Genomic DNA, 55,376 nt, shown 5'->3' with positions numbered 1-55,376 from the left:
CCGTCTCCAGGAAGCTCGGCCGCCCCTGCGCGTCCCCCACCGCCCCCGGCGGCAACGCGATCACCCCGGGCCGCTCGGCATGGTGCTTGCTGGTGATCTTCGCGATCCGGGCGCGGCCACCCCGTACGGACAACACCAGGCAGGGCCGGTCCTTCGACCCCGGCCCGTCCTCGTACGGCACATCCGCCCACCAGATCTCCCCGGCCCGGGGCCGCCCCGCCGACCCGCGCCGACGCGGCCCCCCGGGGCGCCCGGGCGGACGCGTGCGCCCCCCGGGTCGTTTTCCCCGCCCCCGGCCATCGACAACGGCCGCCACCAGCGCGATCATCACGACGGCGACCAGCGCCACCCACCAGGACCTGTCCATGGCCCCGACCGTACCGGCGCCCCGCCCGCCGCGCGCGCTCCGCCCGAACCGGTGACAGTGCAGGTGAGTTCCCCCACAACGCCCCGCCATCGAGGAGCGACCGGCTCCGTCGCGCCTTACGCTCGACGAACCCGCACGAACCCTCCCCGTCCCTGTTACGGAGGTTCACGCTCCATGAAGCTCACCGTCGTCGGCTGCTCAGGGTCGTTCCCGTCCGCGGAATCGGCCTGCTCGAGCTACCTCGTCGAGGCCGACGGCTTCCGGCTGCTTCTCGACCTGGGCAACGGCGCCCTCGGCGAGCTGCAGCGCCACGTCGGTCTCTACGACATCGACGCTGTCTTTCTCAGCCACCTGCACGCCGATCACTGCATCGACATGTGCGGCTACTTCGTCGCGCGCTACTACCGGCACGACGGCGGCCGCGCCCCCGCGATCCCCGTGTACGGCCCCGAAGGCACCGAGCAGCGCCTCACGACCGCGTACGCCGACACCCCGACCGAGAAGTCGATGGCCGAGGTCTTCGACTTCCACACGCTCAAGCCCGGCGTGTTCGACATCGGCCCCTTCACGGTACGCACGGAGAGGGTGGCGCACCCGGTCGAGGCGTACGGCATCCGTGTGGAGCACGGCAGCAGGTCCTTCGCGTACTCCGGCGACACCGGAACCTGCGCGGCCCTGCACGAACTGGCCGACGGCGTCGACCTGTTCCTGTGCGAGGCGTCGTTCACGCACGGCAAGGAGGACATCCCGGACCTTCACCTCAACGGCCGCGAGGCGGGCGAATACGCCACGCGGGCGGGGGTCGGCCGGCTGGTCCTCACGCACATCCCGCCATGGACGGACGCCGAGGTGAACCTGGCCGACGCCCGCGCGGTGTACGACGGGCCGGCGGAACTGGCGGTCGCCGGCGCGGAGTACGAGATCTGACGACCTGCGCGTGCGAACGCGGCGAAAAGAGGGCCCCCGGACCAGTGACACGGTCCGGGGGCCCTCTCGCGCGTACGGCTGAGGCCTACTTCGCCTCGGCCTTCTGCAGCTCGGCCAGCTCCTCGTCGGACTCGCGGCCCGGCGTCGGGAGGTTGAACTTGGTGATCGCGAAGCGGAAGACCACGTAGTAGACCACCGCGAAGCACAGGCCGACCAGCGCCAGGCCCCACGGGTTGGACGCGATGCCCAGGTTGAGCACGAAGTCCACCGCGCCGGCCGAGAAGCCGAAGCCGTCCTTCATGCCGAGCGCCCAGGTCAGCGCCATGGAGACACCGGTCAGCACCGCGTGGACGGCGTACAGCACCGGCGCGATGAACATGAAGGTGAACTCGATCGGCTCGGTCACGCCGGTGACGAAGGCGGTGAGCGCGAGGGAGAACATCATGCCGCCGACGACCTTGCGGCGCTCGGGGCGCGCGCAGTGGGTGATCGCGAGGCAGGCTGCCGGGAGGGCGAACATCATGATCGGGAAGAAGCCCGTCATGAACTGTCCGGCGCTCGGGTCGCCCGCGAGGAAGCGGGCGATGTCGCCGTGCTTGCCCTCGAACTCACCGGCCTGGAGCCACGGGAAGGAGTTCAGCAGGTGGTGCATGCCGATGGGGATCAGCGCGCGGTTGGCGACACCGAAGATGCCCGCGCCGACGGCGCCGGAGCCGACCAGCCACTCACTGAGGTTGTGCAGACCGGCACCGAGGACCGGCCAGATCAGGCCAAAGATGATGCCGACGACCAGGCCCGCGAAGGCGGAGAGGATCGGGACGAGGCGGCGGCCGCCGAAGAAGCCGGCCCAGTCGGGCAGCTTGGTCCGGTAGAACTTCTGGTACAGCAGGGCGACGACGATGCCCATGACCACGCCACCGAGCACACCGGCGTTGACCGGTGCCTCATTCATGACGATCTTGCCGTCCACGACGGCGGCGACCTTCGGCAGGTTGGAGTCCGTGAAGGTGGCGAGCACCTTCTGGAAGACCAGGTAGCCGGTGACGGCGGCGAGGGCGGTCGAACCGTCGGACTTCTTCGCGAAACCGATCGCGATACCGACGGCGAACAGCAGCGGCATGTTGTCGAGGATGGCCCCGCCACCGGCCGCCATGTAATCGGCGAGTTTGGTGATGATGGTCGGGAACGACTCCTTGCCGAGCATGTCGCCCTGGCCGAAACGCACCAGGAGCGCGGCGGCCGGCAGCACGGCGACCGGCAGCATGAGGCTGCGGCCGATGCGCTGCATGACAGCCATCGCGCCGGAGCCCTTCTTCTTGGCGGCCGCGGGGGCGGCGGCGCTGTCCGTGGACATCATTTCCTCCAGGGGGCAAGGCGCCGCCAGGGGGAAATGGGGGACGGCGGCGTCTTCGGCACATCGCGGCGCGCTCGCCACGTGGTCTACACCACTCAGTGGTGTAGACCAGTTTTAGCATGGTGAAGGACGGATAAGGAACCCACGATTCCCGTGCTCCGGAACACACCCGCCCACGTACGGTGAAAGCCCCCGGACCGGGCGGGCTACCTGGTCGTCTCCTCCTCCACCTCCCTCTCGACCTCCTCCGGCTCGCGGCCCGGAGTGGGGACGTCGAACTTGGTGATCACGAAGCGGAAGACCGCGTAGTACACGACCGCGAAGCACAGGCCGATCGGAATGATCAGCCACGGCTTGGTGTCCAGATGCCAGTTGACGACGTAATCGATCAGACCGGCCGAGAAGCTGAAGCCCGCATGCACGCCCAGCGCCCAGGTGATCGCCATCGACGCACCCGTCAGCAGCGCGTGCAGCCCGTACAGCAGCGGCGCGGCGAACATGAAGGAGAACTCCAGAGGCTCGGTCACGCCCGTGACGAACGAGGTGAGGGCCACGGAGATCATGAGGCCCATCACCCTCTTGCGGTGCTCGGGACGGGCGCAGTGCGCGATGGCCAGAGCGGCCGCCGGGAGGCCGAACATCATGATCGGGAAGAACCCCGACATGAACTGGCCCGCAGACGGGTCCTCCGCGAAGAACCGGGTCAGGTCACCCTGGACGATCTTGCCTTCCGGCGTCGTGAACTCACCCGCCTGGAACCAGAAGAAGGTGTTCAGGAACTGGTGCATGCCGATGGGGATCAACAGCCGGTTCGCGACACCGAAGATGCCCGCACCCCACGCGCCCAAGTCGATCAGCTGCTTCGAGAACCACGTCAGCGCGTCACCCACCGGCTCCCACAGCAGCCCGAACAGCACGCCGAGAATCACGCACAGGAACGCCATGATGATCGGCACGAGCCGGCGGCCGTTGAAGAAGCCGAGCCAGTCGACGAGCCGCGTGCGGTGATAGCGCTGCCAGACCACCGCGGTCAGCAGGCCGATGAGAATGCCGCCGAGGACACCCGGATTCTGCGGCATCCCCTCCGGCAGCTCCTCGGTGACCGAGCCGTCGACGGGAAACGCCTTAAGTACGTTGCTGTAGACGAGGAAACCGGCGACCGCCGCGAGAGCCGTCGAACCGTCGGCCTTCTTCGCGAAGCCGATCGCGACCCCGATGCAGAACAGCAGCGGCAGACCGAACGCGCCGTCCAGGATCGACGTACCGCCCAGGGTGAGGACCTTGGAAGTCTTGTCCCAGAAAGCGCCGTCCAGATACGCCGAGAAGAGATTGCCCAGACTGACGAGCAGACCGGCCGCCGGAAGGACCGCCACGGGGAGCTGGAGGCTGCGCCCGACCTTCTGCAGCCCCTGGAAAAGCCCGCTCCGCCACTCCCGCCGTGGCTTCTGCTGTGGCGCGGCCCCGCGGTCCGAACTCATCGGCGTCCTCCCGGAACTAGCCAGTTTGGCGGGTGCCGCAAACTGGTGTAGACCAGTTGCGGTACGGTCCGGAGCCCGGCCGGAAGACAGGGCGCCGGTGATCGCCATCATTCGGTACAGGGCGGTTACTCGCCCGCGAAGTTGGGCCAACCGTGAGTTACCGTGGCAAAGCGGCCACGGTGGGCCGAGGCTTCCGTTTGAACAACAGGGAGAAAGACATGGCCAGCAAGGCTGAGAAGATCGTCGCCGGGCTCGGCGGAATCGACAACATCGACGAGATCGAAGGCTGCATCACCCGCCTGCGCACCGAGGTCCACAACCCGGACCTCGTCGACGAGGTCGCCCTCAAGGCCGCCGGCGCCCACGGCGTCGTCAAGATGGGCAGCGCGATCCAGGTCGTCATCGGCACCGACGCCGACCCCATCGCCGCGGACATCGAAGACATGATGTGAGTCGCCCGTGACTCCGACGTGAGGGGCCCCTTCCGCGAACACCAACCGGAACGGGCCCCTCACGCACGCCCCCGCCCGGCGGCTAGGCTCCACACATGTCTCGAATCGACGGCCGCACCCCCGAACAGCTCCGCCCGGTCACCATCGAACGCGGATGGAGCAAGCACGCCGAGGGCTCCGTCCTCATCTCCTTCGGCGACACGAAGGTCTTCTGCACCGCCTCCGTCACCGAAGGCGTCCCGCGCTGGCGCAAGGGCAGCGGCGAAGGCTGGGTCACCGCCGAATACTCGATGCTGCCCCGCTCCACCAACACCCGCGGCGACCGCGAATCCGTACGCGGCAAGATCGGCGGCCGCACGCACGAGATCTCCCGCCTCATCGGCCGCTCCCTGCGCGCCGTCATCGACTACAAGGCACTCGGCGAAAACACCATCGTCCTGGACTGCGACGTACTCCAGGCCGACGGCGGCACCCGCACCGCAGCCGTCACCGGCGCCTACGTCGCCCTCGCCGACGCCATTGCCTGGGCCCAGACCAAGAAGATCGTCAAGGCCGGCCGCAAGCCGCTCACCGGCACCGTCGCCGCCGTCAGCGTCGGCATCGTCGACGGCATCCCGCTCCTCGACCTCTGCTACGAGGAAGACGTCCGCGCCGAGACCGACATGAACGTCGTCTGCACCGGCGACGGCCGCTTCGTCGAGGTCCAGGGCACGGCCGAAGCGGAACCGTTCGACCGCAAGGAACTCAACGCACTCCTCGACCTCGCGAGCGGCGGCTGCGCCGACCTCACCGCCCTCCAGATGAAGGCACTCGACGCCACCCTCTGACGCCGGCTGACTCCGACCGGCTCCCACGAGCCGCGAGCAACCGCGGAGGCCCCTGGCGGCGTCTCCAAGGGCACGGGCGTACGGGCCGAACCGTACGCCCGTCCGCACACCCGTAATCGCACACCTGTATCCGCACACCCGTATCCGCACACCCGCAGTACCCGGGGGAGGGACCGCTCCATGCGCAGTCGCCGAAGCAGCCGTAGTAGCCGTACCAGCCGTATCGCACTCGCCGTCGTCACCGCCGCGGCGCTCACCGGCCTCGTCGGCTGCGGAGCGCTCGACAAGGCGATGGACTGCGTGCAGACCGCCGACGCCATAGCCACCAGCGTCGACAAGCTGTCCACGGCCGTGTCCAACGCGGCCGACGACCCCACCCAGCTGAACGAGGCTCTCAACGACATCGACAAGGAACTGACGAACCTTGACGACACCACGGACAACGCGGACCTCTCGAAGGCCGTCGACGACCTGAACAAGGCCGTCGACAACGTCCGCACCGCGGTCGAGAAGGGCGACGAAACCCCGGACATCGGGCCCGTCACGGATGCCGCCACCGAGATCGGCAAGGTCTGCACCCCGTAGCCCCGCACGGACCCCCGTAGATACTGGGGGGCATGACCCGCCTGATCCTCGCCACCCGCAACGCCGGGAAAATCACCGAGCTGCACGCGATCCTCGCCGACGCAGGTCTCCAGCACGACCTCGTCGGCGCGGACGCCTACCCCGAGATCCCCGACGTCAAGGAGACCGGCGTCACCTTCGCCGAGAACGCCCTCCTGAAGGCCCACGCCATGGCCCGGGCCACCGGCCTCCCGGCGGTGGCCGACGACTCGGGGCTGGCGGTCGACGTCCTCGGCGGAGCCCCCGGCATCTTCTCGGCCCGCTGGTCGGGCACCCACGGCGACGACAGGGCGAACCTCGCCCTGCTCCTGGCACAGCTGGCCGACATCGACGCCCCGCACCGCACGGCCCACTTCGCCTGCGCGGCGGCCCTGGCCCTCCCCGACGGCACGGAACGCGTGGTCGAAGGCCGCCTCCAGGGCACCCTCCGCCACACCCCGGCCGGCACGAACGGCTTCGGCTACGACCCGATCCTCCAGCCGGACGGCCACGCCGTAACCTGCGCGGAACTGACCCCGGCGGAAAAGAACGCCATCAGCCACCGCGGACAGGCCTTCCGGGCACTGGTACCGGTGGTGCGGGAGCTGTTGGGCTGAACGTGCTGAAGGGCCGCCCCAGTGGGGCGGCCCTTCACCCTGTGCGGCCGATGGGATTCGAACCCACCTAGTCCTAAACGGACAAATCGGACCTAAACCGATCGCGTCAACCTGCTGCGCCACGGCCGCCAGCCAGCAACCATGGTATCTGGCTAGCGGCTCATGGGGTATGCGGCGCAAGGTTATAGGGCTGTTCGACGCTCCCCTCGGCGGTTGCGGCAGGTGCTGGTGAGGGCGTGGCAATTCGGGCCGGGCCGAGCCGTTGTCAGCCACAAGGCGCCTCGGCGCCCATCTGCCCACCAGGCCCGGCCACTTGCTCGTGGCCCAGTCGGCCACCGGTGGGGGCGGACGCCGACCCGGCCCGAGTCCCTCATGTCAACTGCCGCGCTCCACCCGCGCACCAGCCGGTCCGTAGGTCGCCCGTCACGTTGGTGGAGGGTTTCGGCTTGCCGCTCCCTGCTGCCGCGCGCGCCACTCTCATTCGGCGGTTCCCTCAACAGCCGGACCGAGAGCTGCGGGGAGGTGCGCCACAGCCAGGGCCACGGCCTCCTCGGCCGTGGCGGCCTCCCCGATGACGTCGGCGTGAGGATGTTTCAGCACGCGGTAGGGGCTGCCGTCGTAAGACGGGGTGATGGCCACCTCGTTCTTGAATGGGAACCCGGTGCAGGAGCTGAAGCCAAGCGTCCAGTGGCTGGAGGACACATGGAGCTGTCGCAGCTGCCACTCGGCATGTGCTGCTTCCACGAGTTCTCCGAACGCAGGGAAATGCGGCGCCTCGGCCGCCTGTTCCCGCATCACGCGCCATTGCAGTTCCACGACTGCGGCCGGCCCATGTTCGCGAGCCGCGGCGCGCTGACTGGAGCGCAGGAACGGCAACTCTGCCCGCAGCTCAGGCAGGCTCATGCCCTGCCCCCACGCCACCCCGGCCCTGACGACATCTGCCAAGTCGGGCGTGGTTCCGGTGATGAGTTCGACCCCTCGGCTCCAGCCGGAGACACCGAACCAGCGGCTCTCGGCCCCGATGTGCACGGACAGCGGCTTGCGGTCAGGGACCGACCAGGCGATAGCAGCCGAAGCCAGTGAGCCCCAGTCGCCGGTCCGCCACGCCTCGCGTGGTTTCCGCGCGTTCCGCGTGGTCTGCTCTCCTGCTCTTGGCTTCCGGATCGTGGGGTCCGGCTCCGGCCCCTGCGATTACAGATGATTGAACGCTTGTTTACGGAGAATCACGTTGCGGTCACGTTAATCGGACGCATCTTGACGCTTCCCTCACCACAGAGTTGGCTTTCGGCCAGCTTGGCCGCAATTGTTGCGGCCTGTCAGGGAGCTTGGATTTAACCAATGAACGCACTTCTGCGTCGTGCCGCCGTCGCAGCCGCCGCCCCCGCGATGGCGATGTCCCTCTTCGGTTGCGGGGGGACGGCCGAGGAACCGGGTGTGAGGCTCAGTGACGACATCGTTGTTGGTCTGTTGCTCCCGGAGAACCAGGCCGCTCGCTATGAGCAGTTCGACAAGCCGGTCATCGAGGAGCGCATCGCTCTGCTCACCAGCAGCAAGGGCACGGTCCGCTACGCAAACGCGAAGAACGACGCCGATCTTCAGACGCGACAGCTCGAATCCATGATCGAGGACAAGGTCGACGTGCTGATCGTGGACGCGGTGGACTCCAAGGCCATAGCCGGCGCGATACAGAAGGCGGACGACGCCGACATCCCGGTCGTCGCCTTCGACCGCCTAGCCGAGGGCCCCATCGACGGATACGTCTCCTTCGACAACGAACAGGTCGGCCACATCCAGGGCAAGTCCTTGCTGAAGGCCCTCAAGGGCAAAGTCGGGGCCGGTTCGGTGCCCAGGTCCGCGTCGGGCAAGGTCGTGATGATGAACGGCGCCCTCACCGACCCGAACGCCGCCATGTTCAAGAAGGGCGCCCACACCGAGCTCGACGGCATGGTCGAGATCGGCCCCGAGTACGACACCAAGGACTGGAAGCCGGAGAACGCCAAGGCGAACATGGAGGCCGCGATCGCCTCCCTCGGCGCGGACGGCATCAAGGGCGTCTACTCCGCCAACGACGGCATGGCGGGCGGCATCATCGCCGCGCTCAAGGCCGCCGGTGTCACCGACCTCCCGCCGGTCACCGGCCAGGACGCCGAACTGGAGGCCGTGCAGCGCATTGTTGCCGGTGATCAGTACATGACCGTCTACAAGCAGTACGCACCGGAGGCAGCCGGCGCCGCGGAGATGGCCATCCTGCTGGCCAGGAACATGTCGCTCGGCGCCGCCGCGCACACGGACATCGACACCCCGACCGAGGAGTCCATCCCGACGGTCCGCATCCCCGTCATCGCAGTGACGAAGGGCAACATCAAGGAGACCGTCGTCGCTGACGGCCTCTACACGGTGGAGCAGATCTGCGTCCCCGAGCTCAAGGCCGAGTGCGAGAAGCTCGGGCTCGAGTAGTCCGCTGGGCCGGCCTCGTACCCCGTACTCCTGTACAGCTGCTGAAGTCGGGCGTGCACGTCGACATCGTCAGGTGGTGGCCCGCCGCGGGGTACCCCGCGGCGGCCGCATCGCGCTGCGCGGCACCGGGTCGATGACCCCGGTGTCGCCCGGCGAAGCACTGCTAGTGGTGCCCGGATGGGCAAGCCCGCCTCAGAACCTCGGGGCCGGGGCCAGTGGCCGCCATGGCAGGTTCCTTTCCTCGGACGCGTGTCCCATGTCCGAGTGGAACCTCTGCCTTTTATCTGATGCCGCAAACCAAGGTCCCCTGATTCCGGGACCTTGGTCACAGCGCTGCGGGACTGTCAGATGCCGAGATCCTTGATGATCTTCGCCACGTGACCGGTCGCCTTCACGTTGTAGAGGGCGCGCTCGACCTTGCCGTCCTCGCCCACGACGATCGTGGAGCGGATCACGCCGGTGACGGTCTTGCCGTACAGCTTCTTCTCGCCGAAGGCTCCGTACGCCGTGAGGACCTCCTTGGACGGGTCGCCGACGAGCGTGACCTTGAGGTCTTCCTTGTCGCGGAACTTCGCCAGCTTCTCCGGCTTGTCCGGGGAGACGCCGATGACGTCGTATCCGGCGCCGGCCAGGAGCTCCAGGTTGTCGGTGAAGTCGCAGGCCTGCTTGGTGCAGCCGGGGGTCAGGGCGGCGGGGTAGAAGTAGACGATGACCTTGCGGCCCTTGTGCGCGGAGAGGGAGATCTCGGTTCCGTCGGCGTCGGGCAGGGTGAAGTCGGGGGCGGTGTCGCCGGGCTGGAGTCGCTCGCTCATCGGGTCTCGGTCTCCTCGTGCGGGGGTTGCTCGTGCGGGGGTTGCACGACGGTCGTGCGGATACGTCCCGAGCGTAATGGGGGTGCCGTGGGGTAGGGGACGGCCCGAGCTGACAGACTGTCGATGAAGGACTACCGGATTCGGCCCACGACCACGGAGGCAGCGCAGTGTCGGATGCCAGGACCCCTGCGCAGATCGAGGCGGACATCAAGAGCCGGCGTGAGCAGCTGGCCGTGACCCTCGACGAGATCGGGGTGCGGCTGCACCCGAAGACGATCGTCGGTGACGCGAAGGCCAGGGTCGCCTCGACCGTGGACCAGACCGCGGGCCGGGCGTTCGTCGCGGTGAACCGGACGGTTTCCGATGTGAAGGCGCAGTTCGTGTCGGATGACGGCTCGCCGCGTTTCGAGCGGCTCGTTCCGGTGGCGCTGGTGGCTGTGGGGCTGGTGGGGCTGCTCGCCCTGTCGGCGCGCCGCAGGCGCGGCTGACCCTCCGGCCGATGGCGGGCGCGAGGACAGGTAGGTTCGAGGCGTGAGCGAGAACACCACGCACGACAAGCTGCCCATCCGGATGCTGCACGACCGGGTGCTGGTCAGGTCGGACAGTCCCGAGGGCGAGCGCCGCTCGGGCGGCGGCATTCTGATTCCGGCGACCGCGGCGGTGGGCAAGCGGCTGGCCTGGGCCGAGGTGGTCGCGGTCGGCCAGAACGTACGGACCGTGGAGCCGGGCGACCGGGTGCTGTACGACCCGGAGGACCGGGCCGAGGTCGAGGTGCGCGGCATCCCGTACGTGCTGATGCGGGAGCGCGATCTGCACGCGGTGGCGTCGGAGCGGGTGTCCGAGGACTCGACCGGCTTGTATTTGTAGGCAGACAGGGTGTGTGAGGGTCGGTGACCGGGGTCACCGGCCCCTTTCGCTGCCCTTTGCTATGTTGGAAGCACCCCCGACGAGACGCGCCGTACCGGGTTGTAAGGCAAAGACGACGCATCCCGATGTATCGCTGTTCGCGTTTCGTCTTCGGAGGTGCCCGTCGTGGCCTGGGTTCTGCTTGTTGTCGCCGGTCTGCTCGAGGTCGGCTGGTCGATCGGGATGAAGTACACCGACGGCTTCACGAGGCTCTGGCCCAGTGTGTTCACCGGTGCGGGGATCGTCGCGAGCATGATGTTGCTGTCGCACGCCGCCAAGACGCTGCCGATCGGTACGGCGTACGGCGTGTGGGTCGGGATCGGTGCGGCCGGTGCGGCGGTGCTCGGCATGGTGGTGCTGGGTGAGCCGGCGACCGCCGCCCGGATCTTCTTCGTGTGTCTGCTGCTGGTCGCCGTCGTGGGGCTGAAGGCGACCTCGGGGCATTAGCGCGGTCCGTAGGGAGCGTCGCCGGTGGGTGCCCGCCGGTCAGGTGCGGCCGCGTGGGCCGTTCAGCAGGCCGTCGGACGGTGGGCCCGTGGTGCCTCCGGTGTCGCCCCCGCCGTCCGTCCCGCCGCTGTCCGTCGCTCCGCCTCCGGTCGCGCCCGTCGTGCCGGTGGCGCCGCCCGCATCGGTGGTGCCGCCGGTACTTGTCGCTCCGCCGGTGCCTCCCGTGTCGGCGCCGCCGCCCGTGCCGCCGGTGCCGGTGGGGCCGCCGCCGGTGCCGGTGGGGCCGCCGTCGGTGCCGGGGGAGCCGGTGGTGCCGCCGGTGTCCGTGGTGCCGCCCGTGTTCTGGCCGCCGCCGGTGGTCGGGCTCCGTGTCGGGTCGTCCGGGCTCTGGCTCGCCGGCGGTTCCTCGGATCCCCCGGACTCGCCGGTGTCCGGCTCCTCCTCGGACGGCGGGTCGGCCGGCTCGTCCGAGCCCGGCGCCGTCCGCAGTTCGAAGTCCTGCACCGGCTTGCCCTCGAGCGCGGCGGCCGTGAACTGGCCCCAGATCTGCGCGGGCGCGCCGCCGCCGTTGATGCGCGGCTGTCCCAGTGCTCCGTACAGCGGCTTCTGTACGCCGGTTTCCGGGTCCTGGCCCATCACCGCGACGACGGTCGCCAGGTCGGGCGTGTAGCCCGCGAACCAGGCGGCCTTGTCCTCCTCGGCGGTGCCGGTCTTGCCCGCCGCGGGGCGGCCCGCGGACTGGGCCGCCGTGCCCGTGCCGCCGTCGACGACGCTCCTGAGGATCGACGTCGTGGTGTCGGCGGCCTCGCGCGAAACGCCCTGCTCGGGGTCGGAGCCGGTGTCCGACTGCGGGAGGCTGATGGTCTGGCCGCCCTTGGTGATCTTCTCGACGATCGTGTACGTGCCGTGCTCACCGTGGTTGGCGAGGGTCGCGTACGCCTCCGTCATGTCGAGGACGCTGGCGGTGGCGACGCCGAGCGCGATCGACGGGTACGCGTCGAGGCTCGGGGTGTTCTTGGGGATGCCGAGGTCGACGGCGGTGTCCTTGACCTTGGCCGGGCCGACGTCCTGTGCCATCTGCGCGTACACCGAGTTGATCGACTTGTCCGTGGCCGTGCGGACGGTCACCGGGCCGTACGAGCCCTGGTCCTCGTTCTCCGGGGCGTACCCCGTGGGCCCGTTGGGGCCTTCGACCATCCGCTTGTTCGTGCCGTCGTAGACGGTGTTCGGTGTGATCTGTACGCCGTCCTGGGTGGTGGAGCCGTTTTCGACGGCGGAGGTGAAGACGAACGGCTTGAAGGCGGAGCCGACCTGGTAGTCGCGGCGCGTCGCGTTGTTGACGTACTGCTTCGTGTAGTCGATGCCGCCGTACATCGCGACGACCTTGCCGCTCGCGGGGTCGATGGAGGCGCCGCCGACGCGCACGTTGCGGTCGGCCTTGCGGTCCTTGCTGGTCTGCGACATCACCTTGTCGTCGACGGCCTCGGCGAAGGCGTCCTGTTTCGGCTTCTCGAGGGTCGTGGTGATGCGGTAGCCGCCGGTGGCGAGGGTGTCCTCGTCGATGATCTCGTTGTTGGTGAGGTAGTCCTCGACGGCCTGCACGATGTAGCCGCGCTGCCCCGAGAGTCCGGAGGCCGGTTTCGCCTCGTGCGGCGCGGGGAACTTCGCCGCGGCGCGGTCCGCGGGGCTGAGCCAGTTCTCCTTCACCATGCCGTCGAGTACGTAGTTCCAGCGGCTCAGGGCCGCGGCCTTGTTCTCGGGGTGGGCGGTGACGTCGTACGCGCTGGGCGCGTTGAGCAGCGAGGCGAGGTAGGCGCCCTCGGCGGTGGTGACCTCGTCGATGTCCTTGCCGTAGTACGCCTGGGCGGCGGCCTGGATGCCGTAGGCGTTGCGGCCGAAGTAGCTGGTGTTCAGGTAGCCCTCGAAGATGTCGTTCTTGCTCTCCTCGCGATCGAGCTTGATCGCGATGAAGAACTCCTTCACCTTGCGGGTCGCCGTCTGTTCCTGGTCGAGGTAGTAGTTCTTCACGTACTGCTGGGTGATGGTGGAGCCGGACTGCTTGCCCTTGCCGGTGAGGGTGTTCCAGCCGGCGCGGAGCATGGCCTGGGGGTCGACGGCCCGCTCGGAGTGGAAGTCACGGTCCTCGGCGGCCAGTACGGCGTGCTGGACGGTCTTGGGGATCTGGGCGAGCTTGACGTTCTCGCGGTTGACTTCGCCGTCGCGGGCGAGCTGGGAGCCGTCGGCGTAGAGGTAGACGTTGCTCTGGGAGGTGGCGGCGCTGTTGGCCGCCGGGATCTTGACGAGGGTGTAGCCCGCGAGGAACGCGCCGATCAGGAGCAGGGCCAGCAGCAGGAACGTTCCGAGGAGCATCCGCCAGGTGGGGATCAGACGGCGCAGGCCGGTGCGCTTGCGGCGGATCTTCTTGCCGTTCTCGTCGCGCTCGGCGGCCTTGCCGGTCCTGTTCTTCCCGGCCTGCTTCCCCTCGTTGCCCGTGGGGTGGGAGGGGTCTGAGGGGTCCCGGGGCGCCCACCCCTGGGGCTGCTGTGGCTCGTCGCTCATGCTGGTGAAGACTCCCTGGGCGCGGCCAGAGGTTCACTCTCCGGCATAACGGTGTCGTATCGGGCGATTCGGCTGGTACGCCCATAGTGCACGCACCGGGCGGCATGCCCTCGAAGCCCCAGCAATCCCCGGCACAAAATGCCTGCGGCGGCTGACCCCATTGGGCTAGGGTCGGGCGTTTTGGGGCGTAGATCGAATCTGATCGAAATCTGGGGGGCGGCGTGCGCTTATACGCGGTCGTCGCGGCCGGTGGGTTCCGGCGTCATGCGACGTACCGGGTGGCGACGGCGGCCGGGGTGTTCACCAACACCGTCTTCGGCTTCATCGTCGCCTACACCTTCACGGCCCTGTGGGACGAGCGTCCGCAGCTCGGCGGGTACGACCTCTCGCAGGCCCTCACCTATGTGTGGCTGGGGCAGGCGCTGCTGATGACCGCCGCCATGATGGGGGGCGGCTTCGAGAACGAGCTGATGGAGCGGATCCGTACCGGCGACATCGCGATCGACCTCTACCGCCCCGCCGACCTCCAGTTCTTCTGGCTGGCGAGCGATCTGGGCCGGGCCGCGTTCCACCTGCTCGGGCGCGGGGTCGTGCCGATGGCGCTCGGCGCGCTCGCCTTCGAGCTGGCGCTGCCCGGCGACCCGTTCGTGTGGGCGGCCTTCCTGGTCGCCGTCGCGCTCGGCGTCGTCGTCAGTTTCGCGATCCGGTTCCTGGTGGCGCTGTCCGCGTTCTGGCTGCTCGACGGGGCGGGCGTGGCGCAAATCACCTGGCTCGTCGGGCTCTTCTTCTCCGGGATGGTGCTGCCGCTCACCCTCTTCCCCGGCGGCCTGGGGACGCTCGCGCAGGCGCTGCCCTGGTCGGCGCTGCTCCAGATCCCGGCCGACGTCTTCCTCGGCAAGCACACGGGCTGGGGTCTGGCCCGTGCGTACGCCTTCCAGATCGGCTGGGCGGCGGTGCTGCTGACGGCCGGGCGGCTGCTCCAGTCGGTGGCTACGCGCAGGGTGGTGGTTCAGGGTGGCTGAGGCGACGGACAGCACGCGGGTGGCCGGGGCCGCCGAGGTGGGTGAGGTGCTGGGGGCCGTCGGGCAGCTGCGGGCCGGAGTCCGGGCGTACCGGATGATCGCCGCGATGTGGATCCGCTCGACGATGGCTTACCGGGCGTCCTTCGCGATGGCGGCCTTCGGGAACTTCGCGGCGACCGGCCTCGACTTCGTCGGCATCCTGCTGATGTTCTCCCACGTGGACACGCTGGGCGGCTACACCCTGCCCGAGGTGGCCTTCCTCTACGGGACGGCGGGCACGGCCTTCGGTCTCTCGGACCTGGTGATGGGTTCGATGGACCGGCTGGGTCGCCGGGTGCGCGACGGCACGCTGGACACCTTGCTCGTACGCCCGGTCCCGGTCCTCGCGCAGATCGCGGCGGACCGCTTCGCGCTGCGCCGGCTGGGCCGGATCACACAGGGGCTGCTGGTGCTCGGGTACGCGCTGCTGTCGCTGGACATCGCGTGGACGCCGCTGAAGATCCTGATGCTGCCGGTGATGATCCTGAGCGGTGCGGCGATCTTCGCGTCGGTCTTCGTGGCGGGGGCGGCGTTCCAGTTCTGGGCGCAGGACGCGTCGGAGGTGCAGAACTCCTTCACGTACGGCGGCACGACCCTGCTCCAGTACCCGCCGACGGTCTTCGCGAAGGACCTCGTACGCGGGGTGACCTTCGTGCTGCCGCTGGCCTTCGTCAACTGGCTCCCGGCGCTGTACGTGCTGGACCGCCCGTACCCCCTGGACCTGCCGTCGTGGCTCGCGTTCCTGCCGCCGCTGGTGGCGGGGGTGTGCTGTGCGCTGGCCGGGGCGGCGTGGCGGGTGGGCCTTCGTTCGTACCGCAGCACGGGGAGCTGACACGTCATGGAGACGGTCGTGAAGACGGTTGTGAAAGAGGACCTCATCGAGAACTTCATCGAGCTGGACGGCGTCGAGAAGGTCTTCGACGTCCGCAGGAGGACGGGCCGGCTGCGGCGCGAGAAGACACAGGTGCGGGCGGTCGACGGGATCAGCTTCTCGGTGCCGCGCGGCGAGATGGTCGGCTACATCGGGCCGAACGGCGCGGGCAAGTCCACCACGATCAAGATGCTCACCGGCATCCTCACGCCGAGCGGCGGCCGCGTGCGGGTCGCGGGCATCGACCCGGCGCGGGAGCGGACGCGGCTGGCGCGGCACATCGGGGTGGTGTTCGGGCAGCGGACGACGCTGTGGTGGGACCTGCCGCTGCGCGACTCCTACCGCCTGATGCACCGGATGTACCGCATCCCGGACGACCGTTTCAAGGTGAACATGGCCCGCTGTGTCGAACTCCTCGACCTGGGTGAGCTGCTGGACGTACCAGTACGGCAGCTGTCGCTCGGCCAGCGGATGCGGGGCGACATCGCGGCGGCGCTGCTGCACGACCCCGAGGTGCTTTATCTGGACGAGCCGACGATCGGCCTGGACGTCGTTTCGAAGGCGAAGGTCCGCGCGTTCCTGCGGGACTTGAACGCGGAGCGCGGCACGACGGTCCTGCTGACGACGCACGACCTGACCGACATCGAGCAGCTGTGCAAGCGGGTGATGGTGATCGACCACGGGCGCCTGGTGTACGACGGCGCGCTGGCCGGGCTGCACGAGGTGGGCGAGAGCGAGCGGACGCTGGTGGTGGACCTGGAGCGCGAGCTGCCGCCGGTCGAGGTGGCGGGGGCGCGGGTGGTGAAGGTGGAGGGGCCGAGGCAGTGGCTGGCGTTCCCGGCGTCGGTGTCGGCGGCGCCGCTGGTGGCGGCGGTGGCGGAGCGGTATCCGCTGGTGGACCTGTCGGTGCGGGAGCCGGACATCGAGGCGGTGATCGCGAAGATGTACGCGGACCGCTCGGCACTCTGATCTCTGCCCGCGAACCCTGGGACCGGGCGCGCCAGTTGACTAGTCTGGTCGGTATGAGCAGTGGACTTCCGGAAATGCGCGCCTCCGACGCCGAGCGTGAGCGGGTCGCCGAGGTGCTGCGCGAGGCGGTCGCCGAGGGGCGGCTGGACATGGAGGAGTTCGACCAGCGTCTCGACGCCGTCTACAAGGCACGTACGCACGACGAGCTGGAGCCGCTGGTGCGCGACCTGCCGGTGCCGGGCACGGGCGGCTCGGTCGCACCGCTCGCGGCGCCTGCCTCCTCCGGTACGCCGGTCGCCTGGGCGTCCAGGATGGGCGGGCCGGCCACGTCGAGGGGCGGCTTCGCCTTCTGGAGCGGTTTCGGCCGCAAGGGCACGTGGACGGTGGGCCGCAGGTTCACGGCGTTCGCGCTGATGGGCGGTGGCGAGATCGACCTGCGGGAGGCGCGCTTCGAGGACCGCGACACCGTGATCCGCTGCTTCGCGATCATGGGCGGGCTGGCGGTCACGGTGCCGCCGGGCCTGGACGTGAACGTCAAGGGCATCGGCTTCATGGGCGGCTTCGGCGACCTGACGACGCAGTCGTCGGAGCCGGTGGCGCCGGACTCGCCGCGGGTGACCATCACCGGGTTCGCGCTGATGGGCGGGGTGGGCGTCGAACGCAAGATCACCCGCGCGGAGAAGCAGCGCCTCAAGGAGGCGCGCAAGCAGGAGAAGCTGGCGAAGAAGGCCGAGGCCGACCGCAAGGAGCTGGACTGACCGCTGCCCTTGCCACGGCCTTCGACACCGCCCCGCTCGCGCTACCGCCGAGCCGCCGTGCTCACACGCCGGCCGCGTCCGTGCTCCTGTTGAGGCCGGCGATGTCGAACGCCATGCCCATGCGCCGGTAGCCCTCGTCGCTCGGGTGCAGGTGGTCGCCCGAGTCGTACGCCGGGAGGAGCCGGTCCGGGGCGTACGGGTCGCGCAGCGCCTCGTCGAAGTCCACGACCGCGTCGAAGATGCCGCGCGTACGGATCGCCTCGTTGACGCTGTCCCGCACCGCTTCGAGCCGCGGCGTGTGCGCCCGCGTCCCCTCGAACGGCATCACCGTCGCGCCGATGACCCGCACGCCGCGCGCTCGCGCCTGGCGGGCGAGTTGCTCGAGGCCCGCCGTGATGCGGGCCGCGTCGAGCTCGTGCGGCGGCCGCAGGATGTCGTTGATGCCGAGGACGACGACGACCGCCTTCGCGCCGGAGCGTGAGAGTACGTCACGGTCGAAGCGGGCGAGGCCGCTCGGTCCCGTGCCGTCGCTGAGCAGCCGGTTGCCGCTGATGCCCGCGTTGAGGACGCCGTAGCGCCCGTCGAGGCGGTCGGCGAGGACGTCCGTCCAGCGGCGGTTCGCGCCGGCCGTGGACGTGACGCCGTCGGTGATGGAGTCACCGATGACGACGACGGCGCCTTCGGCCTTGCCGCTCAGTACGTCGACGGCGGTGAGGTAGCGCCAGTACGGCGTCTGCCCGGTGTAGGCGGCGCCGAGCGGGTCCTCCGTACGGTCGCCCTCGGCGACGTACGACGTCTGGCGGGCCCGGGGGTGGTGCGTCACCGGCCCGCTGGGTGTGGGGGAGTAGGTGGTGACCAGCAGGTCCGCGTCGTACGGAACCTTCAGCAGGGCCGGGTCGCTGACGACCTGTCCGCCGGGCGGGATCACGACCGAGGGGGAGCCGCCGAAGAGCAGGTGGCGCATGGAGCCGTTCGCGGCGGTCGGGGCGCCGGGGGTGGCGGCGACGGCGATCGAGGCGTGCGTGATGCGCAGCGGCTGAAGGCCGAAGAGGTTGGAGAGGGTGATGCGGGCGCTGCTGCCGCCGATGCTGGTGTGCACGACGTTACGGATCGAACGTCCCGGGAACCCATGCTCCGTACCGGGCTCGGCCATGGCGGGCGCGGTGGACCAGGTGCCGATCCAGGATGCGGAGGTGGCGGGGGCCGCGGAACGGAGCGGCGTGCGGGGACGGGTCTGCGTGTCGTCGTCAGGGCCGTGACCGCCGAGCGTCGCTCCGGCGAATATGGCCCCCGAAATGAGGACCACCACCGCGGCGAGCGCGGCGAGCAGGGCATAACCGTTGCGCTTGGTCATGCTCGGTGTATCTCCTCGGGCGCGGGGAGCCCGAGGCTCCGTTCGAACTCACTCCATGATGCGCCATTGCACCGCCCTGGTAGACGCCGGGAACTCGCAGCGCGTTCCACGAGTAGGTCAGGTAGGGAAAATCAGGTACGAGACGGTGCGTGCGAGGCAGACGGTGAAGCGAACGGGTGGAGCGGATGGATCGTATGAAAACCGGAACTGACGGCATGTCTGGCAAGGAGGTTCCCGGGTCCTCGGCCGCCCCGCTTCCGCCCTTCGCGTACAGCGCGGCCGACGAGGAGAAGCGCCAGGGCGTACGCCGCATGAAGGCGACGGCCACCGGGCTGCTGCTCCTGGTCGCTGTGATTTATGTCCTGGCGACGTGGGCGGATCGGTCGGGTGTCGGCGGCTGGCCGGCGTACGTCGCGGCCGCGGCGGAGGCGGGCATGGTGGGCGCGCTGGCGGACTGGTTCGCCGTAACGGCTCTCTTCAAGCGCCCGATGGGCCTGCCCATCCCGCACACCGCGATCATCCCGACGAAGAAGGACCAGCTGGGTACCACGCTCGGGTCCTTCGTCGGTGAGAACTTCCTCTCCGAGGGCGTCGTACGCACCCGCCTGCGCGCCATCGGCATCGGCGCCCGCGTCGGCGCCTGGCTGGCGGAGCCGGACCACGCCGACCGGGTGACGGAGGAACTGTCCACGGCGCTGCGCGGCGCGCTGACCGTCCTGCGCGACTCCGACGTCCAGGCGGTCGTCGGGGAGGCGATCACGCGGCGGGCGGACGCCGCGGAGATCGCGCCGGGCATCGGGAAGGCGCTGGAGAGCGTCGTCGCGGACGGCGCGCACGACCGGGCGGTCGACCTGATCTGCACCCGCGCGTATGCCTGGCTGGTCCTGCACGCGGACTCGGTGATGGAGGCGATCGAGGGCGGGGCGCCGGGCTGGACGCCGCGCTTCGTGGACCGGAAGGTCGGCGACCGCGTCTACAAGGAGCTGCTGCGGTTCATCTCCGAGATGCGCGACGAGCCGGACCACCCGGCGCGCGGCGCGATCGACCGCTTCCTGACGGACTTCGCGTCGGACCTCCAGTCGGACGCGGACACGCGGGCCAAGGTGGAGCGGCTGAAGTCGGAGATTCTGGGGCGGGGCGAGGTCCAGGACGTGATCGCCTCGGCCTGGGCGTCCGTACGCACCATGATCATCTCGGCGGCGGAGGACGAGCAGAGCGAACTGCGCCTGCGGGTACGGGCCTCGCTGCTCTCCCTGGGCGGGCGGCTGGCGACGGACGGGCGGCTGCAGGGGAAGCTGGACGGGTGGCTGGAGGACGCGGCGGTGTACGTGGTCACGACGTACCGCGGCGAGATCACTTCGCTGATCAGCGAGACGGTGGCCGGCTGGGACGCGGAGCACACGTCGAAGAAGATCGAGGCACACATCGGCCGGGACCTGCAGTTCATCAGGATCAACGGCACGGTGGTGGGGGCGTTGGCGGGGCTGCTGATCTACACGGTGTCGCACGCCGTGGGTGGCTGACGGGCGATTGGCGGGAGAGGTGCTGATCGCGGGGCGGGAGAGGCGCCGGGCGCGTGGCGCGAGAGGTGCTGGGCGCTGGGCGGGAGAGATGCTGGGCGCGTGCCCGCCTGTCGTCGGTCACGCGCCCAGCCCATGGGGGAGTTGGTGAGTAGTACGTGGGGGAAGCGCGGCGCGTTCAACGGCGTTGAGGTCGGCACTCGGGCACGGACAGCCGGGCGCGTGTGTGCGTGGGCACGAGCATCGGGCACGCGCCCTCGGACAGGGCTCGACGCCGGGGTGGCGGCGGGGTGATCGCGGAGTCCTGTGTCATGTCCCCAACCATGCCCTCCGGGCGGGGTGGTTGGAATCGGGGATGACCAGGAGGCCGCCCCTGAGGTCACCCGGAAGGCCGCGGCGCGGGGAATCAGGGGCCGAGACGCCCGGCTTCCGGCGGCGGGGGCAGCGCCACTGGCCAGAACCGGACAGGCGCGCTCGGCGTACGAACAGTAGGGATCGGCGCATAACGCTGCGCGGCGAGGTGTGACGGTGCGTGGCGCGGTCGGTGGAACGGTGCGTGGCCGAGGTGTGCGGCGGGCGCGGGATGAGGCGGAGGTTGCCCAAGGGCGGCCCGGGGCCGGTGGGGCGGATGTGCAATAGCCACGGCTTCCGGTGGCGCCGGGGCCGGGGGTGCGGACGGCAGAGCCGGGGAAGCGTGGGGACCTGCCGTACCGCGCCCGCGCAGGGGCGTCCGGTCCTCGGCGGCCGGTGAGCAGCGGAGGCGGCGTACCGCGCACCGGCCGTCGGACGCCGGGGCCGCCGGACGGGGCGCCGACGCTTCCTGACCCGCAAGTCAGTTGACGGCCGGTCAGCAAATGGTCTCGGTACTTCGCTGTCGGGCGGGCGGAGGCCGCGTCCGGCCGGTAGCGCCGCGTCGGCCCGCGCCAGCCGCGCAGGCCGACGCGGGGGCTTGCCCCGGTGGGGAACAGGCCCGCAGGTGGGCGCGCGTAGAGCGGCTGAAAGGCGCCCTTGTTGAAGTCTCAACCGGACCCCAGGATTCCTACCACGCCGCTTGTCAGGCCCATGACCGCTACGGATGGTCATCCTGCTTCGGCGTACTGACGGGCCTGCCCACCCAGCGGGCCCCTGGGATCCCCCACCGGAGGATGTAGTGAACTTCCAGCGCCTTTCCCCCCTCGGCGGCATCTCGAGACGTGCACGGCTGATCGCCGTCGCATCGACTCTGCTGACCGTCTCCGCGCTCGCCACCCCCATCGCCTCGGCCGAATCGGGCGACGGCGCGCGGCCCACCACCGCCCAGCTCGCCAAGACGGGCGACGCGGTGCTCGGCGCGGACGTGTCCGGTACCGCGTGGTACACGGACAAGGCGTCGGGCAAGCTCGTCGTCACGGCGGACGACACCGTCTCGGCCGCCGAGATAGTCAAGATCAAGAAGGCGGCCGGCGCACAGGCCGACGCCCTGGAGATCAAGCGGACGCCCGGCACGTTCAACAAGCTCATCGCGGGCGGCCAGGCCATCTACAGTGGCGGCGGCCGCTGCTCGCTCGGCTTCAACGTCCGCAGCGGAACGACGTACTACGCCCTCACGGCCGGCCACTGCACCGAGGGCGCCGGCACCTGGTACACCAACTCCGCCAACACGGCGGTGCTCGGCTCCACCGCCGGCTCCAGCTTCCCGACCAACGACTACGGCATCATCCGCCACTCCAGCGCCTCGGCCGCGGACGGCCGGGTCTACCTCTACAACGGCAGCTACCGCGACATCACCGGCGCGGGCAACGCCTCCGTCGGCCAGGCGGTCCAGCGCAGCGGCAGCACCACCGGTCTGCGCAGCGGCACCGTCACCGGCCTCAACGCGACGGTCAACTATGGCGGCGGCGACATCGTCTACGGCCTCATCCAGACGAACGTCTGCGCCGAGCCCGGCGACAGCGGCGGCTCCATGTTCGCGGGCAGTACGGCACTGGGTCTGACCTCGGGCGGCAGCGGCAACTGCTCGTCCGGCGGCACGACGTTCTTCCAGCCGGTGACTGAGGCACTCAGCGCCTATGGGGTGAGCGTCTTCTAACCCGCACGCACCGAAAGCCGGCGGCCGCCGCGGACGGCCGTCGGCTCTTCGCTGTGTGTGGGCACGGCCGGCGACGTACGCGGCGGGGCTGGTGGTGGCGGCGCCACCCGGGGACCCCACCCAGCAGACGGCGCGACGGGCACCGCACTCCCACGCGCGGTGCGACGTGGTGCGACGCGGTGTGCGGTGTCGGCCACGCGGGCGATCTCTCGGCCCGCGCTGGACCGGCAGACCAGAAATGACGCCCCGTCATGTTCTCCTGGGCGCCCGTCCCCCTCGCACTCTGCGCACAGCCCGGAGGAGCCCCATGCCCCGCTTCCCACGCCTGGTCGGCATCGCCACGGCCGCCGTCGCCCTCGCGGCGCTCGCGGCAGCTCCCACCAGCGCCGAAGAGCCGACGCTGACGGACCCGCGCGTCGTCGAGCACTTCGACTTCGCGGCAGGCCAGACGCCGGAGAGCATCGCGCTCGAACCCGACGGTTCCGCCAACGTGACGTTCGCCCTCGCGCGGCAGGTCGCCCGGCTCTCCCCGCACCACGAGCCGCGGATCATCGCGCAGCTCCCCGCCGTGGCGAACCCGAACACCCCCATCACGGAGGTCGCGGTCGCGACGGGCATCGCGCGGGCACACGACGGCACGCTGTACGTCAACTACGCGACCGGGACCAAGCTCACCGGCATCTGGCGCATCCGCCCCCACCACCCCAAGCCCGAGCAGATCGCGTGCCTGCCGACGAACGGCTTCCCCAACGGCCTCGCGCTCGACGAGCACCGAGGTGTGCTGTACGCCGCCGACTCGACCCGCGCCACCGTATGGCGCGTCCCGGCGAAGGTCGCCCCGGGCAGCGGCTGCGTCAAGCCGAAGGCGTGGGCCACCGGCAGCAAGCTCCAGCGCTCGGCCGCGCCGACCGGAATGGTCGGCGCCAACGGCCTCCAGCTGCGCCACGGCGCCGTGTGGGTGACCAACTTCGACAAGGCGCTGCTGCTGCGCATCCCCGTGAAGCCGAACGGGTCCGCGGGCGCGATCCAGACCAGGGCCACCGGCCTGACCGGAGTCGACGACTTCGCCTTCGTCGGGCGTGACGACACCGTCCTGGCCGCACTGATCACCGACAGCAAGGTGGCACTCGTACGGCCCAATGGCACCCACCGGGTCGTACTCACTGCGAAGGACGGCCTGTCGAACCCCACGTCCGTCGCGGTGCGCGGCGAGACGGTCTACGTGCCCAGCGCCGCCTTCTTCACGATGCAGGACCCGAACCTGCTCCTCGCCACCCTCGACAAGCACCACCGCTAGCCGCCCCCTGCCGAATCGCGGGCTGACCGGGCTGACAGGGCTGACGCCCCTGTTCAGCCCGGTCAGCCCGTTCGGCGTTCCGCCATGGATGAAGCCGCGCGCGTCAGCCCGCGCCGAGACCCCCGCCCCGCACGGCACGGACGAACCCGTCCCAGGCCCTGTCCGGAACGGCTATACGCGCCCCATCAGGCACCTTCGAGTCACGCACAGCGGTACCCCCGCCAAGACGCGCCACTTCGACGCACTCGGTCCCGCTGCCACCGCTGTACGAGGACTTGATCCAGTGGATGCCGTCGTGATCCATCAAAGCTCCTCGGAAGCCTGTCTCAGGAGTGCCGTTGAGGCGTTGATGTCCAACGCCTGGGCCTGCAAGTACTGGAACGCCAACTCATAGCGCCGGAGTTCCTCGGGCTTCTCCATGAAGAGGCCGCCACCGATGATGTCGACGTACACCACATCGAGTTCCGGTGCCTGCCCTCCGAGGATCACGAAGCTCCCGACGGCCGCGGCGTGCGCCCCACTCGCGAACGGCAGTATCTGGATCGTGACGTGAGGGCGCCCGGCCATCTCCAGCATGTGCCGGAGCTGTTCACGCATGACCGCACGGCCGCCGACCATGCGGCGCAAGACCGCCTCGTCGACCACGGCCCAGATGTGCGGTGGATCCTCCCGAGTCAGAAGCTCCTGGCGTTTCATGCGAATGTCGACCATGTGCGCGATCTCCTGCTCGGTGCAGCGCATCTCGGAAGCGCGATGCACGGCCTCGGCGTACGCGCGGGTCTGGAGCAGGCCCGGGACGTACATGCAGGCGTAGTGGTCCTCGCGGACGACCTCGTCCTCGAGCGTCAGCATGAGGTTCATCGACTCGGGGATCGGATCGGCAAGCGACCGCCACCACCCTCGGATCTTCGCCTCCTTGGCCAACTCGACGAGGGTCTGGCGCTCCTTCTCCGAGGCGCAGTACTCGCGGCAAAGAGCTTCCACGGCCGGCCACTTCACCGACCCGCCTTTTGTCTCGTATCGGCTCAATGTGGCTTTGGAGATGCCGACGAGTGCTCCGGCTTCCTCGAGTGAGAGTCCCTTGCGCTCGCGGAGTCGGCGCAAGTCCGCGCCGAGCTGGCGCCTGCGGGTGGTCGGTCCAACTGGCACGGTCGTGGCCCTTCGTCTCGATCTCCCTGAGCGTGCACGGCGTCCAGCGGTACAGGCAAGACAGCGCACGCCAGGGGCGCGCGTGGACAGTGCGTGCTCCCTGACTTCAGGAATGAGAGTTCCATATTGAGAGTTTCACTGTCACGCTGTGTGCGGGGCCAACTGCGCCACGCATTCGCCACACTCGTGAAAGTGAGGGCTGTCGTCATGCCTGAATGTCAGTGCGAGGTTACGAGGAAAGCGTGGGAGCTGCCCTTCCTGGCGGAGGCCGAAGAAGTCGCAGGGCTGCGACGGGTGATGGCCCTGCATCTGAGGCTCTGGGGGCTGTCCGAACTGACCGATGTCGCGCAGCTCTGCGTGACCGAACTGGTCACCAACGTCCTCAGTCACGTAGGCCCGGGGACGCCCACGACGCTCGCCGTCTCCATGGCAGGCACGCGCCTCCGCATCGAAATCCGGGACCCGGACGCGCGCGCACTGCCCACGCTCCTCGCGGCGACGGACGGCGACGAGTCGGGCAGAGGCATGGCGATCATCGACGCGCTCACGGACCGCTGGGGCATCATCCTGCGAGCCGACTCGAAGGTGACGTGGTGCGAACTGCCGACGACCCTGCCCACACCAACTGGTCACACGGGCGGCCGCCGTGTGACCAGAGCCGAGATGTTCCTGGCGCTCTACTGCGGCGCAACGCACCCCACTCTCGACCCCACGGGCCCACTGGGCGCCGCAGTGGCGGAGGAGACGGCGATCGACCTGATCGCCGACCTGCTCCACTGGCTACGCGCCCACGGCTTCGACCCGGACGAGACCCTTGACCGCGCCCAGACCCACTTCGAGGAAGAATTTAGGGCAGCCAATTGATAGGCTGGCGCTCACGCCATCCGCTGTCTCGTTAATCCCGACTCGTGGCGTAAGAATCACCTTTCGGCCAGATGGCAAACGCGGCGACCTCATCAGCGTGGCAAAGGCTGATGAGGTCATGGCGGGGTCGGGACGGCAACAACAATGCGATGTCCGGCCGCGGAGCTATGTAGCGTCGATAGTCGAAAAGCTGCCCAATGGCCATGCGGATCGCCTCGCGAGTAACGGTTCCCTTCGCCTCGATCAGTATGTTGTCGGTGGCGTCGTAGAGATCCGTGAAAAGGGGCTTCAGCTCTCCGGCAGGAACAATCTTTTTGCGCCCGACCGTGTGGCCCTGCGACCGCAAGTACCTGCGGTAAGCGGTGACAAGCTTTGCCTCCCGTCGATCAGCGAGGCGCGTTCTGCCGCTGGGGTTTACAGCCATCTGTTCTACATTGTGCTGCTCAACTTCGACGTCTTCGACAACCGTGGTGGTGGCTGGGGTGAAGGGCAGCTCGATCTCAGTTGGGGCCGAATTGACCGGGCGCAATCTGAACATGATGACGCTGCGAATCTCTCCCTCGGTGTCCGGAGCGTCTGTGGTGTACCAGGGGCGCTCCGAGGCGAGGGCGAATTGACCAAGGTGCTCCACTACTCCGCGAGCTGTGGATCGGAAGAGATGGAGCGAACGTTGGTCCTCAGTGTGATTGAGGATGGCCAGGTTGCCACGAATCATCTCCTGGTCGCCGTACTGGCCTTGGCCGCAGTAGTGGTAACAGCCATCGGCACCCCAACCGTCGAAGTAGCCGTGCTGGTGTCCTCGCGAGGGGTCGGTGAAGAGCAGTACATGAGGGGTCGTACCTGACGGGCTGATGCCCCCCTGCCAACTCCCGCCGTAGCGAGTGTGGATCTCTCGCCGCTTGATTACTGTGCCAACTGCTATGTCCAAAGCGGGCCTCCGAGTGCCTTCTCTGCGGTGGGGTCACGGTATCTGTTCGATCGCCTGCCCGCCCGCGTCCAGCTAGGCGCAAGTCTGCGCGCTTTAACGCAAGTTCAGGCGTTCGTGTCCACAACGAGGGACTCGGAGCGGCTCCTTTCGATGGCGCGGAAGCTGATCGGAGGACGGCCGGCCTCGTTCGGTAGAGGCAGGGAGGATCAGGATGACGACGGGGACGCCTGGAAACGCCGAGCATGCGGATGACCCACACGGCGGAGGTGCCGAGCGGGTTGTGGTGATTCCGAGCTGCAGCGTCGGGCGCGCGAAGCGCGGGAGCTGATCCGTAGGGCGTGGAAGGTCAGGTCAGGCCAGGGGTGCCGTGGCAGTCGCGGTACGGGGTGTTCGAGCCGCACCAGCAGGGGGCGTTGCGGGCCGGGGGCCAGGTTGTTGCTCGGCCTCGGGCTGCCAGGGTGGTGGCGTACTGGGGGAGGAGCGACGCGTCTGCGGGGGACGCCGATTCCGATGCGGCGAACGCCTCGTACGACGGGACCGTGCCTCTCACGATGCCCAGGTTCCGGGTGCCCGTCGAAGCCAGGTCCCGCAGTGACGACTCGATTGCGGTGAGGTGCGCCGCGTGGGTCGGGTAGTCCGTCGTGAGGACGGGGTACGCCGCCAGGAGTTCGCGCAGCTCGTTCTCCGTCCAGTGCAGCATCGCCACCGGGAACGGGCGGGACAGCGCCGTGCGGTACGTGCCCAGCTCCGCGCGCAGGCGGGCGATCTCGGCCTTCAGCTCCGCCGGATTGTCCGAGCCCAGCGACCACAGCCGCTTCGGGTCGTGCAGTTCGTCCAGGGCGATCGGGCCGGCGTTCACGGTGTCCGCCACCGCGTCCCACTCGTCGTGCGGCAGGTTGAGCATGCGGCGTACGCGGTGGCGGCCGGTCAGGAGCGAGTGCGACGTGTACGGGATCTCCTCCGACGGGTCGATGAGGAGGTTCAGCGCGGTCGAGAACGCGTCGTGCGACGCGTGCAGTTCGTCGTGGGACTCCAGTGCCTCCGCGATGATCTCCCATGGCGCCGCCTCCCGCGGGGCCGCGGCGCGGATGCCGTCGATGATCGCGCGGGCCTCCGCCTCGTGGCCGTACTCCCACAGGTTGGCCGCCTTGAGGGCCTTCACGAGCGGTGGGTTGTCCGGGGCGTTCGCCAGGAGGTGGTCGTACAGCGTCGCCGCACGGGCGCGATCGCCGGACAGCTCCAGGTGGGCCGCGGCCTGGAGGTACAGCGGCTCCTTGTCCTCGGGATACTGCGCCGCGGTACGCAGCAGGCGCTCGGCTTCGGCGGTGTGATCGGCGTGATCGGCAGGCGTGTCGGGGCGCATGGTCCACACCGTACTGCTGTACGGGGTGTAGGTGAGAGAGCCCGGAGAGGCACAGGGCGGACCTGATGTGCGCCACTCTGGAGAGTTGCCGGGGTACGGCCTATCGTGCCCGCCGTGCGGGAGCGGGAGCGGCGGCGCGAGCAGAAGCGGATTCCGGTGGTGGTGCAGGGCGCCTCCCGGGGGCGTGCGGTGGCCGCGCGCGGGTTGTGGGTGGGTGCGGAGGCCGCCGTGACGTTCGGTGTCGTCGTGCTGCTCCTCGTCGTACATCAGCTGTGGTGGACCAACCGGCAGGCCCGCGACGGCGCCGAGCGGAAGGTGCAGGCGCTGGAGAGGGAGTGGGGCGGGGGACAGGCGGAGGGAAGGGCGGAGGGAGGAGGGGAGGGGGAGGAGGAGGGGGTGGGCGAGGTGCCGTCCGAGGTGCCCCGGGAGGTGCCTGAGGCCGGTGGGGCCGGTGAGGGAACCGCCGAGCCGCCTCCGCCGGGCGCCGCCGCCAGTGAGCCGTCGCCTCCCCGCTGGGATCAGGCGTACGCCATCCTCCGCATCCCGCGCCTCGGCGTCACCGTGCCCGTCGCGCAGGGCGTCAGCAAGGGCGGCGTACTCGACAAGGGGTACGTCGGGCACTATCCGCGGACCGCGCAGCCCGGCCGCGCCGGGAATTTCGCGCTCGCGGGGCATCGCAATACGCACGGGGAGCCGTTCCGCTACATCAACCGGCTGCGGGCGGGGGACGAGGTGAAGGTCGAGACGCGGGAAGCCGTCTTCACGTACGTCGTCGACAAGGGGCTCGCGCAGACCTCCGCGCGCGACAGCGGAGTGATCGCGAAGGTGCCGAGAAGCAATGTCCGTACCGAAGTCGGGTATCGGGAGCCCGGGTACTACCTGACGCTGACCACGTGCACGCCCGAGTTCACGTCCACATACCGGCTGGTGGTGTGGGCGAAGCTGGCGGCGATGCGGCCCCGGTAGCGCCCTCTCGCGGCTCCCGCTGAGGCCTGTGGGGCTTGCGTGGCCTGTGGGGAACGTACCTGGTGGGAGTACGATGATCGGACGTTCTGGGTAGGGCCGGGCTCGTGCCGGGCAATGGTCGCATTGCCCTCCTTCGGCACGAGAGTTGAGGAGATCGCGCGCGTGCATGTCCGCCGGCCGCCCTCATGGGCCTGGGTCGCCGCACTGACTGTGGCGGCGCTCGCGATTGTCATCGTTCTGGGAGTGCAGGCCGGCCGATCGAAGCCGCCGGGCGCGGCGCCCTTCGCGTCGCGGCCCACCGCGACCCAGTCGCCGCAGGCGCACCCGTCGACTCCGCCGCGCAAGCCTCCCCGGGCCGAGGTGCCCGCGAATTCCGGCGAGGGGACGCGCATCGTCTACTCGCTCGGGCAGAAGAGGGTCTGGCTGGTCGACGCCGGTAATGCCTCTCGTCGCTCTTTCAGCGTCTGGCCCGGATCCGTGAGCCCGGAAAAGGGCTCTCACCTGGTCTCTTTCCGAAGGCCCGCGGCGACGGGCTCCGACGGGGTGAAGATCGAGAACGTCGTCTACTTCTCCACGAAGTCCGGCGTCTCCATCGCCTTCTCCAACGCCGTGGACGGATCGTCGCCGGAGCCCGCGCAGGGTGTTCAGACCGGCGGGATTCGCGTGCGCGCCGATGACGGTGACGCCATATGGAAATTCGCCGCCGTGGGTGCGGTCGTCCACGTGGTCGACTGAGCACACCGCGTCCCCCTGGGGAACGCGGGGATTGTGGCGCTCGCGGGGAACTTGGTGGTCGCCCTGTGCGTCTGTCATTACGGGCCGCCGGGCGAACGGGCGTGGTGCCTGATGCCGAGGCGTCGGCCGGCTCGGACCCGACGGGGTGACGCAACCGGCAGGGTGCGTTGTCAGTGCCGGGGATTAGCATCTTTCGAGAGTCGTTCGAAGTCTTGGATGAGTGGAACGGGGGGAAGAACATGATCAGTTGCTCGGCGCGGTTGTTGCGCACGGTCGGCCTTGTCCTCTTCCTCCTGACCGAAGTCCTCCTCATCGAGAACGGCAGCTTCTCCGCCGCCGTCGCGCTCGCCGCCACCGCCGCGGCCGGTTCTGCCCTCGCCGTGTGCGCGCTCGTCGCGGCGCGCTCTGTCCCCGCCGTGCCGCGCACGCGGGTGCGTACGGCGATACGGGACCGGGAGATACGCACCGCGTTCCTGCCCCAGCGTGATCCCGATGCGCGGGGGCGGACCAGGCCCCGGGCGCCGGGTGGTCGTCTTCTGACGACCACCGCGTAGGGGCGCGCGCCGCTTTCCTCAGTACGCGTCGCGATGTACGTCGCGCAGCTGCGCGCACGTGCGCGCAGTTCCTGTGCTGACGTGCGGCTGACGCGTGCGGATGTGCTGACGTACGGCGTACAGGCCGTACCTTCTGCTGCCGTGCTGCTGACGTACCGAGGTGCGGGTCCCAGCGTGGGTCGTCATGCCGATTTGTCTCGCTTCCGGCACGACGAGACCCCTCGGAGGGCTCACCATGTCCGTTTTCGCCAACCTGGTCGCACGTCTCGCGGATCTGCTCGAACCGTTCTTCCACGCCTCGGCGGCAGCCGCCGCGATCGTCCTGTTCACCGCATGTGTACGACTCGCCATCCACCCCCTGTCGCGGGCGACGGCCCGGGGCCAGAAGGCCCGCACCAAGCTCGCGCCGCAGATCGCCGAGCTGCGAAGGAAGCACGGCAAGAACCCGGAGCGCCTGCAGAAGGCGATCTTGGAGCTGCACGCCAAGGAGAAGGTCTCGCCGCTGTCGGGCTGCCTGCCCAGCCTGTTCCAGCTGCCGGCGTTCTTCCTCATGTACCACCTCTTCTCGAACCAGCAGATCGGAGGCGAACCGAACGAACTGCTCGGCCACACCCTCTTCGCCAGCCCGCTCGGCGACCGCTGGACCGACGCGCTGGCGCACGGCGGGGTCTTCGGGGCGCAGGGGCTGCTGTACCTCGCGCTGTTCGCGGTCGTCGCGGCGGTGGCCACGTTCAATTACCGGCGTACGAAGCAGCAGATGGCCGCCGCGCCCGGTACCGGCATGGCTGTCGGCCCCGACGGGACGGAGCTGCCGGGGGCCGGGGCCATGGGAGCGATGGCCAAGGTGATGCCGCTGATGTCCTTCGCCACGCTGATCACGGTGGCCGTCGTGCCGCTGGCCGCCGCGCTGTACGTCGTGACCAGCACGACCTGGAGCGCGGCAGAGCGGGTGTGGCTGTACCGGGACATTCCGGCTGGTGGAGGCGCGGTTGCCACTGCCGCGAAGGGGGTCCTCCCACGCCCTTGAGGTCATGGGGGAGGTCCAGTCTGTGAACGGGGTCTTGCGGACTGGAACCGGACCTTGGAGGATCAGCCAATCCTCCGATGGCCGCACCCATCGGCCGGGGCCGAACGCGACTCTCGACCAGAGGAGACTGACCATGAAGCTGCTGCGTGTGGGAACGGTGGGTGCCGAACGTCCGGCACTGCTCGACCAGGACGGGACGCTGCGGGATCTGTCCGGTCTCGTCACCGACATCGACGGCGGCCTGCTCGCCGACGAGGCGACGCTGGGCCGGGTTCGCGCGGCAGCTGCGGGCGGTGAGCTGCCGGTGATCGACGACGCGGCGGGCACGCTGCGGGTCGCGCCGCCGCTCGGGCGCATCGGCAAGATCGTATGTATCGGCCTGAATTATCACGATCACGCGGCCGAGACGGGCGCGGCGATACCCGCCGAGCCGATCATCTTCTTCAAGGCACCGGACACGGTGGTCGGCCCCGACGACACCGTTCTCGTACCGCGCGGCAGCGCGAAGACCGACTGGGAAGTCGAGCTGGCTGTGGTCATCGGCCGTACCGCCCGCTACCTGGAATCGGCCGAGGACGGGCTCGCGCATGTCGCGGGGTACGCGGTCTCGCACGACGTCTCGGAGCGCGAGTTCCAGATCGAGCGCGGCGGCACCTGGGACAAGGGCAAGAACTGCGAGACGTTCAACCCGCTGGGCCCGTGGCTCGTAACGGCGGACGAGGTTCCGGATCCGCAGGCGCTGGGTCTGAAGCTGTGGGTGAACGGCGAACTGAAGCAGGACGGGACCACCGCCGAGCAGATATTCGGGGTGGGGGAAGTGGTGCGGTACGTCAGCCAGTTCATGACGCTGTACCCGGGTGACGTGATCAACACGGGTACGCCGGCGGGCGTGGCCATGGGGCAGGCGGAGCCGAAACCGTATCTGCGGTCGGGTGACGTGGTGGAGCTCGAGGTGGAGGGGCTGGGCCGGCAGCGCCAGGAGCTGAAGGACGCGTAGGCGGTTCGGGTTCGAGTTCTGGGCCGCGTTCGGGTGGGGGGTGCGGGTGCGGCTGCCGGTGCGCGCATGCCGGTGCGGTGCGGGTGCGGGTGCGGGACCGGACGGACCCGGCCCGGGCTCTGCGCCGACCCGGCTCTGCGCTGCTCCCGGCCCGGCTCTGCGCCGACCCGGGCTCTCACGCCGGACGGGCTGAACGATCAAGCCCGTCCGGCGGTTGAGGAGTGTCCTGGGGATGCTCCGCCGGATGCTGACCAGGGCGAGGCGTCGGCCCGCCCGGGCCGGTCCGGGCGCACCCGGGGCCGGCCCGGACCATCCGGCCCGACTCGCGCCCGACTCGCCCGGCGCCCCGGCCCGACTCACCGGGAGGCCACCCGCCCGACTAGCCCGGCGAACCCTCGCCGGGTATGGGCGAAATCGCCCGCCCCACCCGTACTCCTCGCACCACCCCCACCCGCGCCCGGTCCGTTCAGGACCTGAAGTGCTGCAGGGCCTCCACCACCATCGCGTGGTCCTCCGCCTGGGGGAGGCCGGACACCGTCACGGTGCCGATCACACCCGCGCCCTCCACCGCGATCGGGAACGAGCCGCCGTGCGCCGCGTAGACGTCCGGGTCCAGGCGCGACGATTCCTCGAACGTCGTGCCCTTGGCGCGGAAACGCGTGCCGACCAGGTACGAACTCTCCCCGTACCGCTCCACGACCCGGCGCTTGCGGTCGATCCACGCGTCGTTGTCCGCGCTCGACCCCGGCAGCGCGCAGTGGAAGAGCTGCTGCGCGCCGCGCCGGATGTCGACCGCCACGGGGGCCTCGCGCTCGCGGGCCAGGCCGACGAGGAGGTTGCCCAGGTTCCACGCGTCCTCGTGGGTGAAGCGGGGGAGGACCAGGCGGCGTTCCTGGGCGATCAGTTCGGTGAGCAGGCCGGTGAGGAGTTCGGCGCCCACGGGAGGAGTGGGACCGGGAGTGGGGCCGGGAGTGGGACCGGGTGCGGGAGTGGGGTTCGTCGAGGTCATCGCTGGATCTCCACCGTCACGCCTTCACGGGCCGAGCGCCGCGCGGCCTCCAGTACGTCGAGCGCCGCGGCCGCCTGCGCGGCGGTGACCGGCGGCGCCGTGCCCGCGCGTACGGCGGTGGCTACGGCCGCGTAGTACGCCGGGTAGTCGCCCGGCAGCGTCGGGACCGGGCTGCCGCCGCCCGTCACCGGGGAGTCGCCCTCGCCGATGCGGCCCCAGGCCGCCTCCGGCTCCTCGCCCCAGCGCTTGTCCGCCGTCGGCCGCTCGCCCGCGCGCAGCGCGTCCTCCTGCGGGTCCAGGCCGTACTTCACATAGCCCGCGCGCGAGCCGAGCACGCGAAAGCGCGGGCCGAGCTGCGCGGTGGTGGCGCTCACGTACAGGTGCGAGCGGACGCCGTTCGCATGCGTGATCGCGATGAACGTGTCGTCGTCGGCCTCGGCGCCCGGGCGGCGTACGTCCGACTCGGCGTACACCCGCACCGCCGGACCGAAAAGCACCAGCGCCTGGTCGACGACGTGGCTGCCCAGGTCGTACAGCAGCCCGCCGATCTCCGCCGGGTCGCCCGACTCGCGCCAGCCGCCCTTGATCTGCGGGCGCCACCGCTCGAAGCGTGACTCGAAGCGCTGTACGTCGCCGAGCTCGCCGGACGCGATCAGCTGCTGGACGGTGAGGAAGTCGTTGTCCCAGCGGCGGTTCTGGAAGACGGAGAGCACCAGGCCGCGCTCTTCCGCGAGCGAGGCGAGTGCGCGCGCCTCGGCGGCGGTGCCCGCGACCGGCTTGTCCACGACGACCGGCAGACCGGCCTGGAGAGCGGCGCTCGCGATCGGGACGTGGGTCTTGTTGGGGGACGCGATCACGATCAGGTCGAGTTCGTCCGCGCGCGCCCACAGCTCGTCGGCCGAGGCCGCGACGCGGATGCCGGGGAACGCGGTGCGGGCCTGCTCCTGCCGCCCCGGGTTCGAGGTGACGACCGTGTCGAGGGTCAGGCCCTCGGTCGCGGCGATGAGCGGGGCGTGGAAGACGGAGCCCGCGAGGCCGTAGCCCACGAGTCCGACGCGCAGGGGCGCGTGGGGGTCGGTACCGGTGCCAGTCATGGCACCCACTTAAACAACGCTGTTGCCAAAGTGCAAGCGCAGTGGACAATGGGTCGGTGAACAGGAGCAATACGGGCGCGAACCTGCCGGCGCTGCGAAGCCACAACGCGGCGCTGGTCCTCGACCTGCTGCGTACGGCGGGCGAGGCCGGCATCAGCCGCCTCGAACTCGCCGACCGTACCGGCCTGACCCCGCAGGCCGTCAGCAAGATCACCGCACGGCTGCGGGCGGAGGGCCTGGCGACGGAGGCCGGCCGCCGCCCGTCGACGGGCGGCAAGCCGCGCACGGTCCTGCGGCTGGTGCCGGACGCGGGCTACGCCGTCGGGCTGCACCTGGACCGCGACGAGGTGACGGCCGTCCTGGTGGACCTGGCCGGAGCGACGGTCGCCGTGCGACGCTCGCCGCTCGACCTGGGGGCGGACGCGGAGGTGGTTCTGGAGGCGGCCTCCCGCGAGATCGCCGCGCTCCCCTTTCCCCAGCCCGGACACGTGCCGGGCCAGGTGCTGCTCGGAGTCGGGGTGGCGGCGCCCGGACCGCTCGATCACGGGCGGGGGGTGCTCCATCGCGTCACCGGTTTTCCGCAGTGGGACGGGTTCGCGTTGCGGGACGTGCTGAGCGAGCGGCTCGGGCTGCCCGTGGTGGTGGACAAGGACACGAACGCCGCCGCCCTCGGGCTCGCGCTGCGTGCCCGCCCTGCCGCCGGGTCCTTCGCGTACCTGCATCTCGGCACGGGGCTCGGCTCCGGGCTCGTGCTCGGCGGCGCCCTCTACCGGGGGGCGCGCACCGGGGCGGGCGAGTTCGGGCACCAGACCCTCCAGCTGGACGGGCCGCCGTGCTCCTGCGGCGGCCGCGGCTGCATCGAAGCGCTCTGCCTCGCCGCCGTCGCCCGCGGCGACCTCGCGGAAGCCGCACGGGTCCTCGGGACCGGGGCCGCCAATCTGGTCGGGCTGCTCGACATCGACCGGGTGCTGCTCGGCGGCCGCGTGATCGCCGCGGACGAGGACGTGTTCGTACGGGGAGTGGAAGCGGTACTGGCCGAACTCGCCCGGCGTGAGGGCGGTGGGCCCGCCGTGCCGGTGGCCGCGGCGGGTGGCGACGGGCGTGCCGTCGCCGACGGGGCGGCGCAGCTCGTGCTCGCGCCGGTCTTCGGCCATGCGGACGTCGCGTTCCCCGGCGGAGTGGGAGTGGCCGGAAGTGGGCCGTTGGAGGGATTCACTGCGGTCATATGAACGTACTGGGCGTGGTACCCGAGGACGCGTCGCGCAGGCGGGGAAGGGTCACCGGCGATGACCGGGTGACCCCGACCTGCAAAGGCTTCTCATGCGACTGCGCATTGCCCTCGCCCTCGGAGTTGCGTCAGCCGCCCTGGCTGGTGGGGCGGCCGTCACTGCCCAAGCCGGTGTGCGTGCCGACGAGGGAGCCGCGGAGCCGGAGTACGCCGAGCCCCTCCGCGCTGCTCTGGCCGAGCGGCCCACCTGCGGTGACCCGGTTTCCCCCGACTTCCCCATCGCCACCCGCCTGCGCGGCGGCCCCGACAGGTACGGGGCGGGCGAGGAACCCGGCGAGTGGACCCTGGAGCTGACCAACACGACCGGCGAGGTCTGCCGCGACATCCACCCGATCGTCATCCTCGTGGACCGCGAGCGGGAACTCGATTCGAAGCAGGTGGAGTTGGAGTTCGAAGACGGCGCCGGGCGGTGGATCGACGTACCCTTCGAGACCACTGACGAGGACGAGCACATCGGTGTCTTCGACGGCGGATTCCCCGGCTTCACCGTCGCCGCCGACCGCACCGTCACAGTCAAGGTGCGGCTCGCCTTCGACGCCGGCACCGCGCCCGCCAGCGCCGTCGCCAACGCCGCCGTCGTGCAGCGGCAGCCGGACGACGGCGAGTGGGTCGGTGAGTCGAACGACTACCGCTTCACCATCACCGCCCGGGACAACGGCCGCGAGTCCGACCCCGACGCCGATCCCGACGCCGATCCCGACGCCGATCCCGACTCCGAGCCCGACGCCGATCCTGATCCCGACCCCGACCCCGACCCCGACTCCGACTCCGACTCCGACTCCGACTCCGACTCCGATCCCGGCCGGTCCCCGGCCCCCGAGCGCGACCCCGGCCCCCGCCGCAGCCCGGGCCCCGACGACGACGGCACACCGCGCATCGCCGAACGCCCCCATCTGCTCGCCATGACGGGCCGCGATTCCGGTCAGCTGCTCGCGCTCGGGACCACCGCGGGCGCACTGCTTCTCGGGGGCGTCGCCCTCATGGTCGGCGCCCGGCGCGGGCGTCGGGGCCGATGAGCGCTGACGCGTGCTGATGGGGGCGGGGCCGAGCGTCCTGGTGAGCGCCGATGACTGAGCACACCCCCGCCGGGGCCGGGCACGGCCGGGCCGTGGTTCCGCTGGTGCGGATGAAGGCGCGCAGCCGTGACGAGGCGCACCGGTCGGCCACTCCGCTGGAGCTGCTCTTCGACCTGTGCTTCGTCGTGGCCGTGGCGCAGGCCGGCGTACGGCTGGTGCATGCCGTGGCCGAGGGCGACACCGCGCACGGGATCACCGGTTACGCGTTCGTCTTCTTCGCCATCTACTGGGCCTGGGTGAACTTCACCTGGTTCGCGTCCGCCTACGACTGCGACGACGTCCCGTACCGGATCGCCACGCTGGTGCAGATGTCCGGCGTACTCGTCCTGGCCGCCGGAGTCCCCCGCGCCTTCGACCACGCCGACTACGGGGTCGCGGTCCTCGGCTACCTGATCATGCGCGTGGCGCTCACCCTCCAGTGGCTGCGGGCCGCGCACGGCGAGACGGGAGCCGCCCGAACAGCCGCGTTGCGCTTCGCCGCCGGGTTGGTGGTGGTGCAGGTGGGATGGGTGGTGCTGCTGTGGCTGCCCGACGGCGCGTGGATGTGGGGGTTCGTGGTGCTGGCCGCTGCCGAGCTCGCCGTGCCGGTCTACGCGGAGAGCCGCCACGAGACCAGCTGGCATCCGCACCACATCGCCGAACGCTACGGCCTGTTCACCATCATCGTGCTCGGCGAAACCATCGCCGCCGCCACCGTGGCCGTGCAGTCGGCCCTGGACGAGTCAGCGGCCCTGGACGAGCTGCTGCCGATCGCGGCGGGCGGACTGGTCATCGTCTTCGCCGCCTTCTGGATCTACTTCGCCGTGCCGATTCACGCATATCTCCACTCCAATCGGCAGGGGTTCTTCTGGGGCTACGGCCACTACCTGATCTTCGGCTCGGCCGCCGCGATCGGCGCCGGCATCGAGGTGGCGGTCGAACAGGCGACGCATCACGCGCACATCTCGACCCTCGCCGCCTCCTTCGCCGTTACCGTGCCCACCGCGCTCTTCATGATCACGGTGTGGCTGGTGCACGCCCGCCACTTCAAGCGGGGCGCCGCCCAGAACCTGGTGCTGCTCGTGGGCGCATTGCTCGTACTGGCCGCCGGATTCGCCGGGCACTGGGCCGTGCCGCTGACCGGGCTGGTCGCGGCCTGCACGGTGGCCGTGGGGGTGTACCTCTCCGTCCGGGCTTCCGAGGGCCGGGCGGAGAGGGCCGGCCGGGGAGACCGGGCCGCGGGCTGATCCGGCCGCCGCTCGCGCGCTCGCTCGCGGCGGGCGTTCAACATCGTCTGCGAACATCCAGTGCGTGGACTACCCGAAGGACTACCCGTACGCGCACGACCAGGACCCCGGGGCGCCGATCCGCTCCGGCGTCCCGGAGCACGGCCGCGTTCCCAAGTACTACGCCGTGAAAGCCCATATCGCCGCCATGATCGGCGAGTTGGGGGAGGGTGGGCTGCTGCCGACCGAGCGGGACCTCGCCGTGCGGTACGAAGTCTCCCGCGAGACGGTGCGGCAGGCGCTGCGCGAGCTGCTCCTGGAAGGGCGCGTTCGCCGGCAGGGGCGCGGCACGGTCGTCGCGGGCCCGAAGCTCGAGCAGCCGCTGGCCCTGGCCAGTTACACCGAGGGCGTACGCCGCCAGAACCGGCGGCCCGGGCGTCATCTCATCGGGCTCGACCGCTTCCCCTGCCCGGCGGCCCTGGCGGCCGATGTGGGGGTGGAGGCGGGGGATCCGGTCTGGCACCTGGAGCGGGTGCTGCTCGCGGACGACGAGCGGGTGGGGCTGGAGAGTACGTACGTCGCTGTCTCCCGCGTCCCGCGCCTGGACACGGACTTCGCGCCGGACTCGTCGTTCTACTCCTACCTGCATGAGCGCGTCGGGGTGTCGTTCGGCGCGGCCGACGAGCGGATCGAGACGGTCCTGGCGACTCCTCGCGAGGCGCTCCTCATCGGTACGCCGCCTGCGCTTCCGATGCTGCTGATCCACCGGTTGTCGCGGGATGTGGCGGGGCGGCCGCTCGAACGGGTGCGGACGCTGTTCCGGGGGGACCGGTTCAGCTTCACGGTGCGGTTGGGGGGCGGGGGGTAGGACGGGGGCGGCTGCTGGGCTCCGCCCGGCAGGCCATCCCCAAATAACGAAGAGGTAACGGGTCTAGGCCATCCTTGGGTGGCTGTTCACCATGGCGTTGCCATGCGGATTCACGCGGGCCACCCACCCCCAGGAGCGTGGCCGCCGTGAGAGTCATAGTCGTAGGAGCCGGTGTCGTAGGAACGATGCATGCCTGGCACGCAGTGGAACGCGGCCACGAGGTCGTCCAGATCGAGCGCGAGACCGAAGCCCGCGGAGCCAGCCTCCGAAACTTCGGGCAGATATGGGTCAGCGGGCGCGCCGGCGGTGAGGAGCTGGATACGGCCCTGCGCGCCCGTGAGCTGTGGGAGGGCATCGGGGCCCGCGTACCCGGGCTGGGCTTCCGGGCCATCGGCTCGCTGACCCCCGTGCGCAACGACCTCGAACTGGCCGTCGCCGAAGCCGCACTGGACCGGCCCGATGCTGCCGCCCGTGGCTACAAGCTGCTGACGGGCGACGAGGCCCGCGCCGTGAACCCCGCTCTGCGCGGCACGTTCGAAGCGGCCCTGTGGTGCGGGCGGGACGCCGCCGTCGAACCGCGCACGGCTCAACTTGCACTCAAGCAAGCTCTGTTGGCCTCCGACCGGTACACATTCCTCGGTGGGCGCGAGGTCCGCGAAGTCATCGGCGAGAACGCCGTCCGCGACGACCACGGCGACGTACACACCGGTGACGCGGTCGTCCTGTGTACGGGCGCCTGGCTCGGCGGGCTCGTCAAGGAGCTCGCCCCCGAGCTGCCGGTACGCCGCGTCCGCCTCCAGATGATGCAGACCGAGCCGCTCGGAGAGGCCCTCACCACCTCCGTAGCCGACGCCGACAGCTTCCGCTACTACCCCGCCTACGCGAGCCCCGCGCTCGACGCCCTCAATGCCGGGCAGGCCCAGGAACCGGCCGCCGCCGCGCACAAGATGCAGCTGCTCATGGTCCAGCGCCGCGACGGCGGACTGACCATCGGTGACACCCACGAATACGAGCACCCCTTCGCCTTCGACGTCGTCGAGGAGCCGTACGAGCACGTCGCCCGCGTCGCCGAGTCCTTCCTCGGCCGTCCGCTCCCCAAGATCCGGCACCGGTGGGCGGGTGTTTACGCGCAGTGCACCGACACGAGCCGCGTCGTACACCGGCAGCAGGTGCGCGACGGCGTGTGGCTGGTGACCGGGCCCGGGGGGCGCGGCATGACGTGCTCACCGGCCATCGCCGAGACGACCGCCGACGAACTGGGCTGGTGAAACGAAGGTGAGTGGAACGCAGTTGAGTGGAACAGAAGTGATGGAAACGAAGATGGCGGAAACGAAGAGGACTGAAGCGCCCAGGGCCAACCTCGTCGTCCTCGACATGGCAGGCACCACCGTCGCCGACGGCGGCCTCGTCGAGCGGGCCTTCTCCGCCGCCGCCGAACGCCTCGGCGTCGAGCCGGGATCCGACGATCACGCCGCGAAGCTGGAGTACGTACGCGCCACCATGGGCGAGTCCAAGATCTCCGTCTTCCGGCACCTCTTCGGGGACGAGGCCATGGCCCGGCGGGCCAACGCCGCCTTCGAGGAGGCGTACGGCAGTCTCGTCGACGCCGGGCACATCGCGCCCGTCCCCGGCGCCCGCGCGACGATCGAGCAACTGCGCTCCGAGGGCCGGCACGTGGTGCTGACCACCGGCTTCGCCCGCGTCACCCAGGACGCGATCCTCGACGCGCTCGGCTGGCAGGGGCTCGTCGAGCTGACGCTCTGCCCGGCCGACGCGGGGGGCCGCGGCCGGCCGTACCCGGACATGGTGCTCGCCGCGCTGCTGCGTACGGGCGCCGCCGACGGGGTGCGGGAGATCGCGGTCGCCGGTGACACGTCGTACGACATGCTCAGCGGCGTCCGCTCCGGCGCGAGCGTCGTCGCGGGCGTCCTGACCGGTGCGCACGACCGGGAGCAGCTGCTCGCGCACGGCGCCACGCACGTCCTCGGGTCCGTCGGGGAGCTGCCCGGTCTGCTGGCGGGGGAGGGACGATGACGAGCGGCATCCGCTTCGACAACGTCTCGGTCGCGTACGGCGGGACCACGGTCCTGGACTCGCTCGACCTGACCGTCGAGCCGGGCGAGGTCATGGCCCTGCTCGGGCCTTCGGGGTCCGGCAAGACCACCGCCCTGCGGGCCGTCGCCGGTTTCGTACGGCCCGCCTCCGGGCGGGTGCTCATCGGCGACCGCGACGTCACGGGGCTGCCGCCGCACCGGCGCGGCATCGGCATGGTCGTCCAGCAGTACGCCCTCTTCCCGCACCTGCGCGTCGAGGACAACGTCGCCTTCGGCCTGAAGGCGCAGAAGGTGAACAGGGGCGAGATCCCCGGGCGGGTCGCCGAGGCGCTGGAGATGACCGGCATGGCGTCGTACGCCAAGCGAAATCCGCGCGAGCTGTCCGGCGGTCAGCAGCAGCGCGTGGCGATCGCCCGGGCGCTCGCCATCCGGCCCGGAGTTCTGCTCCTCGACGAGCCGCTCTCGGCGCTCGACGCGCAGCTGAGATCCGGAATGCTGGCCGAGCTGGCGCGTCTGCACCGGGAGTTGCCCGACGTCTCGATCCTGTACGTCACCCATGACCAGGTCGAGGCGCTGACCCTCGCGGACCGCATCGCGGTCATGGACAGGGCGCGGCTCCAGGACTGCGGTACGCCGCAGCAGCTGTACCGCAGGCCGACGACCGAGTTCACCGCGTCGTTCGTCGGCAACGCGAATCTTCTTCCGGTCACGGTGGCCGCCGGGGAGGGCGAAGGTGTCTCCTTCGCCGGTACGCCGCTGAAGGTCGCCACCGGGGGCGCGACGAGAGGGGCGACGGCCACCTTGTGCGTACGCCCGCATCTCGTCGGTCTCGGCGAGGGCCCCAACGCCCTGCGGGGCACGATCGCGGAGGTGCAGTGGCGTGGAGCGACGCACCGGCTGTACGTCGACGTGGGCGGCCACCGACTCAAGGCAGATCTGCGGGAGCTGCGCGAGACGCCGGAGCTCGGGGCCGAGGTCACGGTGCACTTCGCGTCCGAGGACGCCGTGCTGCTGGGGGCGGGGGTGGCTTCCGATGGCTGAGGTGGAGGCTGTGCGCGCGGGGGACGGCGGGCCGCGCCCGGCCTCCCGCCGCACGGGAACCCCCGTCCGTACCAGCCGTGCTGCGGAAGGGGCGGACAGCGCGGGCCCGCTGCTGGACGGCGCCACCGCACCGCCGCCGACCGCGAAAGCCACCGACGACCGGCCCGACCGACCCGCCGCCCCGGGGAAGCCGTCCCGCCGCCCCACCCGGCCCGGCGGCGCCGACCGGCCGGTCGGCGCCCCCCGATGGCTCTGGGCTCTCCCGCCCGTCGCCGTCCTCGCGCTCTTCTTCCTCTATCCCCTCGCCCTCGTCGTCCAGCAGTCCTTCTCGCCCGACGAGGGCGGCACCTCCGTCGAGCCGTACGCCGAGGTCTTCGCCTCCGAGGCGTTCCGGGACGCGCTGGCCACCACCGTGTGGCTGGCGGTCGGGGCGACCGTCGGGTGTCTCGTCCTCGGCTTCGTCCTCGCCCTCGTCATCGCCTTCGTGCCCTTCCCCGGCGGCAAGGCGGTCGCGAAGTTCATCGACGTGTTCCTGTCCTTCCCGTCCTTCCTGATCACCCTCGCGCTGCTGTTCATCTACGGCACCACCGGGATGGCCAACGGCGTCTGGACCGACGTCACGGGCGCGGCCGAAGGGCCCTTCCACTTCCTCACCACCCCGTGGGGCGTACTCCTCGCGGAGATCACGTACTTCACGCCCTTCGTGATGCGGCCCCTGCTCGCGGCCTTCTCCCAGCTCGACACCGCCCAGCTCGAAGTCGCCTCGTCGCTGGGTGCGAAGCCCGCCCGCATCGTCCGCCGGGTCATCCTCCCGGAGGCGCTTCCCGCCCTCGCCGCCGGCGGCAGCCTCGTCCTCGTCATGTGCCTGAACGAGTTCGGCATCGTGCTCTTCACCGGCGCCAAGGGCGTCACGACGCTGCCGATGCTCGTCTACGGCAAAGCGATCCTCGAATCCGACTACCCCGCCGCCTGCGTCGTCGCCGTCGTCAACATCGCGATCTCCGTGGGCCTCTACAGCCTCTACCGGGTGGTGAGCCGTCGTGTTGGTGCATAGCCGCGCGGGAAGGTGGGCGGCCTGGGGACTGTTCCTCGTCCTCTTCGTCCCGCTCTTCGCCCTCCCCCTCCTCGTCGTCGCCGCAGCGTCCCTCTCCACCCACTGGTCCGGCGCGTTCCCCTCCGGCCCGACCGCCGGGCACTACGCGTCCGCCGTACGCGGAGAGTCCCTCCAGGCGCTCACCACCAGCCTGGTCACCGCCCTCACCGCGAGCCTCCTGGCCCTGGTCGTCGGCTCCTGGGCGGCGCTCGCCGCCGCCGCGCTGAGGAAGGGCGGGAAGCGGGTGCTCGACGCGCTGTTCATGCTGCCCGTCGCCGTTCCCTCGGTGGTCGTCGGCCTCGCCGTCCTCGTCGCGTTCTCGCAGCCGCCCCTGCTGCTCAACGGAACGCGCTGGATCGTGATCCTCGCGCACACCGTTCTTGTCACGGCGTTCGCCTACCAGTCGCTCTCGGCCGCCATCCTGCGGCTGGACCCGATGTACGAACAGGCAGCCGCGTCCCTCGGCGCCCGTCCCTCGTACGTCCTGTGGAAGGTGAAGCTCCCGCTCCTGCTGCCGTCGCTCAACGCGGCCGCCGGGCTCTGCTTCGCCCTGTCCATGGGCGAGCTGAGCGCCACGATGATGCTCTACCCGCCCGACTGGATGCCGCTCCCGGTGCGGATCTTCACCGCCACCGACCGCGGGTCCCTCTTCACCGGCTCGGCGGTCGCCGTGGTCCTCATGGGTACGACGCTGCTCGTCCTGCTGGCGGTCTCCCGCGTCCGAACCCGCGCCTCCTTCCGCTGACCCGCCACTCTTCACGCCCCAAGGAGATACGAAACGTCATGGCCCGTAACATCCGCAGCATCGCGAAGCCGGCCGTCGCCGTGACCGGCAGCCTCGCGCTCGCCGCCTCCCTCAGCGCCTGCGGCGGTTCGTCCGCCGCGTCCGACGAGAAGACCGTCACCGTCTACAGCGCCGACGGCCTCAAGGGCGAGAACGGCGACGGCTGGTACGACCAGGTCTTCGAGGACTTCGAGAAGAAGACCGGCATCGAGGTCGAGTACGTCGAGGGCGGCTCCGGCGAGATGGTGCAGCGCGCCGTCCGCGAGAAGTCCAACACCCAGGCCGACGTCGTCGTCACCCTGCCGCCCTTCATCCAGCAGGCCGACGCCAAGGGACTGCTCCAGAAGTACGAGCCCCGGGGCGCCGACAAGGTCGCCGCCGCGAACAAGGCGCCCGACGGCAAGTGGACCTCCGTCGTCAACAACTACTTCGGCTTCATCCGGAACACGAAGGAGCTCAAGGGGGGCGAAACACCCCGGACGTGGGAGGACCTGCTCGACTCCTCCCTCAAGGACAAGGTCCAGTACTCCACACCGGGCGTCGCGGGTGACGGCACGGCCGTCGTCATCAAGGCCATGCACGACTTCGGTGGCAAAGAGCCGGCGATGGAGTACCTGAAGAAGCTTCAGGCCAACAACGTCGGCCCGTCCTCCTCCACGTCCAAGCTCGCGCCGAAGGTCGACAAGGGCGAGATCCTGGTCGCGAACGGGGACGTACAGATGAACTTCGCGCAGTCCAGGTCCATGCCGAACCTGGGCATCTGGTTCCCGGCGAAGGAGGGCGGCGGGCCCACCACCTTCGCGCTGCCGTACGCCGCCGGTCTTGTCAGCGACGCTCCGCACACCGAGAACGGCAAGAAGCTCCTCGACTTCATGCTCGCCGAGGGCGCGCAGCAGCAGGTCAGCGAGATCGGCGGCGGCTTCCCGGCCCGTACGGACATCAAGGCCACGGGGTCCAATGCCACCGAACTTGCCAGAATTCTCAAGGGAGTTGAGGTCTTCGAGCCGGACTGGAACGACATCGGCACGAACCTCGACGACTACATCGATGCCTGGAAGTCGGCTACTGGAAGCTGATCAGTAACCATTCGGCCAAGCTTGGCTGCGAGGGTCTGGACCGGTCTCCGCTATCACGCAAAGGTAACGGGTCTGGTCCAGACCCCCCGTGCTTTTTCCTTGGAGGATCACATGTCCCGAGGTATACCCAGACGTTCCGTCCTCGCCGCCGGCACAGCGGCGGCAGCAGCGGCCGTCGCCGCCGGACCACTGGCCGCCACCCCCGCGCGGGCCGCCGCCGCGGCCCCCACCCTCCCCAACGGCACCAGCCTCGACAAGGTGCTTGTGATCGGCATGGACGGCCTGCGTCACGACAGGATCGCCGCGGCCCGGGCCCCGCACCTCAAGTCCCTGATGGCGAACGGCACCTACGGCACCTCGCTGCTGTACGCCAACCCCATGGCCGCCACCTCCTCGGGCCCCGGCTGGTCGACCGTCTCGACCGGAGTCTGGCCCGACAAGCACGGCGTGAAGGACAACACCTTCACCGGCAAGAACTACGCCAAGTACCCCGGCGTCCTCGCCCGTCTCGCCCAGATCCGCCCCGGCCTCTCGACGTACGCCGCCGTCGACTGGAAGCCGCTGGACGCCCAGGGCACGGTCACCCCCGGCGCCGACGCCAAACTCGTACTCGACGGGGACGCCGACGGCTACACCGGCCACGACGCCACCATCGCCAGCGAGACCGAGTCGGTCCTCCGCGACCAGAACCCGGACGTCCTCTTCGTCTATTTCGGCCAGACCGACATCGTCGGCCACAACTCGGGCGCCGCGAGCCCCAAGTACCTCGAAGCGATCGATGTCCAGGACGGTTACGTCGGCCGGCTCCTCGCCGCCGTCAAATCCCGCCCCTCGTACGCCTCCGAGCGATGGACGGTCATCGTCACCACCGACCACGGTCACACCGACGCGGGCGGCCACGGCGGCAGCGCCGTAGAGGAGCGCCGTACGTTCGTCCTCGCCCAGGGCCCCGGCATCGCGGCCGGCGCCCGGCCCGTCGACACCCGCCTCGTCGACGTCGCCGCCACCGTCTTCAAGCAGCTCGGGATCACCCCCGACCCCGCGTGGGGCCTGGACGGCAAGCCCGTCCAGGAGCGCTCCGCCGACCCCTTCGACGCCCTGCACTCCTCCCTCTCCGGGCGGGTCGACGAGACCGGCATCCCGGCCGGAGTCCTCGGCTTCACGCACACCGCGCCCAGCGGCTGGTCCGTCATCAACAACGCCATGGGCACCGGCGGCATGACCGAGTGGCGCGGCTGGGCCTTCGCCACCGACGAGTTCTGGAGCCGCACCCAGCGCGACCAGTCCCGCGAGCTCAACGTCCGCTCGCGCGGCGTCTTCGCGGTCGCCGACTCCGACGAGTGGGCCGACAAGGCCTTCTCCGGTACGTACGACTCGACGCTCGTCACCCCGGCGCACGCCGTCGGCGGCAAGGCGACGGTGAAGCTGGACTTCACCACCTTCTACCGTCAGGAGGGCAGCCAGAGCGCCCAGATCCTCGCCTCCTGGAACGGCGGCACACCGGTCGCCGTCAAGTCGTACACGGCGGACGTGATCTCGCAGCCCCAGTCGCTGACCCTGGCCGTCCCGTCGGGCGCCACCAGCGTCAGCTTCCGCTTTCGTTACACCGGCAGCAACAACTGGTACTGGGTGATCGACGGGGTCAAGATCACAGCAGCCTGATTAGGCTGGGGGCGTCCGGACGGTGTGGTCCGGGCGTCCCCAGCGTTTTTTGCGTACGGCAGGAGTCCGGCACATGGCAGAGCGCAAGCCGATCGAATCATGGCTCACCGACATGGACGGCGTCCTCATCCATGAGGGAACGCCCATCCCCGGCGCCGATGCCTTCATCAAGCGGCTCCGTGAGTCGGGCAAGCCTTTCCTGGTCTTGACGAACAACTCGATCTACACCGCCCGTGACCTGCACGCCCGCCTCTTCCGCATGGGCCTGGACGTGCCGGTCGAGAACATCTGGACCTCGGCGCTCGCCACCGCTCAATTCCTCGACGACCAGCGGCCCGGCGGCACGGCGTACGTCATCGGCGAGGCCGGCCTGACGACCGCGCTGCACGACATCGGTTACGTCCTGACCGACCACGACCCCGACTACGTGGTTCTCGGCGAGACGCGTACGTACAGCTTCGAGGCACTCACCAAGGCCATCCGGCTCATCAACGACGGCGCCCGCTTCATCTGCACCAACCCCGACGAGACCGGCCCGAGCCGGGAGGGCCCGCTGCCCGCCACGGGGGCCGTCGCGGCGCTGATCACCAAGGCGACCGGCAAGGACCCGTACTTCGCGGGCAAGCCCAACCCGCTGATGATGAGGACCGGGCTGAACGCGATCGGCGCGCACTCCGAGACGAGCGCGATGATCGGCGACCGGATGGACACGGACGTACTCGCCGGGCTCGAGGCGGGCATGGAGACGTTCCTGGTGCTGACCGGTCTGACGGGTCCGGCGGACGTCGACCGCTACCCGTTCCGGCCCTCGACGATCGTCGATTCGATCGCGGACCTCGTCGACCGCGTCTGACCGGCCCCGCCCCGTCCGGCAGCACGCTTCAGGGGCCCGTACGGCGCAGTGACGGGCCCCTGGAGATGCGGAAACGGCCCGTACCGGTGAATCTTCGTAGTACCAGGAGGTTCACTATGCGCTCATTTCAGCTTGCTCTGTGTGCCGGCGTGGCGGCCGCGGCGGTCATCGCGCCCGCATCCGCCGTCCACGCCGACAACGAGGTCGAAGGGCGGGTCCTCGTCACCCCGTCCACCATCGCCCCGGGCGGGGAGGTGGATCTGCGGGTCGACGTGTGCCGGGGCGACCAGGCCACCGGCACGTCCGAGGCCTTCTCGTCGCCCGCCCACTTCAACCCGGCGGCGGACCGCGGCGACCTCTTCGCAGAGGCCCGCATCCGTTCGGACGCCCAGGCCAAGGACTACGAGATCTGGGTGAAGTGCGAGGGCGGCGGCCGGGCCAGCGGCACGGTGACGGTCGTCCACCACCACAAGCCCACGCACCACCCGACCCACCACTCCACCCCCATCGCTCCCGTGCACGCGGGCGGTGGCGGTACGGCCGAGGTCGCCGCGGCCGAGGAGGGCGGGCCCGGGACGCCGCACACCGTGATCGGCCTCGTGCTGGCGGGCGTGGCGGCCGTGGCCGTGGCGTACCGGAGCGTACGCCGTCGTCGTACGGACGCGGACTGACATGTCCGCCGAGGACCGCCCGGCCAGTGGCGGCGGAAGGCTGCTGACCGGCGTCGCCTGGGCCGTGCTGCTGCTCGGGCTGTGGCTGTGGGGCCGGGAGATGACCGACGGACCCGGCGGCAGCTCCGCGCCGACCACCGGAGACGTGGCCGCTGTCGGCCGCCCGCTGGGAGAGCCGCTGCCTCCCGCGCACGCGCCGGTCGACGGCGCGGCGCCGCAGCACGTCACCGTGCCGTCCCTGGGCATCACGGCCCCTGTAGTCCCCCGCGGGCTGGACAACTCCGGCGCCGTCGATCCGCCGCCGTACCACCAGTCGTCGAAGGTCGCCTGGTACGGGGGCGGGACCAGGCCGGGTGACGCGGGTGTCGCCCTGCTCGTCGGCCATGTCGACACCGAGAGCAGACCGGCCGTCTTCTACAGCCTGAGCGCAGCGCGCCCCGGCGAGAAGGTCAGGGTGACGGGTGCCGGCGGCGAGAGCCTGGAGTTCACCATCGACGACATCCAGGTCTTCACGCGCGAACGCTTCGACCCTCAGAAGGTGTACGGCCCCCGCGAGAGCGACCGGGCGGAACTGCGCCTGATCACCTGCGGGGGCACGTACGACAAGAAGGCCCGCACCTATACGGCGAACGTCGTGGTCTCGGCCTACCTGACGCACGCGGGCCGGGACTGAGCGGTCGTCCGCCGGGGAGCCGGGGAGCCGTCCTTACGCCGTCACCGGCTCGGCGGCCGGAGCCGTACGGGCCGCCGCGCGCAGGCCCAGGGCTCCGAAGACCCCCGCGAACACCGCCCACAGCACCGCGTGCGACGCCAGAGACAGCACACGGAAGTCCCACAGCAGCGTCGCCGCGACCGGGACCTCGTCCGGGTTGCCCGGCAGTGCGAAGAGCACCGCCAGCGTGGCGACCGCCGTGACGGCAACCGCGACCTGGCGCACCGGAAGCGACCGGTCCGCGAGGCGTACGTACATCTGCCACGCCAGCACCATGCCGAGGATGCCGATCACGACGGCGGCCAGCCACAGAGCCTGGCGGTTGGCGACGGTGCCTGAGTCGCCGACGCCCGGCGGGTTGGCCGGGTAACGCAGGCCCGGCAGCAGCGAGACGGCCACGAACGCGGCCGCGCCGAAGGCCAGGGCGCGGGGCCACGGCCGTTCACCGAGGCCCGTACGACGGTGCACCAAGGAGTACGCGAGGGCGAAGAGAGCGCCCAGTGCGAGGCCCGCGACGACCGCCGTGACGACCAGCCCGAAGTGCTGGGTGGAGCGGGAGAACAGTTCCTCGTGGTGCTGGACCGCTGTGGCGGCGGCGTCGTGCGAGTGCTCCGTGGCGGCGGAGCGTGCCTCTTCGAGGCGGATCGCACGGTCCATCAGGGGCTCGGCGAGAAGCAGGGAGAAGAGGCCGGTGGCAAGACCGGCCGCCCCGCCCGCCGCGAGACCGCGTCCGAGCAGGGGGAGTACAGGTGTCGACATGGTGCGTACGGCCCCGATCAGTGGCAAGGGGCACCGAAAAGGTGCCGGCCGTCGTGCGAGAACTCGTGCAGGTAGTCGCCCGTCGCGGAGACGACCGTGCCGTTGTCCATGAAGACCGCGTAGAGCGCGATCACGGCGATGATCGCCGCCGCGGCCATGATCAGCCAGTCGCGGGTGGTGGTCGTGGCGGAAGCGACCGCCGCGGTGTCGGTGTGCTGCGCAGTGTGCAGAGACATACCGGTGAGCCTCCTTCTGGGGTTTCCACGCCCCAATTCAGGAGGACGACGGGTCAGTTCCTGACTTCCGTACGGGAGCGCCTTGGGCGCTCGCACGGTCACAGTGGCGGGACCGTCCCGGGTTCGCACCGGGTTCCTGTCCACCGTCGCCTCGATGTGTGTGGAGTTGTCTCACGGAGAGTCCCAGCCCGGCTGAGCACTGTCAACAGGCCATTGCCCGCACGCCCCCCGCCCCCGGCCGGTGTGTCAGGATGGTTTCGACCGGATGTGTCCGGGGAGGGGCCGGGGGGTCCTCAGCAAATCTTCAGCGCATCGTTGAGCGCAGCCAAGGGGGAGTGGATGTACGGCAGTTACAGCGGCCGTAGGCGCAAGGGTGTCCGGGTGGCCGCGGTGGGGGCTGTGGGGGCCGCGCTGCTTTTGGCGGGGTGCTCCTCCTCCGGCGGTGACGGAGGCGACAAGTCGAGCCTGCCGCCGGTGAAGCAGCAGCCGAAGGGCAGCGATCCGTACTGGGTCAATCCGGAAGGAAACGCCGCCAAGCAGGCCGGGGCGCTCGCCAAGAAGGGCGAGGACGAGAAGGCCACGCTCATCAGGAAGATCGCCGAGCAGCCGACCGCCGAGTGGATCGGCCCGGAGAACGCCGAGGCGCAGGCGAAGGGGTACACCGAGGCGGCCGAGAAGGCCGACCGTGACGCGCTGCTCGTCCTCTACAACATCCCGCACCGTGACTGCGGCCAGTTCTCGAAGGGCGGCGCCGCCGACGGCAACGCCTACCGGGCCTGGGCCGACCAGGTGGCCAAGGGCATCGGCGACCGCCCGGCCACCGTGATACTGGAGCCGGACGCAGTGCTGCACCTGGTCGACGGCTGCACGCCCGACGAGTTCCACGAGGAGCGGTACGACCTTCTCAAGGGCGCCATCAAGCGCCTCAAGCAGCAGCCGAAGGTCAAGGTGTACCTGGACGCGGGCAACGCGGGCTGGAAGTCCCCCGACTCGCTGTTCGAGCCGCTCCAGTGGGCGGGCATCGCGGACGCGGACGGCTTCTCGGTGAACGTATCCAACTTCCAGACCACCGCGGTCAGCAAGGAGTTCGGCAAGAAGCTGTCGGCGAAGGTGGGCAACAAGCCCTTCGTCATCGACACCAGCCGCAACGGCAAGGGTCCGTACACCGGGGGCGCCCCCGAGGAGAACTGGTGCAACCCGCCGGGCCGCGCGCTCGGTGAGAAGCCGACGACCAAGACCGGCGACGAGCTGGTCGACGCCTTCCTGTGGATCAAGCGTCCCGGTGAGTCGGACGGCGACTGCAAGGGCGGCCCGAAGGCCGGCGAGTGGTACGAGGAGTACGCGCTCGAACTGGCCCGCAACGCGAAGTAACGACGCTCGCGACGAAACGCGACGAGGGGGCCGCCCGGCATCGGGCGGCCCCCTCGTCGCACACCCGTCGGACTACGGGACCTCGATCCAGACGCCCTCGGACGGCGTGCCCTGATCGTCCGTCACGAACAGCATGTAGTAGCCGGACGGGACCAGCGCCCGGTTCTTCGGCACGGTGACCGAGATGCCGTCCTTCGTCTTCTTCAGATCCAGCGCGACCGTGCGCTGGTCGACGTCGGTGACATGGGTGACGGCGCTGGGCCGCATCAGCTTCGCGTCCTTGATGGACGTGGCGTGCGCCGACTGGAAGGTCGCCGTACCGCCGCGCTTGATGGTCTTCGGACCGCCGGTGAGCTTCGGCCGCGCGTCCTGGAAGAGGTACGGCGGCGTGTAGATCTCGATGCGCTGTTCGAAGACGCCGGGCCGGGTGTTGGCCTTGTCGGAGTACAGCGAGTCGGATCCGAAGATCATGACCCGCCCGTCCGGCAGCAGCAGCGAGCCCGAGTGGTAGTTGCGTCCGACCGCCGGGTCGGCCACCCGGCGGTACGTGCCGGTCTTGGCGTCGTACAGCCGCGCCTGGAGGATGTCCGAGCCGCCGCGCCCGCGGTAGTCGTTCGATCCGCCGGTGATCAGGACGGTGTCGTCGGGCATCAGGGACGCGCTCGGGTAGCGGGTGCCCTGGTCGAGCGAGTCGCCGTCCTTGAAGCGCGGGTTCGGCTCCTTGAGGTCGACGAGGCGTGACTTCTCGCTGGACTTCTCGGACTCGCCGACCCCGCCGCCGCCGATGACCATGAACTTCTCGTCCTGGGCGGGAGGCAGCCGCACAGTCGCGGAGGTCTCCATCCGGTCCGGGTCGCTGAGGCCGGGGATCTTCTTGAACTTGTTGGTCTTCAGGTCCCAGACGCCCGGCTCGCGGCCCTCGTCGGCGGGCCCGTACCCGGCGTTGGAGCCCGAGTAGAAGAGCTTGCCGTTGTTCATCAGGAAGATCGCGGGGTACGTCGGGAACTTCCGGATGACTCCGGTGTACTCCCACTTCTTTGTGACGGGGTCGTAGATCTCGTCCTTGCCGGGGACGATCTGGCCGATCTCGTCCAGGCCGGACAGCGACAGGACCTTGCCGTCCTCCAGCGGGGTGAGCGTCGGGTACCAGCGGGCCTCGTTCATCGGGTCGACGGTGATGTACTTCTCCGCGACCGGATCGAACTCGTAGGCCTCCTTGATGCCCTGGAAGTCCTTCTTGTCCAGGGCGAGCTTCTGCGCGATGCCGTACACGTTCTTGGCGTCGGTGCCCGTCAGGCCGTGGACCCGGTAGTTGTCCTCGGTGCCGGACTCGTACTTCTTGCCGGACGCCTTGGCCTCGACGTAGATCCGGCCGAGGCCGGCCTCGGTGCGCAGGAAGCGGCCGGTCCTCTTGTCGAAGACCTTCTTGGCCTTCTCCACGAGGACCGGGTCCTTGGAGACGTACGTCTTGCCGTTCTTCTTGCCCGTGAAGATCGTGCCCGCGGGGAGCGTCTTGGGAGCGTCCGGGTCCTCGTTGTGGACGATCATCAGGCCGCCGGCCTTGGTGACGTCACCCTCGAGCTTCTCGTACCGCTTCGTACCGCCCGCCACCAGCAGCTTTCCGTCGGGCAGCTGGGTGTGCCCGGCGCAGAACATGTCCTTGGGCGTCGGGATCATCTTGTACGCGTTCGTCTTCGGGTCCCACAGCACCGACTGGAACTTCTTGGCGTCGAAGTTCTTCTGGTTGTTGCCCGAGCCCGCGATCAGCAGCACCTTCCCGGTGTGCAGCAGTGCGGCGTGGATCGTGTTGATCCGGAACTCGGACGGGACGTCGAGGAAGTCCCAGTGGCCGTTCTCCGCCTTGTACTCGGGCCGGTTGATCTTGTAGTCGTGGTACTGCTCCGAGCCGAAGCGGTAGAGCGCGGGCCCGTTCATCCCCGCCAGAGCGAGCACCACCACACCCGTTATCGCCAGGCGGCGGGTGCGGCGGCTCGGACGGTAGTTCATTTCTTACGTCCCCCAAGGGCGATCTGCATGGTCTGGTCGGAAGCGGCCCAGGTGGGCTTCTGCTGAGGCAGGTGAGCCTCGGGCGGGGGACCGGCCGGCGGCTCTGACTGGCTCGGCGGCGGGGGAGCCCCGTGCTTGCCCCGCGCCTTCTTTTTCTTCTTCTCCTCGCGCATGGACCAGCGCCAGGCGAAGATCGGCGCCGCCGTGATCAGCAGGGCGAGCGTGGCCCAGGTGATCATCGCGGGGTGGTTGTGGCCGAAGAAGAAGGAGGAGCCGAGGGATCCGCCGAAGACCAGGATGAAGAACAGGTGGATACGGAAGGTGCCGAAGAGCGTGTCGGGGCTGGAGGAGTCGCCCTTGGGCGTCACCACGAAGCCGGACTTGCGGCGCAGTACGGCGTCCATGAGCGAGCGCGCGTAGATCGGTGCGGAGAGTGCCGACATCACCATGCCGGCCAGGCCGCCGGAGCCCTCGGGCTCGTGCGGCGACACGTTGTGACGGCGGTTCCAGATGTAGAGGCCGATCTGGAGTGCGGAGGCGTTGCCGTACAGCATCATCCAGATCGCCGGGTCGATCTGCACACCCGAGGCACCCATTCCCAGGAAGAGCGCGCAGCTGAGGGCCGCGAGGATCCAGTTCATGGCGGACATCGGGTAGAAGATGATCATCATCGTGTAGTTGAAGAGCTTGCCCGCGGGCAGCGAGCCGTAGCCCCTCCAGTACTGCTTGAGGATCGTCTCGTACGTACCGCGAGACCAGCGCAGCTGCTGGGTGAAGAAGTCGGTCCAGGCGGTCGGCCCCTCGCCGACGGCCAGCACGTCGGGCGTGTAGACCGAGCGCCACTTCTTGCCGGTGGCCGGGTTCGTGGCACGGTGGATCTCGAAGCCCGTCGCCATGTCCTCGGTGATCGAGTCGTACAGGCCGCCGATCTGCTTGAGCGCCCTGATGCGTACGGCGTTGGAGGTGCCGACGAACATGGGGGCGCCGTAGCGGTTGCCCGCGCGCTGGATCAGGGCGTGGAACAGGAACTGCTGCGACTCGGCGGCCTTGGTGACGAAGGTGTCGTAGTTGCCGTACACCTGCGGCCCGATGACGAAGCCGATGTTCGGGTCGCGGAAGTAGCCGAGCATCCGCTCCAGGTAGTTGGGCAGCGGCACGTGGTCGGTGTCGACGGAGGCGAAGAAGTCGTAGTCGTCGCCGTGGGCGTCGAGCCAGGCGTTGTAGTTGCCGTGCTTGGTCTTGGCCCGGTGCGGGCCCTTGGCCTGGTTCCACTTCGCGACGCCCTTGCGGGAGAAGTGGTGCACGCCGAGGCGCTCGCAGACCTCCCTGACCGCCGGGTCGTTGCCCTCGTCCAGGAGCCATACGTGCATCAGGCCGCGGTGGCGGATCTTGACCGCCGCCTCAAGCGTCTTCGTCACCATCTCCAGCGGCTCCTTGCCGGGCACGAAGGAGGTGAGGAAGGCGACCCGGGTACCGGTCTCGGGCACGACGGGGACGGGGTCGCGGGCGACCAGGGTCGCGTGCGCGTTCGACAGGACGTTCATCGTGCGGAAGAGCTCGATCAGACCGATCGAGACCAGCATGACGATGTCGAGGATCAGCAGCGTGTCGTTCTTGAGGTTGGGGTCGCGCTCGGTCCAGTGTTCGGGCTGCATCAGCCAGACGAACAGCCCCAGCGACAGCAGCGGCGCGGCGCACAGCAGCATGGCCGCGCGGATACGGTGCGGCTCCTGCGAGAGCAGGGAGCGGTACTGCACGGTGTACGGCTTGGCCGGGTCGGGCTGGGTCAGCGGTCCGGCGAGCCGGCTGTAGTGCTCGTAGTCGTATCGCGGCAGCGGCTTCTTCGCCCGTATGCGCGACCCGCCGGTCCGCAGCTGCGGGGGTACCCGGAGCTGCGCCGTCCGGGAAGGGTCGTTGTTGTGCCGGGCGCCGGTCGGCGTCGACGTCATGAGTCATCCCCCCGCACGCATGCTGGCTGCGTGTGTTCGTCGGTCTCTTCGCCCGGAGCCGGTCCCCCTCGACCGTCCCGGGCGCACAAGTGGCCTGCTGTCATCCCTTCAGACATGGGACGACAACCTTCCGGTTGCATGATGCCCGCCCCGGGATCTGTTCAAGAACGGGGCCCCCGCCCCTTTGCTCCGTCAGGCCCCCGGTCGCCGGCTCCGCCCCCAACTTGCCGAAACCGCCCGCCCCATTGGAGCCACAGGCTCCAGGATAGGGTCTACGACCC

The 55,376-nt window shown here is 70.0% G+C and carries 55 protein-coding genes, 1 tRNA gene and 2 riboswitches (1 of these 58 cut by a window edge); of the genes, 38 read left to right on the top strand and 18 right to left on the bottom strand.

Annotation, left to right across the window (positions count from 1 at the left end):
• Positions 1 to 367 carry the 5' portion of a type II toxin-antitoxin system PemK/MazF family toxin gene (locus tag ACWIHY_RS12830; RefSeq protein WP_454375669.1) on the bottom strand. Its footprint begins 95 nt before the window's first position, so the window shows 367 of its 462 coding nt (coding positions 1–367); the start codon lies at positions 365 to 367; its stop codon lies beyond the left edge, outside the window.
• Positions 368 to 541: 174 nt separating this feature from the next.
• Between ACWIHY_RS12830 and ACWIHY_RS12825 the strand changes: the two genes are divergently transcribed.
• On the top strand, positions 542 to 1,294 hold the full coding sequence (locus tag ACWIHY_RS12825) for an MBL fold metallo-hydrolase (protein WP_454375668.1): 753 nt from the start codon (positions 542 to 544) through the stop codon (positions 1,292 to 1,294).
• A gap of 85 nt (positions 1,295 to 1,379) precedes the next feature.
• On the opposite strand, the gene ACWIHY_RS12820 is transcribed toward ACWIHY_RS12825, so the two are convergent.
• Positions 1,380 to 2,648, bottom strand: coding sequence for a PTS transporter subunit EIIC (locus ACWIHY_RS12820; protein WP_454375667.1), 1,269 nt, complete (start codon positions 2,646 to 2,648; stop codon positions 1,380 to 1,382).
• 206 nt (positions 2,649 to 2,854) lie between these two features.
• Positions 2,855 to 4,126, bottom strand: coding sequence for a PTS transporter subunit EIIC (locus tag ACWIHY_RS12815; RefSeq protein ID WP_454375666.1), 1,272 nt, complete (start codon positions 4,124 to 4,126; stop codon positions 2,855 to 2,857).
• Between the two features lie 218 nt (positions 4,127 to 4,344).
• On the opposite strand from ACWIHY_RS12815, the gene ACWIHY_RS12810 reads away from it, so the two are divergent.
• The 4 genes from ACWIHY_RS12810 (at position 4,345) to rdgB (ending at position 6,625) form a co-directional block, all read left to right on the top strand.
• Positions 4,345 to 4,578 (top strand): glucose PTS transporter subunit EIIB, encoded by a 234-nt coding sequence (locus ACWIHY_RS12810; protein ID WP_069928600.1) that lies wholly within the window; start codon positions 4,345 to 4,347, stop codon positions 4,576 to 4,578.
• Between the two features lie 95 nt (positions 4,579 to 4,673).
• Entirely contained in the window at positions 4,674 to 5,405 is a 732-nt protein-coding gene (rph, locus tag ACWIHY_RS12805; RefSeq protein ID WP_454375665.1) for a ribonuclease PH, read from the top strand.
• A gap of 180 nt (positions 5,406 to 5,585) precedes the next feature.
• Positions 5,586 to 5,990, top strand: a complete 405-nt coding sequence (locus ACWIHY_RS12800) for a hypothetical protein (protein ID WP_454375664.1) — start codon at positions 5,586 to 5,588, stop codon at positions 5,988 to 5,990.
• Positions 5,991 to 6,022: 32 nt separating this feature from the next.
• On the top strand, positions 6,023 to 6,625 hold the full coding sequence (gene rdgB / locus ACWIHY_RS12795) for an RdgB/HAM1 family non-canonical purine NTP pyrophosphatase (protein ID WP_454375663.1): 603 nt from the start codon (positions 6,023 to 6,025) through the stop codon (positions 6,623 to 6,625).
• A 42-nt stretch (positions 6,626 to 6,667) separates the two neighbouring features.
• Here rdgB and ACWIHY_RS12790 read toward each other — a convergent pair.
• Positions 6,668 to 6,754, bottom strand: a tRNA-Leu gene (locus ACWIHY_RS12790).
• 348 nt (positions 6,755 to 7,102) lie between these two features.
• Positions 7,103 to 7,654 carry a DUF6193 family natural product biosynthesis protein gene (locus tag ACWIHY_RS12785; protein ID WP_454375662.1) on the bottom strand — a complete coding sequence of 184 codons (552 nt, stop codon included), beginning with the start codon at positions 7,652 to 7,654 and terminating at the stop codon, positions 7,103 to 7,105.
• 309 nt (positions 7,655 to 7,963) lie between these two features.
• On the opposite strand from ACWIHY_RS12785, the gene ACWIHY_RS12780 reads away from it, so the two are divergent.
• Entirely contained in the window at positions 7,964 to 9,082 is a 1,119-nt protein-coding gene (locus tag ACWIHY_RS12780; RefSeq protein ID WP_454375661.1) for a sugar ABC transporter substrate-binding protein, read from the top strand.
• A gap of 344 nt (positions 9,083 to 9,426) precedes the next feature.
• Here the strand turns inward: ACWIHY_RS12780 and bcp are convergent, their stop codons facing one another.
• Positions 9,427 to 9,894 (bottom strand): thioredoxin-dependent thiol peroxidase, encoded by a 468-nt coding sequence (bcp, locus tag ACWIHY_RS12775; RefSeq protein WP_454375660.1) that lies wholly within the window; start codon positions 9,892 to 9,894, stop codon positions 9,427 to 9,429.
• 167 nt (positions 9,895 to 10,061) lie between these two features.
• Between bcp and ACWIHY_RS12770 the strand changes: the two genes are divergently transcribed.
• The 3 genes from ACWIHY_RS12770 to ACWIHY_RS12760 all read left to right on the top strand — a co-directional run bounded on the left by ACWIHY_RS12770 (position 10,062) and on the right by ACWIHY_RS12760 (position 11,247).
• Positions 10,062 to 10,382, top strand: a complete 321-nt coding sequence (locus ACWIHY_RS12770) for a DUF3618 domain-containing protein (RefSeq protein ID WP_454375659.1) — start codon at positions 10,062 to 10,064, stop codon at positions 10,380 to 10,382.
• Positions 10,383 to 10,425: 43 nt separating this feature from the next.
• Positions 10,426 to 10,761 carry a GroES family chaperonin gene (locus ACWIHY_RS12765; RefSeq protein ID WP_028811655.1) on the top strand — a complete coding sequence of 112 codons (336 nt, stop codon included), beginning with the start codon at positions 10,426 to 10,428 and terminating at the stop codon, positions 10,759 to 10,761.
• A gap of 53 nt (positions 10,762 to 10,814) precedes the next feature.
• Positions 10,815 to 10,883, top strand: a riboswitch (guanidine-III (ykkC-III) riboswitch).
• Positions 10,884 to 10,926: 43 nt separating this feature from the next.
• Positions 10,927 to 11,247 carry a DMT family transporter gene (locus tag ACWIHY_RS12760; protein WP_138897668.1) on the top strand — a complete coding sequence of 107 codons (321 nt, stop codon included), beginning with the start codon at positions 10,927 to 10,929 and terminating at the stop codon, positions 11,245 to 11,247.
• Positions 11,248 to 11,286: 39 nt separating this feature from the next.
• Here the strand turns inward: ACWIHY_RS12760 and ACWIHY_RS12755 are convergent, their stop codons facing one another.
• On the bottom strand, positions 11,287 to 13,806 hold the full coding sequence (locus ACWIHY_RS12755) for a transglycosylase domain-containing protein (protein ID WP_454375658.1): 2,520 nt from the start codon (positions 13,804 to 13,806) through the stop codon (positions 11,287 to 11,289).
• 221 nt (positions 13,807 to 14,027) lie between these two features.
• Between ACWIHY_RS12755 and ACWIHY_RS12750 the strand changes: the two genes are divergently transcribed.
• From ACWIHY_RS12750 to ACWIHY_RS12735, 4 genes are read left to right on the top strand one after another with little or no spacing between them, the layout of a single operon-like run.
• Positions 14,028 to 14,828 carry an ABC transporter permease gene (locus tag ACWIHY_RS12750; RefSeq protein ID WP_454375657.1) on the top strand — a complete coding sequence of 267 codons (801 nt, stop codon included), beginning with the start codon at positions 14,028 to 14,030 and terminating at the stop codon, positions 14,826 to 14,828.
• Positions 14,829 to 14,847: 19 nt separating this feature from the next.
• Positions 14,848 to 15,699, top strand: a complete 852-nt coding sequence (locus ACWIHY_RS12745) for an ABC transporter permease (RefSeq protein ID WP_454375770.1) — start codon at positions 14,848 to 14,850, stop codon at positions 15,697 to 15,699.
• Between the two features lie 18 nt (positions 15,700 to 15,717).
• Entirely contained in the window at positions 15,718 to 16,707 is a 990-nt protein-coding gene (locus ACWIHY_RS12740) for an ABC transporter ATP-binding protein (RefSeq protein ID WP_454375656.1), read from the top strand.
• 53 nt (positions 16,708 to 16,760) lie between these two features.
• Positions 16,761 to 17,465, top strand: coding sequence for a DUF1707 SHOCT-like domain-containing protein (locus ACWIHY_RS12735; protein ID WP_454375655.1), 705 nt, complete (start codon positions 16,761 to 16,763; stop codon positions 17,463 to 17,465).
• A 61-nt stretch (positions 17,466 to 17,526) separates the two neighbouring features.
• On the opposite strand, the gene ACWIHY_RS12730 is transcribed toward ACWIHY_RS12735, so the two are convergent.
• On the bottom strand, positions 17,527 to 18,819 hold the full coding sequence (locus ACWIHY_RS12730; RefSeq protein WP_454375654.1) for an SGNH/GDSL hydrolase family protein: 1,293 nt from the start codon (positions 18,817 to 18,819) through the stop codon (positions 17,527 to 17,529).
• A 215-nt stretch (positions 18,820 to 19,034) separates the two neighbouring features.
• Here ACWIHY_RS12730 and ACWIHY_RS12725 point away from each other — a divergent pair, with 215 nt between their 5' ends.
• The 3 genes from ACWIHY_RS12725 to ACWIHY_RS12715 all read left to right on the top strand — a co-directional run bounded on the left by ACWIHY_RS12725 (position 19,035) and on the right by ACWIHY_RS12715 (position 23,704).
• Complete coding sequence (locus ACWIHY_RS12725) at positions 19,035 to 20,342, top strand: DUF445 domain-containing protein (RefSeq protein WP_454375653.1); 1,308 nt, start codon at positions 19,035 to 19,037, stop codon at positions 20,340 to 20,342.
• 1,147 nt (positions 20,343 to 21,489) lie between these two features.
• Complete coding sequence (locus tag ACWIHY_RS12720; protein ID WP_454375652.1) at positions 21,490 to 22,407, top strand: S1 family peptidase; 918 nt, start codon at positions 21,490 to 21,492, stop codon at positions 22,405 to 22,407.
• Positions 22,408 to 22,714: 307 nt separating this feature from the next.
• Positions 22,715 to 23,704 carry a hypothetical protein gene (locus tag ACWIHY_RS12715; protein WP_454375651.1) on the top strand — a complete coding sequence of 330 codons (990 nt, stop codon included), beginning with the start codon at positions 22,715 to 22,717 and terminating at the stop codon, positions 23,702 to 23,704.
• A 103-nt stretch (positions 23,705 to 23,807) separates the two neighbouring features.
• Here ACWIHY_RS12715 and ACWIHY_RS12710 read toward each other — a convergent pair whose 3' ends face one another.
• Together ACWIHY_RS12710 and ACWIHY_RS12705 are read right to left on the bottom strand one after the other, a co-directional pair.
• Positions 23,808 to 24,008, bottom strand: coding sequence for a DUF397 domain-containing protein (locus ACWIHY_RS12710; RefSeq protein ID WP_454375650.1), 201 nt, complete (start codon positions 24,006 to 24,008; stop codon positions 23,808 to 23,810).
• Entirely contained in the window at positions 24,008 to 24,853 is an 846-nt protein-coding gene (locus ACWIHY_RS12705) for a helix-turn-helix domain-containing protein (RefSeq protein WP_454375649.1), read from the bottom strand. Before ACWIHY_RS12705 ends, ACWIHY_RS12710 begins: the two co-directional genes overlap by 1 nt.
• Positions 24,854 to 25,060: 207 nt before the next feature.
• Here ACWIHY_RS12705 and ACWIHY_RS12700 point away from each other — a divergent pair, with 207 nt between their 5' ends.
• Entirely contained in the window at positions 25,061 to 25,717 is a 657-nt protein-coding gene (locus ACWIHY_RS12700; protein WP_454375648.1) for an ATP-binding protein, read from the top strand.
• Positions 25,718 to 25,814: 97 nt separating this feature from the next.
• Entirely contained in the window at positions 25,815 to 26,561 is a 747-nt protein-coding gene (locus tag ACWIHY_RS12695; RefSeq protein WP_454375647.1) for a hypothetical protein, read from the top strand.
• A 430-nt stretch (positions 26,562 to 26,991) separates the two neighbouring features.
• Here ACWIHY_RS12695 and ACWIHY_RS12690 read toward each other — a convergent pair whose 3' ends face one another.
• Complete coding sequence (locus ACWIHY_RS12690; protein WP_454375646.1) at positions 26,992 to 28,008, bottom strand: SEC-C metal-binding domain-containing protein; 1,017 nt, start codon at positions 28,006 to 28,008, stop codon at positions 26,992 to 26,994.
• A gap of 114 nt (positions 28,009 to 28,122) precedes the next feature.
• Here ACWIHY_RS12690 and ACWIHY_RS12685 point away from each other — a divergent pair, with 114 nt between their 5' ends.
• From ACWIHY_RS12685 to ACWIHY_RS12675, 3 genes are all read left to right on the top strand, one after another.
• Positions 28,123 to 28,974, top strand: coding sequence for a class E sortase (locus ACWIHY_RS12685; protein ID WP_454375645.1), 852 nt, complete (start codon positions 28,123 to 28,125; stop codon positions 28,972 to 28,974).
• A gap of 123 nt (positions 28,975 to 29,097) precedes the next feature.
• Positions 29,098 to 29,709, top strand: coding sequence for a hypothetical protein (locus tag ACWIHY_RS12680; protein ID WP_454375644.1), 612 nt, complete (start codon positions 29,098 to 29,100; stop codon positions 29,707 to 29,709).
• A gap of 239 nt (positions 29,710 to 29,948) precedes the next feature.
• Positions 29,949 to 30,263 (top strand): DUF6412 domain-containing protein, encoded by a 315-nt coding sequence (locus ACWIHY_RS12675; protein ID WP_454375643.1) that lies wholly within the window; start codon positions 29,949 to 29,951, stop codon positions 30,261 to 30,263.
• An 18-nt stretch (positions 30,264 to 30,281) separates the two neighbouring features.
• On the opposite strand, the gene ACWIHY_RS12670 is transcribed toward ACWIHY_RS12675, so the two are convergent.
• Positions 30,282 to 30,449, bottom strand: a complete 168-nt coding sequence (locus tag ACWIHY_RS12670; protein WP_454375642.1) for a hypothetical protein — start codon at positions 30,447 to 30,449, stop codon at positions 30,282 to 30,284.
• A gap of 49 nt (positions 30,450 to 30,498) precedes the next feature.
• Here ACWIHY_RS12670 and ACWIHY_RS12665 point away from each other — a divergent pair, with 49 nt between their 5' ends.
• Complete coding sequence (locus ACWIHY_RS12665) at positions 30,499 to 31,290, top strand: YidC/Oxa1 family membrane protein insertase (protein ID WP_454375641.1); 792 nt, start codon at positions 30,499 to 30,501, stop codon at positions 31,288 to 31,290.
• A gap of 133 nt (positions 31,291 to 31,423) precedes the next feature.
• Positions 31,424 to 32,287: a fumarylacetoacetate hydrolase family protein gene (locus ACWIHY_RS12660; RefSeq protein WP_454375640.1), complete on the top strand. Its 864-nt coding sequence runs from the start codon at positions 31,424 to 31,426 to the stop codon at positions 32,285 to 32,287.
• A gap of 466 nt (positions 32,288 to 32,753) precedes the next feature.
• On the opposite strand, the gene ACWIHY_RS12655 is transcribed toward ACWIHY_RS12660, so the two are convergent.
• Both ACWIHY_RS12655 and ACWIHY_RS12650 read right to left on the bottom strand, forming a co-directional pair.
• Positions 32,754 to 33,296, bottom strand: a complete 543-nt coding sequence (locus tag ACWIHY_RS12655; protein WP_454375639.1) for a heme-degrading domain-containing protein — start codon at positions 33,294 to 33,296, stop codon at positions 32,754 to 32,756.
• Positions 33,293 to 34,390 (bottom strand): Gfo/Idh/MocA family oxidoreductase, encoded by a 1,098-nt coding sequence (locus ACWIHY_RS12650; protein ID WP_454375638.1) that lies wholly within the window; start codon positions 34,388 to 34,390, stop codon positions 33,293 to 33,295. Before ACWIHY_RS12650 ends, ACWIHY_RS12655 begins: the two co-directional genes overlap by 4 nt.
• Before the next feature lie 56 nt (positions 34,391 to 34,446).
• On the opposite strand from ACWIHY_RS12650, the gene ACWIHY_RS12645 reads away from it, so the two are divergent.
• The 14 genes from ACWIHY_RS12645 (at position 34,447) to ACWIHY_RS12580 (ending at position 48,734) form a co-directional block, all read left to right on the top strand.
• Positions 34,447 to 35,619 (top strand): ROK family transcriptional regulator, encoded by a 1,173-nt coding sequence (locus ACWIHY_RS12645; RefSeq protein ID WP_454375637.1) that lies wholly within the window; start codon positions 34,447 to 34,449, stop codon positions 35,617 to 35,619.
• A 91-nt stretch (positions 35,620 to 35,710) separates the two neighbouring features.
• The gene (locus ACWIHY_RS12640; RefSeq protein ID WP_454375636.1) at positions 35,711 to 36,694 is read left to right on the top strand and encodes a hypothetical protein; all 984 of its coding nucleotides are present in this window, start codon (positions 35,711 to 35,713) and stop codon (positions 36,692 to 36,694) included.
• A 50-nt stretch (positions 36,695 to 36,744) separates the two neighbouring features.
• On the top strand, positions 36,745 to 37,980 hold the full coding sequence (locus tag ACWIHY_RS12635; protein ID WP_454375635.1) for a low temperature requirement protein A: 1,236 nt from the start codon (positions 36,745 to 36,747) through the stop codon (positions 37,978 to 37,980).
• Between the two features lie 64 nt (positions 37,981 to 38,044).
• Entirely contained in the window at positions 38,045 to 38,827 is a 783-nt protein-coding gene (locus ACWIHY_RS12630) for a GntR family transcriptional regulator (RefSeq protein WP_454375634.1), read from the top strand.
• 146 nt (positions 38,828 to 38,973) lie between these two features.
• Positions 38,974 to 40,095 carry a TIGR03364 family FAD-dependent oxidoreductase gene (locus ACWIHY_RS12625; protein WP_454375633.1) on the top strand — a complete coding sequence of 374 codons (1,122 nt, stop codon included), beginning with the start codon at positions 38,974 to 38,976 and terminating at the stop codon, positions 40,093 to 40,095.
• Between the two features lie 52 nt (positions 40,096 to 40,147).
• Positions 40,148 to 40,861, top strand: coding sequence for a phosphonatase-like hydrolase (locus tag ACWIHY_RS12620; RefSeq protein WP_454375632.1), 714 nt, complete (start codon positions 40,148 to 40,150; stop codon positions 40,859 to 40,861).
• Complete coding sequence (locus ACWIHY_RS12615; protein WP_454375631.1) at positions 40,858 to 41,922, top strand: ABC transporter ATP-binding protein; 1,065 nt, start codon at positions 40,858 to 40,860, stop codon at positions 41,920 to 41,922. The genes ACWIHY_RS12620 and ACWIHY_RS12615 overlap by 4 nt, the downstream gene beginning before the upstream one ends.
• Complete coding sequence (locus ACWIHY_RS12610) at positions 41,915 to 42,976, top strand: 2-aminoethylphosphonate ABC transporter permease subunit (RefSeq protein WP_454375630.1); 1,062 nt, start codon at positions 41,915 to 41,917, stop codon at positions 42,974 to 42,976. Before ACWIHY_RS12615 ends, ACWIHY_RS12610 begins: the two co-directional genes overlap by 8 nt.
• Positions 42,963 to 43,760, top strand: coding sequence for an ABC transporter permease (locus tag ACWIHY_RS12605; RefSeq protein ID WP_454375629.1), 798 nt, complete (start codon positions 42,963 to 42,965; stop codon positions 43,758 to 43,760). Before ACWIHY_RS12610 ends, ACWIHY_RS12605 begins: the two co-directional genes overlap by 14 nt.
• 38 nt (positions 43,761 to 43,798) lie before the next feature.
• Positions 43,799 to 44,875, top strand: a complete 1,077-nt coding sequence (locus ACWIHY_RS12600; protein ID WP_454375628.1) for a 2-aminoethylphosphonate ABC transporter substrate-binding protein — start codon at positions 43,799 to 43,801, stop codon at positions 44,873 to 44,875.
• 111 nt (positions 44,876 to 44,986) lie between these two features.
• Entirely contained in the window at positions 44,987 to 46,537 is a 1,551-nt protein-coding gene (locus ACWIHY_RS12595) for an alkaline phosphatase family protein (RefSeq protein ID WP_454375627.1), read from the top strand.
• Positions 46,538 to 46,610: 73 nt separating this feature from the next.
• The gene (locus tag ACWIHY_RS12590) at positions 46,611 to 47,390 is read left to right on the top strand and encodes an HAD-IIA family hydrolase (protein ID WP_454375626.1); all 780 of its coding nucleotides are present in this window, start codon (positions 46,611 to 46,613) and stop codon (positions 47,388 to 47,390) included.
• A 116-nt stretch (positions 47,391 to 47,506) separates the two neighbouring features.
• Entirely contained in the window at positions 47,507 to 48,061 is a 555-nt protein-coding gene (locus ACWIHY_RS12585) for a hypothetical protein (protein WP_454375625.1), read from the top strand.
• A 1-nt stretch (position 48,062) separates the two neighbouring features.
• On the top strand, positions 48,063 to 48,734 hold the full coding sequence (locus tag ACWIHY_RS12580) for a class F sortase (protein ID WP_454375624.1): 672 nt from the start codon (positions 48,063 to 48,065) through the stop codon (positions 48,732 to 48,734).
• Positions 48,735 to 48,767: 33 nt separating this feature from the next.
• Here the strand turns inward: ACWIHY_RS12580 and ACWIHY_RS12575 are convergent, their stop codons facing one another.
• Together ACWIHY_RS12575 and ACWIHY_RS12570 are read right to left on the bottom strand one after the other, a co-directional pair.
• Positions 48,768 to 49,532, bottom strand: a complete 765-nt coding sequence (locus tag ACWIHY_RS12575; RefSeq protein WP_454375623.1) for a CbtA family protein — start codon at positions 49,530 to 49,532, stop codon at positions 48,768 to 48,770.
• Positions 49,533 to 49,549: 17 nt separating this feature from the next.
• The gene (locus ACWIHY_RS12570; protein ID WP_454375622.1) at positions 49,550 to 49,768 is read right to left on the bottom strand and encodes a CbtB domain-containing protein; all 219 of its coding nucleotides are present in this window, start codon (positions 49,766 to 49,768) and stop codon (positions 49,550 to 49,552) included.
• A 34-nt stretch (positions 49,769 to 49,802) separates the two neighbouring features.
• Positions 49,803 to 49,971: riboswitch (cobalamin riboswitch) on the bottom strand.
• 136 nt (positions 49,972 to 50,107) lie between these two features.
• Here ACWIHY_RS12570 and ACWIHY_RS12565 point away from each other — a divergent pair.
• Positions 50,108 to 51,139, top strand: a complete 1,032-nt coding sequence (locus ACWIHY_RS12565) for a glycoside hydrolase family 6 protein (protein WP_454375769.1) — start codon at positions 50,108 to 50,110, stop codon at positions 51,137 to 51,139.
• A 72-nt stretch (positions 51,140 to 51,211) separates the two neighbouring features.
• Here the strand turns inward: ACWIHY_RS12565 and ACWIHY_RS12560 are convergent, their stop codons facing one another.
• Positions 51,212 to 53,146, bottom strand: coding sequence for a galactose oxidase-like domain-containing protein (locus ACWIHY_RS12560; protein ID WP_454375621.1), 1,935 nt, complete (start codon positions 53,144 to 53,146; stop codon positions 51,212 to 51,214).
• Positions 53,143 to 55,095 carry a glycosyltransferase family 2 protein gene (locus ACWIHY_RS12555; RefSeq protein ID WP_454375620.1) on the bottom strand — a complete coding sequence of 651 codons (1,953 nt, stop codon included), beginning with the start codon at positions 55,093 to 55,095 and terminating at the stop codon, positions 53,143 to 53,145. The genes ACWIHY_RS12560 and ACWIHY_RS12555 overlap by 4 nt, the downstream gene beginning before the upstream one ends.
• Positions 55,096 to 55,376: the final 281 nt, after the last annotated feature.

This window comes from Streptomyces sp. NPDC055287 (assembly GCF_053646035.1).
Note: the sequence above shows the minus strand (reverse complement) of the source record. Positions and strands in the feature narration are given on the sequence as shown.

Coding starts and splice junctions, on each gene's coding strand:
- ACWIHY_RS12620 (WP_454375632.1), top strand. CDS start 40,148: ATGGCGGAAACGAAGAGGACTGAAGCGCCCAGGGCCAACCTCGTCGTC.
- ACWIHY_RS12710 (WP_454375650.1), bottom strand. CDS start 24,008: ATGGATCACGACGGCATCCACTGGATCAAGTCCTCGTACAGCGGTGGC.
- ACWIHY_RS12800 (WP_454375664.1), top strand. CDS start 5,586: ATGCGCAGTCGCCGAAGCAGCCGTAGTAGCCGTACCAGCCGTATCGCA.
- ACWIHY_RS12735 (WP_454375655.1), top strand. CDS start 16,761: ATGAGCAGTGGACTTCCGGAAATGCGCGCCTCCGACGCCGAGCGTGAG.
- ACWIHY_RS12665 (WP_454375641.1), top strand. CDS start 30,499: ATGTCCGTTTTCGCCAACCTGGTCGCACGTCTCGCGGATCTGCTCGAA.
- ACWIHY_RS12560 (WP_454375621.1), bottom strand. CDS start 53,146: ATGAACTACCGTCCGAGCCGCCGCACCCGCCGCCTGGCGATAACGGGT.
- ACWIHY_RS12635 (WP_454375635.1), top strand. CDS start 36,745: ATGACTGAGCACACCCCCGCCGGGGCCGGGCACGGCCGGGCCGTGGTT.
- ACWIHY_RS12655 (WP_454375639.1), bottom strand. CDS start 33,296: ATGACCTCGACGAACCCCACTCCCGCACCCGGTCCCACTCCCGGCCCC.
- ACWIHY_RS12585 (WP_454375625.1), top strand. CDS start 47,507: ATGCGCTCATTTCAGCTTGCTCTGTGTGCCGGCGTGGCGGCCGCGGCG.
- ACWIHY_RS12730 (WP_454375654.1), bottom strand. CDS start 18,819: ATGACCAAGCGCAACGGTTATGCCCTGCTCGCCGCGCTCGCCGCGGTG.
- ACWIHY_RS12755 (WP_454375658.1), bottom strand. CDS start 13,806: ATGAGCGACGAGCCACAGCAGCCCCAGGGGTGGGCGCCCCGGGACCCC.
- ACWIHY_RS12660 (WP_454375640.1), top strand. CDS start 31,424: ATGAAGCTGCTGCGTGTGGGAACGGTGGGTGCCGAACGTCCGGCACTG.
- ACWIHY_RS12815 (WP_454375666.1), bottom strand. CDS start 4,126: ATGAGTTCGGACCGCGGGGCCGCGCCACAGCAGAAGCCACGGCGGGAG.
- ACWIHY_RS12825 (WP_454375668.1), top strand. CDS start 542: ATGAAGCTCACCGTCGTCGGCTGCTCAGGGTCGTTCCCGTCCGCGGAA.
- ACWIHY_RS12615 (WP_454375631.1), top strand. CDS start 40,858: ATGACGAGCGGCATCCGCTTCGACAACGTCTCGGTCGCGTACGGCGGG.
- ACWIHY_RS12725 (WP_454375653.1), top strand. CDS start 19,035: ATGTCTGGCAAGGAGGTTCCCGGGTCCTCGGCCGCCCCGCTTCCGCCC.
- ACWIHY_RS12700 (WP_454375648.1), top strand. CDS start 25,061: ATGCCTGAATGTCAGTGCGAGGTTACGAGGAAAGCGTGGGAGCTGCCC.
- ACWIHY_RS12650 (WP_454375638.1), bottom strand. CDS start 34,390: ATGACTGGCACCGGTACCGACCCCCACGCGCCCCTGCGCGTCGGACTC.
- ACWIHY_RS12565 (WP_454375769.1), top strand. CDS start 50,108: ATGTACGGCAGTTACAGCGGCCGTAGGCGCAAGGGTGTCCGGGTGGCC.
- ACWIHY_RS12715 (WP_454375651.1), top strand. CDS start 22,715: ATGCCCCGCTTCCCACGCCTGGTCGGCATCGCCACGGCCGCCGTCGCC.
- ACWIHY_RS12610 (WP_454375630.1), top strand. CDS start 41,915: ATGGCTGAGGTGGAGGCTGTGCGCGCGGGGGACGGCGGGCCGCGCCCG.
- ACWIHY_RS12575 (WP_454375623.1), bottom strand. CDS start 49,532: ATGTCGACACCTGTACTCCCCCTGCTCGGACGCGGTCTCGCGGCGGGC.
- ACWIHY_RS12820 (WP_454375667.1), bottom strand. CDS start 2,648: ATGTCCACGGACAGCGCCGCCGCCCCCGCGGCCGCCAAGAAGAAGGGC.
- ACWIHY_RS12600 (WP_454375628.1), top strand. CDS start 43,799: ATGGCCCGTAACATCCGCAGCATCGCGAAGCCGGCCGTCGCCGTGACC.
- rdgB (WP_454375663.1), top strand. CDS start 6,023: ATGACCCGCCTGATCCTCGCCACCCGCAACGCCGGGAAAATCACCGAG.
- ACWIHY_RS12640 (WP_454375636.1), top strand. CDS start 35,711: ATGCGACTGCGCATTGCCCTCGCCCTCGGAGTTGCGTCAGCCGCCCTG.
- rph (WP_454375665.1), top strand. CDS start 4,674: ATGTCTCGAATCGACGGCCGCACCCCCGAACAGCTCCGCCCGGTCACC.
- ACWIHY_RS12590 (WP_454375626.1), top strand. CDS start 46,611: ATGGCAGAGCGCAAGCCGATCGAATCATGGCTCACCGACATGGACGGC.
- ACWIHY_RS12675 (WP_454375643.1), top strand. CDS start 29,949: ATGATCAGTTGCTCGGCGCGGTTGTTGCGCACGGTCGGCCTTGTCCTC.
- ACWIHY_RS12570 (WP_454375622.1), bottom strand. CDS start 49,768: ATGTCTCTGCACACTGCGCAGCACACCGACACCGCGGCGGTCGCTTCC.
- ACWIHY_RS12690 (WP_454375646.1), bottom strand. CDS start 28,008: ATGCGCCCCGACACGCCTGCCGATCACGCCGATCACACCGCCGAAGCC.
- ACWIHY_RS12670 (WP_454375642.1), bottom strand. CDS start 30,449: ATGACGACCCACGCTGGGACCCGCACCTCGGTACGTCAGCAGCACGGC.
- ACWIHY_RS12595 (WP_454375627.1), top strand. CDS start 44,987: ATGTCCCGAGGTATACCCAGACGTTCCGTCCTCGCCGCCGGCACAGCG.
- ACWIHY_RS12580 (WP_454375624.1), top strand. CDS start 48,063: ATGTCCGCCGAGGACCGCCCGGCCAGTGGCGGCGGAAGGCTGCTGACC.
- ACWIHY_RS12555 (WP_454375620.1), bottom strand. CDS start 55,095: ATGACGTCGACGCCGACCGGCGCCCGGCACAACAACGACCCTTCCCGG.
- ACWIHY_RS12810 (WP_069928600.1), top strand. CDS start 4,345: ATGGCCAGCAAGGCTGAGAAGATCGTCGCCGGGCTCGGCGGAATCGAC.
- bcp (WP_454375660.1), bottom strand. CDS start 9,894: ATGAGCGAGCGACTCCAGCCCGGCGACACCGCCCCCGACTTCACCCTG.
- ACWIHY_RS12780 (WP_454375661.1), top strand. CDS start 7,964: ATGAACGCACTTCTGCGTCGTGCCGCCGTCGCAGCCGCCGCCCCCGCG.